The 57,671-nt window shown below is 57.6% G+C and carries 60 protein-coding genes (1 of these 60 running past the window's edge); 18 read left to right on the plus strand and 42 right to left on the minus strand.

Going from position 1 to position 57,671, the window contains the following annotated elements; all coding sequences use genetic code 11:
* The 16 genes from JS541_RS09635 to JS541_RS09710 form a co-directional block, all read left to right on the plus strand.
* Window positions 1-270, plus strand: a 270-nt coding sequence (locus JS541_RS09635; RefSeq protein WP_214374250.1) for a hypothetical protein, incomplete at its 5' end; no start/stop codon positions are given.
* A 40-nt stretch (window positions 271-310) separates the two neighbouring features.
* A complete protein-coding gene (locus JS541_RS09640; RefSeq protein WP_214374251.1) occupies window positions 311-1,714 on the plus strand; it encodes an AAA family ATPase in 1,404 nt (467 codons plus the stop codon).
* A gap of 29 nt (window positions 1,715-1,743) precedes the next feature.
* Window positions 1,744-2,190: a type II toxin-antitoxin system antitoxin SocA domain-containing protein gene (locus JS541_RS09645; protein WP_214374252.1), complete on the plus strand. Its 447-nt coding sequence runs from the start codon at window positions 1,744-1,746 to the stop codon at window positions 2,188-2,190.
* Window positions 2,191-2,373: 183 nt separating this feature from the next.
* Window positions 2,374-2,676, plus strand: a complete 303-nt coding sequence (locus JS541_RS09650; protein WP_214374253.1) for a hypothetical protein — start codon at window positions 2,374-2,376, stop codon at window positions 2,674-2,676.
* Window positions 2,677-3,051: 375 nt separating this feature from the next.
* The gene (locus JS541_RS09655) at window positions 3,052-10,812 is read left to right on the plus strand and encodes a hypothetical protein (protein WP_214374254.1); all 7,761 of its coding nucleotides are present in this window, start codon (window positions 3,052-3,054) and stop codon (window positions 10,810-10,812) included.
* Between the two features lie 187 nt (window positions 10,813-10,999).
* Window positions 11,000-15,388: an InlB B-repeat-containing protein gene (locus JS541_RS09660; RefSeq protein WP_214374255.1), complete on the plus strand. Its 4,389-nt coding sequence runs from the start codon at window positions 11,000-11,002 to the stop codon at window positions 15,386-15,388.
* Window positions 15,389-15,563: 175 nt separating this feature from the next.
* A complete protein-coding gene (gene ssb, locus JS541_RS09665; protein WP_214374256.1) occupies window positions 15,564-16,217 on the plus strand; it encodes a single-stranded DNA-binding protein in 654 nt (217 codons plus the stop codon).
* A 214-nt stretch (window positions 16,218-16,431) separates the two neighbouring features.
* Entirely contained in the window at window positions 16,432-17,814 is a 1,383-nt protein-coding gene (locus JS541_RS09670) for a hypothetical protein (RefSeq protein WP_214374257.1), read from the plus strand.
* The gene (locus tag JS541_RS14845; RefSeq protein WP_240539316.1) at window positions 17,811-18,332 is read left to right on the plus strand and encodes a hypothetical protein; all 522 of its coding nucleotides are present in this window, start codon (window positions 17,811-17,813) and stop codon (window positions 18,330-18,332) included. The genes JS541_RS09670 and JS541_RS14845 overlap by 4 nt, the downstream gene beginning before the upstream one ends.
* Window positions 18,333-18,450: 118 nt before the next feature.
* Window positions 18,451-19,098 carry a CHAP domain-containing protein gene (locus JS541_RS09680; protein WP_240539317.1) on the plus strand — a complete coding sequence of 216 codons (648 nt, stop codon included), beginning with the start codon at window positions 18,451-18,453 and terminating at the stop codon, window positions 19,096-19,098.
* Window positions 19,099-19,277: 179 nt separating this feature from the next.
* Window positions 19,278-19,646 (plus strand): hypothetical protein, encoded by a 369-nt coding sequence (locus JS541_RS09685; protein WP_214374259.1) that lies wholly within the window; start codon window positions 19,278-19,280, stop codon window positions 19,644-19,646.
* A 107-nt stretch (window positions 19,647-19,753) separates the two neighbouring features.
* Window positions 19,754-20,191 (plus strand): DUF4234 domain-containing protein, encoded by a 438-nt coding sequence (locus tag JS541_RS09690; RefSeq protein WP_346428305.1) that lies wholly within the window; start codon window positions 19,754-19,756, stop codon window positions 20,189-20,191.
* A gap of 33 nt (window positions 20,192-20,224) precedes the next feature.
* A complete protein-coding gene (locus JS541_RS09695; RefSeq protein WP_214374261.1) occupies window positions 20,225-21,934 on the plus strand; it encodes an HNH endonuclease family protein in 1,710 nt (569 codons plus the stop codon).
* Window positions 21,927-22,655, plus strand: a complete 729-nt coding sequence (locus JS541_RS09700; protein WP_240539318.1) for a C40 family peptidase — start codon at window positions 21,927-21,929, stop codon at window positions 22,653-22,655. Before JS541_RS09695 ends, JS541_RS09700 begins: the two co-directional genes overlap by 8 nt.
* Window positions 22,656-23,133: 478 nt before the next feature.
* On the plus strand, window positions 23,134-23,619 hold the full coding sequence (locus tag JS541_RS09705; protein ID WP_214374263.1) for a DUF805 domain-containing protein: 486 nt from the start codon (window positions 23,134-23,136) through the stop codon (window positions 23,617-23,619).
* 17 nt (window positions 23,620-23,636) lie between these two features.
* Window positions 23,637-23,969 carry a hypothetical protein gene (locus tag JS541_RS09710; protein ID WP_214374264.1) on the plus strand — a complete coding sequence of 111 codons (333 nt, stop codon included), beginning with the start codon at window positions 23,637-23,639 and terminating at the stop codon, window positions 23,967-23,969.
* Between the two features lie 210 nt (window positions 23,970-24,179).
* Here JS541_RS09710 and JS541_RS09715 read toward each other — a convergent pair whose 3' ends face one another.
* From JS541_RS09715 to JS541_RS14855, 17 genes are all read right to left on the minus strand, one after another.
* On the minus strand, window positions 24,180-24,737 hold the full coding sequence (locus tag JS541_RS09715) for a hypothetical protein (RefSeq protein ID WP_214374265.1): 558 nt from the start codon (window positions 24,735-24,737) through the stop codon (window positions 24,180-24,182).
* A complete protein-coding gene (locus JS541_RS09720; protein ID WP_214374266.1) occupies window positions 24,734-24,913 on the minus strand; it encodes a hypothetical protein in 180 nt (59 codons plus the stop codon). Before JS541_RS09720 ends, JS541_RS09715 begins: the two co-directional genes overlap by 4 nt.
* Window positions 24,897-25,400 carry a hypothetical protein gene (locus JS541_RS09725; protein ID WP_214374267.1) on the minus strand — a complete coding sequence of 168 codons (504 nt, stop codon included), beginning with the start codon at window positions 25,398-25,400 and terminating at the stop codon, window positions 24,897-24,899. Before JS541_RS09725 ends, JS541_RS09720 begins: the two co-directional genes overlap by 17 nt.
* Window positions 25,397-25,693 carry a hypothetical protein gene (locus tag JS541_RS09730; protein WP_214374268.1) on the minus strand — a complete coding sequence of 99 codons (297 nt, stop codon included), beginning with the start codon at window positions 25,691-25,693 and terminating at the stop codon, window positions 25,397-25,399. The genes JS541_RS09725 and JS541_RS09730 overlap by 4 nt, the downstream gene beginning before the upstream one ends.
* Window positions 25,680-26,216: a hypothetical protein gene (locus JS541_RS09735; RefSeq protein ID WP_214374269.1), complete on the minus strand. Its 537-nt coding sequence runs from the start codon at window positions 26,214-26,216 to the stop codon at window positions 25,680-25,682. The genes JS541_RS09730 and JS541_RS09735 overlap by 14 nt, the downstream gene beginning before the upstream one ends.
* Entirely contained in the window at window positions 26,213-26,833 is a 621-nt protein-coding gene (locus tag JS541_RS09740; protein ID WP_214374270.1) for a hypothetical protein, read from the minus strand. Before JS541_RS09740 ends, JS541_RS09735 begins: the two co-directional genes overlap by 4 nt.
* On the minus strand, window positions 26,830-27,474 hold the full coding sequence (locus JS541_RS09745) for a hypothetical protein (protein WP_214374271.1): 645 nt from the start codon (window positions 27,472-27,474) through the stop codon (window positions 26,830-26,832). Before JS541_RS09745 ends, JS541_RS09740 begins: the two co-directional genes overlap by 4 nt.
* A 2-nt stretch (window positions 27,475-27,476) precedes the next feature.
* Complete coding sequence (locus JS541_RS09750) at window positions 27,477-27,722, minus strand: hypothetical protein (protein WP_214374272.1); 246 nt, start codon at window positions 27,720-27,722, stop codon at window positions 27,477-27,479.
* A complete protein-coding gene (locus JS541_RS14660; protein ID WP_217625371.1) occupies window positions 27,719-28,207 on the minus strand; it encodes a hypothetical protein in 489 nt (162 codons plus the stop codon). The genes JS541_RS09750 and JS541_RS14660 overlap by 4 nt, the downstream gene beginning before the upstream one ends.
* Window positions 28,204-28,707, minus strand: coding sequence for a hypothetical protein (locus JS541_RS14850; RefSeq protein WP_240539319.1), 504 nt, complete (start codon window positions 28,705-28,707; stop codon window positions 28,204-28,206). The genes JS541_RS14660 and JS541_RS14850 overlap by 4 nt, the downstream gene beginning before the upstream one ends.
* A 128-nt stretch (window positions 28,708-28,835) precedes the next feature.
* Complete coding sequence (locus JS541_RS14665) at window positions 28,836-29,174, minus strand: hypothetical protein (RefSeq protein ID WP_217625372.1); 339 nt, start codon at window positions 29,172-29,174, stop codon at window positions 28,836-28,838.
* Window positions 29,175-29,319: 145 nt separating this feature from the next.
* The gene (locus tag JS541_RS09770) at window positions 29,320-30,159 is read right to left on the minus strand and encodes a hypothetical protein (RefSeq protein WP_214374273.1); all 840 of its coding nucleotides are present in this window, start codon (window positions 30,157-30,159) and stop codon (window positions 29,320-29,322) included.
* The gene (locus JS541_RS09775; RefSeq protein ID WP_346428306.1) at window positions 30,128-30,955 is read right to left on the minus strand and encodes an HD domain-containing protein; all 828 of its coding nucleotides are present in this window, start codon (window positions 30,953-30,955) and stop codon (window positions 30,128-30,130) included. Before JS541_RS09775 ends, JS541_RS09770 begins: the two co-directional genes overlap by 32 nt.
* 5 nt (window positions 30,956-30,960) lie before the next feature.
* Window positions 30,961-31,608 (minus strand): hypothetical protein, encoded by a 648-nt coding sequence (locus tag JS541_RS09780; RefSeq protein ID WP_214374275.1) that lies wholly within the window; start codon window positions 31,606-31,608, stop codon window positions 30,961-30,963.
* 66 nt (window positions 31,609-31,674) lie between these two features.
* Window positions 31,675-31,974, minus strand: a complete 300-nt coding sequence (locus JS541_RS09785) for a hypothetical protein (RefSeq protein ID WP_214374276.1) — start codon at window positions 31,972-31,974, stop codon at window positions 31,675-31,677.
* Window positions 31,975-32,286, minus strand: coding sequence for a hypothetical protein (locus JS541_RS09790; protein WP_214374277.1), 312 nt, complete (start codon window positions 32,284-32,286; stop codon window positions 31,975-31,977).
* A gap of 2 nt (window positions 32,287-32,288) precedes the next feature.
* Window positions 32,289-33,032 carry a hypothetical protein gene (locus JS541_RS14855; protein WP_240539320.1) on the minus strand — a complete coding sequence of 248 codons (744 nt, stop codon included), beginning with the start codon at window positions 33,030-33,032 and terminating at the stop codon, window positions 32,289-32,291.
* Between the two features lie 200 nt (window positions 33,033-33,232).
* Between JS541_RS14855 and JS541_RS09800 the strand changes: the two genes are divergently transcribed.
* Window positions 33,233-33,637, plus strand: a complete 405-nt coding sequence (locus JS541_RS09800) for a hypothetical protein (RefSeq protein WP_214374278.1) — start codon at window positions 33,233-33,235, stop codon at window positions 33,635-33,637.
* Between the two features lie 43 nt (window positions 33,638-33,680).
* Here the strand turns inward: JS541_RS09800 and JS541_RS09805 are convergent, their stop codons facing one another.
* The 5 genes from JS541_RS09805 to tnpA form a co-directional block, all read right to left on the minus strand.
* Window positions 33,681-34,472, minus strand: coding sequence for a nucleotidyltransferase domain-containing protein (locus tag JS541_RS09805; protein ID WP_214374279.1), 792 nt, complete (start codon window positions 34,470-34,472; stop codon window positions 33,681-33,683).
* Complete coding sequence (locus tag JS541_RS09810) at window positions 34,469-35,056, minus strand: hypothetical protein (protein WP_214374280.1); 588 nt, start codon at window positions 35,054-35,056, stop codon at window positions 34,469-34,471. The genes JS541_RS09805 and JS541_RS09810 overlap by 4 nt, the downstream gene beginning before the upstream one ends.
* Complete coding sequence (locus JS541_RS09815) at window positions 35,043-35,789, minus strand: hypothetical protein (RefSeq protein WP_214374281.1); 747 nt, start codon at window positions 35,787-35,789, stop codon at window positions 35,043-35,045. Before JS541_RS09815 ends, JS541_RS09810 begins: the two co-directional genes overlap by 14 nt.
* A complete protein-coding gene (locus tag JS541_RS09820; RefSeq protein WP_214374282.1) occupies window positions 35,776-36,267 on the minus strand; it encodes a hypothetical protein in 492 nt (163 codons plus the stop codon). The genes JS541_RS09815 and JS541_RS09820 overlap by 14 nt, the downstream gene beginning before the upstream one ends.
* A gap of 145 nt (window positions 36,268-36,412) precedes the next feature.
* Complete coding sequence (gene tnpA / locus JS541_RS09825; protein WP_214374283.1) at window positions 36,413-36,865, minus strand: IS200/IS605 family transposase; 453 nt, start codon at window positions 36,863-36,865, stop codon at window positions 36,413-36,415.
* A gap of 36 nt (window positions 36,866-36,901) precedes the next feature.
* On the opposite strand from tnpA, the gene JS541_RS09830 reads away from it, so the two are divergent.
* A complete protein-coding gene (locus JS541_RS09830; RefSeq protein ID WP_214374284.1) occupies window positions 36,902-38,230 on the plus strand; it encodes an RNA-guided endonuclease TnpB family protein in 1,329 nt (442 codons plus the stop codon).
* A gap of 401 nt (window positions 38,231-38,631) precedes the next feature.
* Here JS541_RS09830 and JS541_RS09835 read toward each other — a convergent pair whose 3' ends face one another.
* The 20 genes from JS541_RS09835 to JS541_RS09930 form a co-directional block, all read right to left on the minus strand.
* Complete coding sequence (locus JS541_RS09835; RefSeq protein ID WP_214374285.1) at window positions 38,632-38,997, minus strand: hypothetical protein; 366 nt, start codon at window positions 38,995-38,997, stop codon at window positions 38,632-38,634.
* A gap of 17 nt (window positions 38,998-39,014) precedes the next feature.
* Window positions 39,015-39,941: a prohibitin family protein gene (locus tag JS541_RS09840; protein WP_214374286.1), complete on the minus strand. Its 927-nt coding sequence runs from the start codon at window positions 39,939-39,941 to the stop codon at window positions 39,015-39,017.
* A 16-nt stretch (window positions 39,942-39,957) separates the two neighbouring features.
* A complete protein-coding gene (locus JS541_RS09845; protein ID WP_214374287.1) occupies window positions 39,958-40,260 on the minus strand; it encodes a hypothetical protein in 303 nt (100 codons plus the stop codon).
* Entirely contained in the window at window positions 40,257-41,084 is an 828-nt protein-coding gene (locus JS541_RS09850) for a hypothetical protein (protein ID WP_214374288.1), read from the minus strand. The genes JS541_RS09845 and JS541_RS09850 overlap by 4 nt, the downstream gene beginning before the upstream one ends.
* A 370-nt stretch (window positions 41,085-41,454) precedes the next feature.
* A complete protein-coding gene (locus JS541_RS09855) occupies window positions 41,455-42,141 on the minus strand; it encodes a hypothetical protein (protein WP_214374289.1) in 687 nt (228 codons plus the stop codon).
* Window positions 42,128-42,406 carry a hypothetical protein gene (locus JS541_RS09860; protein ID WP_214374290.1) on the minus strand — a complete coding sequence of 93 codons (279 nt, stop codon included), beginning with the start codon at window positions 42,404-42,406 and terminating at the stop codon, window positions 42,128-42,130. Before JS541_RS09860 ends, JS541_RS09855 begins: the two co-directional genes overlap by 14 nt.
* A 19-nt stretch (window positions 42,407-42,425) precedes the next feature.
* A complete protein-coding gene (locus JS541_RS09865) occupies window positions 42,426-42,776 on the minus strand; it encodes a hypothetical protein (RefSeq protein WP_240539321.1) in 351 nt (116 codons plus the stop codon).
* A 260-nt stretch (window positions 42,777-43,036) separates the two neighbouring features.
* Window positions 43,037-44,080, minus strand: coding sequence for a DUF1524 domain-containing protein (locus JS541_RS09870; protein ID WP_214374291.1), 1,044 nt, complete (start codon window positions 44,078-44,080; stop codon window positions 43,037-43,039).
* A gap of 13 nt (window positions 44,081-44,093) precedes the next feature.
* Window positions 44,094-44,231: a hypothetical protein gene (locus JS541_RS09875; protein WP_214374292.1), complete on the minus strand. Its 138-nt coding sequence runs from the start codon at window positions 44,229-44,231 to the stop codon at window positions 44,094-44,096.
* Window positions 44,232-44,245: 14 nt separating this feature from the next.
* On the minus strand, window positions 44,246-45,418 hold the full coding sequence (locus JS541_RS09880) for a hypothetical protein (protein ID WP_214374293.1): 1,173 nt from the start codon (window positions 45,416-45,418) through the stop codon (window positions 44,246-44,248).
* A gap of 110 nt (window positions 45,419-45,528) precedes the next feature.
* Window positions 45,529-46,149, minus strand: a complete 621-nt coding sequence (locus tag JS541_RS09885; RefSeq protein WP_214374294.1) for a hypothetical protein — start codon at window positions 46,147-46,149, stop codon at window positions 45,529-45,531.
* Complete coding sequence (locus JS541_RS09890; RefSeq protein WP_214374295.1) at window positions 46,142-46,816, minus strand: ParA family protein; 675 nt, start codon at window positions 46,814-46,816, stop codon at window positions 46,142-46,144. The genes JS541_RS09885 and JS541_RS09890 overlap by 8 nt, the downstream gene beginning before the upstream one ends.
* 244 nt (window positions 46,817-47,060) lie before the next feature.
* On the minus strand, window positions 47,061-47,414 hold the full coding sequence (locus JS541_RS09895) for a hypothetical protein (protein WP_214374296.1): 354 nt from the start codon (window positions 47,412-47,414) through the stop codon (window positions 47,061-47,063).
* Window positions 47,404-51,567 (minus strand): type IV secretion system protein, encoded by a 4,164-nt coding sequence (locus tag JS541_RS09900; RefSeq protein ID WP_214374297.1) that lies wholly within the window; start codon window positions 51,565-51,567, stop codon window positions 47,404-47,406. The genes JS541_RS09895 and JS541_RS09900 overlap by 11 nt, the downstream gene beginning before the upstream one ends.
* Complete coding sequence (locus tag JS541_RS09905; protein WP_240539322.1) at window positions 51,567-51,986, minus strand: hypothetical protein; 420 nt, start codon at window positions 51,984-51,986, stop codon at window positions 51,567-51,569. The genes JS541_RS09900 and JS541_RS09905 overlap by 1 nt, the downstream gene beginning before the upstream one ends.
* Window positions 51,987-52,016: 30 nt before the next feature.
* The gene (locus tag JS541_RS09910) at window positions 52,017-52,361 is read right to left on the minus strand and encodes a hypothetical protein (RefSeq protein ID WP_214374298.1); all 345 of its coding nucleotides are present in this window, start codon (window positions 52,359-52,361) and stop codon (window positions 52,017-52,019) included.
* Window positions 52,362-52,515: 154 nt separating this feature from the next.
* On the minus strand, window positions 52,516-55,080 hold the full coding sequence (locus JS541_RS09915) for a type IV secretory system conjugative DNA transfer family protein (protein WP_214374299.1): 2,565 nt from the start codon (window positions 55,078-55,080) through the stop codon (window positions 52,516-52,518).
* Entirely contained in the window at window positions 55,077-55,550 is a 474-nt protein-coding gene (locus JS541_RS09920) for a hypothetical protein (RefSeq protein ID WP_214374300.1), read from the minus strand. The genes JS541_RS09915 and JS541_RS09920 overlap by 4 nt, the downstream gene beginning before the upstream one ends.
* Window positions 55,547-56,734 (minus strand): hypothetical protein, encoded by a 1,188-nt coding sequence (locus JS541_RS09925; protein WP_214374301.1) that lies wholly within the window; start codon window positions 56,732-56,734, stop codon window positions 55,547-55,549. The genes JS541_RS09920 and JS541_RS09925 overlap by 4 nt, the downstream gene beginning before the upstream one ends.
* A protein-coding gene (locus JS541_RS09930; RefSeq protein ID WP_214374302.1) for a cobalamin biosynthesis protein CobQ crosses the window boundary here: on the minus strand, window positions 56,731-57,671 show its 3' portion. Its footprint extends 223 nt past the window's final position; the window shows 941 of its 1,164 coding nt (coding positions 224-1,164); the start codon falls outside the window, past its right edge; the stop codon is at window positions 56,731-56,733. Before JS541_RS09930 ends, JS541_RS09925 begins: the two co-directional genes overlap by 4 nt.

Below are 57,671 nucleotides of genomic sequence, written 5' to 3' on the forward strand. Positions count from 1 at the left end.
ATACCGCTCGCGGCGCGCCTCGCACATCAGGCTCCGGGTCGCGTACTTGACACCGTCGAACACCCACTTGCCCACCTGATCTCTCCTCTCGGATCATCAGGCGTTGCAACGATCACTGGAACCCGCCAGCATCGCCTCCATATCAGACAGCAGGATACGGTATTGGCTCCGGCGGAGACTTATGAGGAGAGCTGTTTTTCATGTACGTTTGCATTATGGGATGTCTTTGCCTCCCACACGATCAAAGCCTATAATGAAAAAGCAGTATAAAATAATCGTTTTCGCATTATAGGAGAGGATCCGGTTTGGAATGACAAGACTGATCAGACTGACAATGACCAACGTTCGCAATGTCAACCACGGGCGAATCACCTTCCACACGCTCCCGATCGGAGGCTGCGTGACTGGCATCTACGGTCAGAACGGATCAGGCAAAACCACCGCCATCGACGCGATCAGCATCCTCCAGACGCTCATGTCCGGACATTCCCTCGACTACGAGACGCAGGAGACGATCAACCCGGACCGACAACCACTCGAACTCGAAGCGACCTTCCACATCAATGACGAATACCTCTCATATCACGTCACGATCGGCCTCGACGACGGAACGCCTATGATCCTCGAGGAGGAAATCAAAACCGGTTCGACCGAAAAACGGCTGGGCCGGCCGATCATCTCATGGCACCCCAGCGACGATCTGACGCTCAACGTCAAACCCGGATATCTGTGGGATACGCTCGCCGACCATAGGAGACTGGAACAGCGACTCATGTTCGCCAACCGTGACGGACGCCTACAGCACCGGTCATTCGTCTTCTCACGGGAACTGACCCAAGGATTCGACCATGACCTCGAAACCGTCAGACGACGGCTCCCGTCACGAGCCGGAGAGGCGCTGGACTCGCATCCCAACCTGTTCTCCCTGCTCGCCGAACTGCGCCGGTATGCGGAACGGGACATCGCGATCCTGACCACCGGACGCGGCGGACAGGTCGCATTACATCGGCTTCCGATCGCCGTTGACGATCTCCAGGAAGGCGGATACGATGACCGACTGTACGAGGTCATGCGCGAAACCATCACCCTTCCACCAGAAAACGCGCGACGGCTCCACGCCCAGATCGACACGTTCAACATCATCCTTCCCGCGATCATCCCCGGACTCACTTTGGAACTGGCCGACAGGGGAGAGGATGATCTGGACGACGGCTCCACCGGCATCCGGGTAAGCCTCCGATCCCGACGCGGGAATGCGACGATACCGTTCCGCAAGGAATCCGAAGGCGTGCAGCGCATCGTATCCATGCTCACCTTCCTCATCCACGCGTACAATGATCCGGATGCGCTCATCGCCATCGACGAACTCGACACCGGCATCTACGAGCATCTGCTCGGCGTGCTCATCCGGGAATTCGCCTTGAACGCGCGCGGCCAGCTTGTGTTCACCGCGCACAATCTGCGCATCATGGAGACAGTGCCCCAGCCGTCCAGAATCGTCGTGCTTACCACGACCGATCCGAACCGACGATTCATGCCGTTCCGACACGTCGCCACGACCGGCAACGGACGCAACAGGTATCTGACCGCCATCGACCGCAATCTCGGCCCAGTGATCCTGTACGAGAAACCATCCGAGGCTCAGATAAGGGAAGCTTTGCTCATCGCCGGTCAATCCTTCGGATTTGCCTCAGCCTCCGATCCCAAGGCATAATGGGAGAAAGCTGATGGGAGGTGAGAGACATGGCAAGCGTGTTCGACGTGGCCGCCTATATTCTCGACAAACAGGGGACAATGACCACGATGAAATTGCAGAAGCTCGTTTACTATTCGAAGGCATGGCATCTCGCATGGACTGGCAACTCTCTGTTCCCGCAGAGAATTGAGGCGTGGGCGAATGGCCCGGTCTGCCCGGACCTGTATCAGGAGCATAAAGGCGAATTTCGTGTATCGCACCTCCCATCCGGCAAGGGGAATCCTGCGAATGTGACTGATGATGAAAAGGCCAGTATCGACTCTGTGCTGAATGCTTATGGCGACATGCAGCCATACGAACTCATTGACCAGACTCACTCAGAGGCTCCTTGGCGTGATGCTCGTAGAGGAGTTCCTGATGGAGCGAGAAGCCATAATGAGATCACCGATGCCGCCATGTATGACTTTTACAGTTATCCCGACGCGGATCGATGACATATGTCTGACCGTAGGGGCAAGAGAAGAGTTCGCAAACAGGAATCCTCTGATTCGAGACGAGTTATACGACAAACTTCGGCCGACCGGCGCGAACCGATGTTGATCAGACCGTCGTTCAACCGTGAGATGATACGTTTTCGTTTCGATTTGGTTGATTTCTCCGACTGGTGCATGCATGACATGACCAAACCGCAGCATAAACAAGTTCTAAAAAGACTTCAACACATCGAAGCCGAGACGCTGGAACAAGCTCGAGCAAACGATGATGTCGGTGACTATCCGGTGGAAGAACTAAAAGCCAAGAACTCTTCCGCCTATTCGAAGTATTTGAGGATCGTTCCTGATGCCGAATGTTTATGCAAGGTTGTCATTGGTAACTCGCAATCGGAGCGGATCTTCGGTTATAGGGAAGGCAATGTCATCCATATCATTTGGTATGACCCCAATCATGACGTATGGCCTGAGAACAAACGGAAACGATGATTTGGTCACCACTTACCATGATCGTTTTGGCTGTCTGCTCGATAATGTCCCGTATGAGCTGAAACGTACGGGTTGAAACCGTACTCAAGATCCCGCCGCCGCTCCTCCGACAGTCGGATATACAAGCGAATGCGATCAGAGAATGATAGCGAATGATCGCCGGCAGTTTTCATAGGCGGAAGGATTCCAAGTCTGGTCATCCCCCCATTCTAACTAAAAGGATGGGGTGCATTCCCTGACAACGACAAACCGCGACTTCGAAAATCAGCGCCCAACCGTTTCTTCCCGATTTTTTCAACCCGAAAACAATACGCTGAATCAGTCTCCTAGCGTGAATGGTGTTCAACAAACACATCTCATGTTAGGAGATCAGATATGGGGAAACCTTTCAGCACAGCATCCCCAAGGGATAAGGGAAGCGGCTGGTTGAAAAATCTCGGCAAACGTGCGGTGGCGTTGACTGCCGCCGTTGCCACTCTGGCTGCTGGTTTCGTGGGCGCGAGCGTCGCGCACGCGGAGCAGACGGATGGCGGCGCGATCGGCATGCCGGGTTATACGGCGAACAGTAGCTTCAGCGTGACGTTTCCGAACACCGTGAATTATCATGGCGCGTTCGGCATCGGCCCTGTCGCGACCGTGGATGGCCGGTACGCGTACTGTGTGGAGGCGGATACACTGTATACGGGCGTCGTCGGCACCTGGTCGGATCTGACCGACGATGACGCGAAGAAGGTCGCGTGGATCGCGAGCAACAACAACGGGAATCCTGATGATCTCACGCAGGCCGCGATCGCGTACCTCGTGCATATGAAGCTGGACCCGCAGGGCGCGACGTTCATGAACGCGTTCGCCACGGCCGGCCTGTCGAACGGCGACTGGAATCAGGTCGTCAACAAGGCCAACGAACTGTGGAACGACGCGAAGAACAACATGCCGAGTCAGGTGAACGCCTCCGTGGAATACACCACGGCGAAGCGTACCGGCAAGTTCAACCCCGGCATCATGAATGCGAACGGCGGCTGGGTAAGCGGCGTCGCATATACCGTCAAGATAAATGGTCCGGCTGTTTGGGATTCGAACGGGAGCGACACCTACTCTGGTGTGACCACCGGTTCCGAAGAGCATCTGGCATGGCATGCGACCGGCAGCGGCGAAGTGAAAGTCAACATCTCTTATCAAGACCTCAAGGCGGAGAGACTTAACAGCCCAAATCAGGATCTCCTTCGGTTCTCTGATCCTGAAACGGTCACCAACACCGCCTCGTTCAAGGTTGAGAATGCCTTCCAGCCGACGATCGCGAACACTCAGGTCACGTCCAAAGGCGTTGATGCGGGCGGCACCGTCGCCGATCAGGTGACATCCGGAGGCACGTCATGGCCGGCCGGCACCGAAGTCAAGGCGAAAGGCTACTACTATCACATCAACGGCTCCTTCACCCGGATCAGCCGAAACAACGACGAAAGCGCATCCTCATATCTGAACCGGGTCACCGCCCGATACGGCGCGCCGGTCGCGACCGCCAGCCTCACGTTCACCGGCAGCGGACAGACCAAGACCGCCACCGCGAAGAAGGCCGACGGCACCGACTACAAGACCAGCAACGACGGCGGAACCGGCAGCTGGGTGTGGGTCATCGACAAGAACGACCAGCCGGCCGCCACCATCGGCCAGATCGCCGGGGACGCGATCCACGAGATCGGCATCGCCAGCGAAACCAGCGTCATCATCACCCGCCCGAACCATGATTCCGTCGTACTCGAACAGCAGTCCGGCATGAACAAGGACATCATGGACACGATCACCATCGGCGGACTCCCCACCGACTACGGCAGCTTCAAAGGCGACAACGACTTCGGAGCCGACGCGAAGGCAAAGATCCGCGTCTGGTGGGCCGGCAGCGGCACCGGTGATCGCAAGCAGGACGAAGCCTACAAGCCGACCAGCACGGAGGAACCCAAGGCGGACGATCATCACAAGCTCCTCGGCGAATGGGAGGTGCCCGCAGGCAACGGCACGTACAAGGTCGGCGGCGGAGTGATCACCTTCCGCCAGAACAACACCGGCACAGCGAAGACCGTCGCCACCAACGTGAACATCAGCGCGAAGGATCGCACACGCACCGGCTACTACGTGTTCGTCTACGACTTCCCCGGCTCCGACCGCGCGCACGCGTTCAAGAGCGCGTACAACGACCCGTGGGAGCGCAGCTTCGTGTCGCAGGATGACACGCCCGTCGATCTCACGTCCAACGTGAGCAAGACCGAAGTCGCCCAAGGCGAGGAATTCTACGACGTCGCCCACATCAGCGGCACCGTCACCCGAGGTAGCTACGTGACCTTCACCGCCTATGACGCGGTCACCGGCAGCCCCAATACGGGAGCCGCGAAACTCGCCGACAACATCAGGGTCAACATCACGGACGCACAGGCCGACAACTCCAACGTCAAGGCGTTCGACGTGATCGGCCCCAAGGTCAAAACCAACACGATCGGCAACGTGTACTGGCAGGCCCGCCTCTACGACGCGAACGGCAACGAACTCGCATCCCACCATCTCGGCATCGAGAACGAAACCGTGATCGTACGCGGCGTAAGCGTGACCACCAAGGTGAGCGACAGCATCGTCTACCCCGGTGAGAAATTCCACGACACCGCGACCATCACCGGCAAGCTCCCCACCGGCGCATACGTCACCTTCGACGCATACGGCCCCGCCGACCGGTACACGACCGGCATGACCAAGCTCCTCAACGGCGCGAAGGTCACAATCCCCGCCGCGAAGACCGCGAACAGCCAGTGGAACACGAGCATCGACATCGACAGTCCCGACGTCACCGCGTCGAAGGCCGGCGACGTGTACTGGGTCGCGACCGTCCACAAGGCAGACGGCACCGTGCTCGCCACGCACGAACCGGGAGCCACCGGCGAAACCGTCCACGTCATGAAGCAGGGCATCACCACCCATGTGAGCCAGACCACCGTCGGACTGGGTGAGAAGTTCACCGACAAGGCCGACATCTCCGGCACCGTGCAGGCGGGCGACTATGTGCTGTTCCGCGCCTACAATCCGGTCGACGGCCAGCCCGACACGACTGCGGGACTCCTCCTCAAGGACACGAAGATCGTCCTGACCGCCGCGCAGGCCACCGCATCCAAGACCGGCATCGTGACCGTATCCAGCCCCGAAATCTCGACGGGCAAGGCGGGCCACGTGTACTGGCAGGCCGAACTCTACGCGAAGGACGGCACCCTGCTCGCCACGCATTCGCTCGGACTGCCCGAGGAGACCGTGACCGTCGTCCCGCCGTCGATCACCACGAACGTGAGCGACGTGAACGTCGGCATGGATGAGAAGTTCCACGACAGCGCGATCGTCACCGGCAAGGTCCTGAAGGGCAGCAGCGTGCGATTCACCGCATACAAGCCCGTCCAAGGCGCTCCCGACACCAAGGCCGGAGTGCTCTACACGGAAACCGTGAAGATCACCGACGCTCAGGCATCGAAGAGCGGCACGACCCCGTTCACCGTCAAATCCGGTGAAACGCACACCGGCACGCCCGGCAAGGTGTACTGGATGGCCGAACTCCTGAACCCAGACGGCACCGTCATCGCCAAGCATGATCTCGGCCTGCCGACGGAAACCGTCACCGTCCGCCCGCCGGTCATCACCACCCATGTGAGCAGCACCGACGTCGGCCTGGGACAGGAATTCTCGGATAAGGCCACCGTCACCGGCAAGGTGCTGGAAGGATCCAGCATCCGCTTCACCGCCTACAATCCGGTCGATTTGGATCCGGACACCAAGGCCGGCGTGCTCTACACGGAAACCGTGAAGGTCACCGCCGAACAGGCCAAGAACAGCGCCACCACGCCGTTCACCGTCGCCTCCAAGAAGACCAGCACCATGACCGTCGGCAACGTGTACTGGCTCGCCGAACTGTTGGATCCGAACGGCAAGGTCATCGCCAAGCATGACCTCGGCCTGCCCGAAGAGACCGTGCGCGTCACCCCGCCGAAGATCACCACGCAGGTCACCCGCACCACCGCCAAGCCCGGCGAGGAATTCGCCGACAAGGCCACTATCAGCGGCAAGGTCGAACGCGGAAGCTACGTCACGTTCACCGCATACAAGCCCGTCCCCGGAGACCCCGACACGACCGTCGGCAGACTGCTCGACAACGTGAAGGTCCCGATCGCGGACAAGGACGCGGACGCGAGCGCGAAGATCGACTTCACCGTCACCAGCCCCAAGACGAAGACCATGGAGTCTGGCGCAGTGTACTGGCAGGCGATCCTGTACGCGCCGAACGGCAAGGAGATCAGCCGGCATGATCTTGGCCTCCCGTCGGAGACCACGTTCATCCAGCCGGGCGGCATCGTCACGTCGACCGCACAGAAGCTCGGCGCGACCGGCGAACAATTGTACGATGAGATCACCGTGTACGATGAAACCGCTGCGGAGGAATCCACGGACGGCGTGGTGCATGAGGGTCAGGGCAACAGCAATCCGACCGGCGTGATCGGCCGTATCCCGCAGCATTCGACCGTCACCGTCGAAATGTACCGTCAAAGCACGGAGGACAACGGCGATCAGGGCATGTACAAGATCGCCGAGAAGACCGTCACCCTGGACACGAACAAGATGACCCCGATCAAAGCCGGCCAGACGGGCAACCGCCCGGGCAAGCTCACCGTCAAGGTCACCGACGAAAAGTTCAAGACCGACAAGGCGGGCATGATCTACTGGAAGACCACGCTCAAAACGTCCAACGGCGCGGTCCTGGACCAGCACATCTACGGCGAGTGGAACACGGATCACAAGACCGGCTACAAGTCGTACGAACGGACCCCCGTCCAGAAGTATTCGACCACCGTGTCGAAGAAATGGCTTTCCGACGCTGACTCCAAGTACGAGGACAACACGCTGCAGGTGTACGACGTGCTCCATCAGACCGCGTACGAGCCGTACAACGACTCGTACCGTGTCGGCAACACCGCCCAAACCCCGGACGGCGCGCGCATGCAGTTCGAAATCTGGAGCAAGGACGGCAAGAACAAGGGCAAGATGGTTCAGTCGTTCGACGCGACCGAACTCCCCAAGCTCAACCGTCTCGGCACCGGCAACAAGCCTGACGACCAGCATCCGGACGCCGGCGACGACACGCTCGACAACTATCAGAACGTGAAGTCGAAGACGTTCACCCTGCCGGCCGGATGGGACGCATCCAAGTACTACTATCGCGTCAAGATCACCGTCCCGACAACCACGCCCGGCACCGGCACGGACAGCACGGACAGGAACCGTGATGTCGTCTGGTACGGCGACTACGACGAGGAGGAGGCGTTCGACGTGATCCACGTGGACACGACCTCAACCGAAACCCTGTGGGTCGACGGCATGAACGTGAGCGACGAGATCACCCTGAAGGGCAACATCCCCGAAGGCATGCAGTACGAGGCCGAACTGTGGCGCACGTCCAAGGACGGCACTCCACGCGAGAACGCCGACAAGACGTACGACGACACGGATCATAACGGCATCGCCAGCGAGAAGGTCGCCACCACTGGCCGACAGGACGTGCCGGCGGAGGCGATCGGCGCACACCTGAACGGCGTGACCTTCCGCACGAAGACCCTCACCTCCCCGGGCGTCGGCTCCTACATCTGGCGTGTCAAGCTCTACTCCCCGGAGCAGCCGCACGACACCAAGAACGGGACCGGAACCGGCGGCGACACCAGCATGCCAGCCGAATCCGGCGTGATCACCGGAGCGATGATGGACAAGGCCGGAGCATCCCAGTACAAGGATGATCCGCAAGGCGGAGACCATTGGAAGCAGGCCAACGCGAAACAGCAGGGCGTCGGCGACGGCTACCCGGATCGCTGGCTTGTCTTCGACGGCAAGAACGTGGATTCGGAGAAATTCGAAGTCATCCGCATCGACACCGACGTGACCGGCACCAACAACATCCACACCTACAAGGATGAGGATTACGTTGACGTCACCCACGGCGCGGACGTGAACGACCATGCGACCATCACCGGATACATGCTCGCCGACTACAAGCTCGGATTCGAACTGTACAAGCAGGCCACCGGCGACAACCCGGAAGACGACCAGAAGATCGCGACCATCGACCCGGTGTCGTTGAAGGAAGCGCAGAAGGAACTCGACTCCGCACCCGCCCACATCACCGACCCCGGAGACTACTATTGGGTCACCGTGTTCACCAAGCCGGACGGAACCCCGTTCCAGCCCGACAACGTGAAGGAATCCCGTTCCGACAAGCGGGTGAAGAGCGAATCGTTCCACGCGATCCGCATCACCACCACAACCGCGAAGTGGACAAGCAAGGGCGGCGAAACCAAGGATGTCGCGCTGATCGAAGGCTGCCTGCCGCAGGACGCGATCGCGAACTTCGAACTCCACGACTACCAGTCGGGCGAGAAGGTCACGGAAACCGGCGAAGTCGAACTGTCCAAGCTTGGCTACAAGACCTGCACGGACGGCAACACCAGCCAGACCGTCGAAAGCCCGACCGTCACCGTGCCCGCAGCCCGCGACCACTACTTCGTCGAAGCGATCCGCTTCCCGAACGAGGACTGGGATCACGGGTTCCATCGCGGCAACGACCGTGTGAGCAACGAGTCCACGCGCAGCATCGAGGCGACCACCGAAACACTGGTCGAGGCGATGCTCGGCGACGCGGTGTCCGACTCCACCGACCTGGAGAACATCAAATACTCCAAGACGGACGGCAAGGACATTCGAGACGATCTGACCGGCCCGCTCACCGCAAGCTGGGAAGTGTGGAAGCAGAACGACGGGGACGAATCCCACGACGTGAAGATCACCACCCTCGCCGACGGCGATCAGGCGATCAAGCTCGAGGACGGTCAGACCATGATCGACAGCCCCGAATACAAGTTCCCGCAAACCGGCATCTTCTACTACCGCGTGGTCATCAGGGATGAGCAGGGCAACGTCATCAAGTACGGCGCGGCCCGCGAACCGTCCGAAACGATCCGCATCATCAAAGCCTGGTCAAAGACCGATGATGTGATCGAGGAAGGCGCGAAACTGGTCGATAAGGTCACCATCGAAGGCCCCGTCGCCGAAGGCACCATGATCAGCTGGGACATTCTGAACATGGACGGCACGGACGCTTCGAAGGACAAGCTCGTCGAACAGTGGAACACCCCCGAAAACGGCGCGTACGTGATCACCGCCAAGGACGCCGCCACCGCCTTGAAGGACGGCAAGGTCACCATCACCAGCCCGAAGGCATACGCCAAGGGCAAGGCCGGCGACCGACCCTACTTCGTGTTCAGCCTCACCAGCCCACGACGCGACGAGAAGACCGGCGAACCGGTCAAGCCCGTGAAGGACAAGAACGGCGTGTACACGACCGCGCACCTCATGTCGAACAGTCTGCTCCCGATCGACATGGACACGACGCCCGGCGGCGACAACACCACGGACGCCACCGACCCGGTGGAACCAGGCGACCCGACCGATCAGAACGACAAGTCCGATCAGGAAAAGGTCGACGGCGATGACGCGAAACCCCAGACGGATGCAACCCCGTTCTACACGGACGTGGCCCGCAACCCCGACGAGACCTCCAGCATCATCAAGATCACCACCACCGCCAACACGCATCAGGCCACTGTCGGCGACAAGATCCACGACACCGCCCACATCACCGGCTACGTGCCAGACGGATACTGCGTCAAGTTCGAATACTGGTCGCAGGACAACGGCAACGACGTGAACAGGGATCAGCTCGTCGAAACCACCGAATGCGCGAAGGTCCCTGCTGGGGCAACGAAGGTCAACTCGGCTGAAATCACCGCCAAGACGGAAGGTGACTTCTACTGGCGTGAACGCCTCATCCCAACCAAGGACAAGGACAAGCCGACCAAGGACGTGAATACCATCACGTACGGCAAGCCTCGCGTCCCGGATGAGACCGTACATGTGCAGCCGCTCGCCAAGACCGGTGTCACGCTCGGCGGCGCTATCGGACTGTTGGGCGTCATCGCAGCCACCGGTGCCGGCTGCACGCTCCTGTCCGACATGCTCCGTCGCCGTCAGACCCGGATGGCGCACGGCACCCACCGCGCATCCCGGTGACCGACTTGGCGTGTGGAGCCGGTTGTGCTGAGCCGACTCCACACGCGAGTCCATTAAGGATGCGGTGAATGGGGGCGGAAACTGATTCGAAAGAAAAGTTTCCGCCCCCATTCCTTTTTCTGATCTTTGCAGTCCGACAATCGAATAAGAAGTATCTTGATACAACCAAGGAAGGGTAGAGAACCTTATGGAGAGGAAACCGGCAACCGTGATCACTGCGGGAATGCTCGCCTTGATCACATCAATGACGATCACCGCAAGCTCATACGCCGAACAACCCACCGCAAACACCGCCACACGCGAAACAGTGATGGCCGCCAATACCCTGCCCGCCCCATCCGGCGCTTACATCACAGTCAACGGCGCGGTATTCAACAGCTTCGACCCGACTCAGGGTGGCACAACCATTAATGGCGCAGTCAATTCCGCTACATGGAATGTCAGCGGCAAGGTCGAACTGCATAACCTGCCCTCCGGATGGACGGTCACCACCGAAATGAGCGAACATCCCGTCAGCGGCAGACAGAGCGCGTTCTACGTGGTGGTCGGCAACGGATACAAATACCGGTGGTGGTTCACCGGAGCCACCGACATCACCCATACCGTTGACGAACTCCGCGACTTCACGCTCACCCATAACGGGAAACGCGTAACTGGAGTGGACACCACGAAGGACGTGACCATCCACGACGCGAGAATGGGTGACCTGTTCGGCTATGAGAACATGCCTACGGCGTGGAGCGTCACATCCGGGGAACTCGACGGAAACAGGGGACACTATTATCGAGTCCAACCGTTGAACGCCTCCACGCCGAAAGTCACGTACACATTCCTCTATGATGCGACGACCACCGATCCGAGCGCCGGTCTGGAGAACATCACCGCATGGCTTGACGACGGAAGTCCGGTCACGGGCTTTCAGCCTAAAAACAAGAGCGGGTATATCCCTTATGGTCATGATGTGACCTTATCGAATTTGCCTTCCGGTTGGACATATGAACGTGATACGAGCATCACCAATCCGGATCGTATGGGGTTCATCATTCACACGTCAACAGGCAGAACCATCGACATGATGTTCTACCGTTCGAATGACTACAAGTGGACGTATTCGCTCTCCCAACTGTCGAAACTGGTCGCTTTAACCGACACGGGGGCGAAGATCAACAATTTCGACTATCAGGGTGGAACATGGACCGTTCCGGCGAACACGACCCGCATCCAATTGGAAAACATTCCAAACGGGTGGAAAGTCACTCCCACCATTACTGACACCCAGTTGAAGTATGTGATCTCCAGTCCCGACGGAAAGATCAGCCGCACCTACCTGTTCAACAAGGAAACCCCGAAATACTCGCAGAATGATCTGAAGAACGTGACGGCCACGGCGAACGGTCGTCCCGTCAACGGATTCAATCCGACCATTTCGGGCGAATGGCCGGTATCGGAAGGTGCGACGGTTGCCTTGTCCGGTATTCCATCCGGTTGGACGAAACAGCATTTGGATGGAACCTTGCAATGGCGTATCGTCAGCCCAGACGGTTCCGTCGTAGTGACATGGCGGTTCATTGAAGTACACGAGTATTCGAAGAACGATTTGAAGAACGTGACCGCCGTCCTGCCTGACGGGTCCAAAGTGTCGGGTTTTGATCCGGTGAACGGTGGAACGTTCACGGTGCCGGCGGGTACGAAATCCGTGTCGTTGGAGAACATTCCCTCCGGATGGTCGAGCACGCCATTGGATTCTGGGATCGGTTTCAAAGTGTACGGCGGGGGATTGTCGGTCACTTACCGGTTCGAACCGGTCGTCCCGGTAACTCATACGGTCACGTTCGACCACGGGTATGACGGGAGGCGTGAGACGGTGACCGTCGCCGATGGCGGAACCGTCTCCTCGCGTACGCCATCCCGTGACGGGTACATGTTCCAAGGCTGGCTGTTGGACGGGAAGGCGTATGATTTCACCCGTCCGGTGACCACCGATCTGACGTTGACGGCCTCGTGGAAGCGTAATCCGATCGAATACACGGTCATGTTCGACACCGGACAAGGGTCCGCCGTTCCATCACAGAAGGTGTTGGAGGGGAATACGGTATCCAAGCCGGCTGATCCGGCGCGCGACGGGTACACGTTCAAAGGCTGGCAGATTGGGGGAGTCGCCTACGATTTCACCAAGCCGGTCACCGGAAACCTCACATTGACGGCCGTGTGGGAGGAGAATCTGCCACCCACTCCGGTCACGCATACGATCCGCTTCGACTCGGCGGGCGGCAGCACCGTTCCCGATCAGACGGTCGAGGATAAGGGCACCGTGCTCATCCCCTCCGCACCCACGCGCAAAGGGTACACGTTCACCGGCTGGCTGTTGAACGGGAAAGCATACGATTTCAACACCCCGGTCACCGGTGATCTCACGTTGACGGCCGGCTGGCGTGAGAATCCGCCCGTCGAACACACCGTCCTGTTCGACTACGCGCATGATAATCTCACCTCGAGCGTGACCGTCACCGACGGACAGTCCGTCACCCGACCGGCGACCCCGACCCGTGACGGGTTCACGTTCAAGGAATGGCAGTCAGGTGGCAAAACATATGATTTCACCACGCCGGTCACGGGGAACCTCACGTTGACAGCCGTGTGGGAGAAGCGGACGCCCGCCACGTATACGGTCACGTTCGACACCGTGGGCGGCAGTCACATCGCATCGCAGACCGTTACGGAAGGTGATACGATCGGGGTTCCCGCGAATCCGACGAAACCCGGCTACACGTTCACCGGCTGGCTGCTCGACGGCAAGACTTATAACCTGTCCACGCCCGTCACCCGGAGTATCATGCTGACGGCCGGCTGGAAGGAGAACGCGCCCGACTCGTACACGGTCACATTCGACCCGAACGGCGGAAGCACGTTGAAACCGGTGACGGTCAAAGCCGGAATGCCGATCACGAAGCCAACTGATCCGACACGTGAAGGTTACACGTTCACCGGCTGGCTGCTGGACGGTCAACCGTACGACTTCACGGCCCCGGTCACCCGGAACCTCACATTGACGGCCAAATGGGAGCCGGTCGCCGTGAAATCGTGGACGGTCACGTTCGACAGTATGGACGGGTCTACCCCGGCCACGACATTGGTGGAGAACGGTAAAACGGCTGTGAAACCGGCTGATCCGACGCGCAGCGGCTACACGTTCCAAGGCTGGCAGGCGAACGGCAGAACGTATGATTTCACTACTCCGGTCACCGGAAACCTCACGTTGACGGCCGTATGGGAGAAGAACGAAACCCCGAAGCCCGTCACGCATACGGTCACGTTCGACACTGCTGACGGGGCGAAACCATCAACGGTCAGTGTGGAGCAAGGCAAGACGGTCGCGAAACCGAAGGATCCGACCCGAGAAGGCTACACGTTCACCGGATGGCTGCTCGACGGTAAACCATACGATTTCACCAAGCCGGTTACAGGTGACCTGACGCTCACTGCAGGATGGTCGAAGACGGACACTCCGAAACCCGTCGCGCACACCGTCACGTTCAACGCGGCTGACGGTGGAAAGCCGACGACCGTCACCGTGGAGCAGGGCAAGACGGTCACGAAACCTGCCGACCCGACCCGCGACGGCTACAAGTTCACCGGATGGTTGCTGGATGGCAAACCCTATGATTTCACCAAGCCGATTACGGGCGATCTCACGTTGACGGCAGGATGGGAGCGGAACGCTGTCAAACAGCATACGGTCACTATCCAATACGGCAACGGCACCACGGACACCCTCATCAGTGTGAACGACGGTAGTACGTTGAAGGAACCAACTGCCCCGACACGTGACGGTTACACGTTCACCGGCTGGGTCGTCACCGGCAAACCATACGATTTCACCACTCCAATCACCTCCGATCTGACGATCACCGCCACATGGGAGCAGAACAAGACCACAATCCACACCGTGACCTTCGACCCGGCGAACGGCAGCCAGCCGACCATCCAGAAGATCACTAGTGGGAAACCAGTGGTCAAACCAGCCGATCCCACTCGAACCGGCTACCGGTTCACAGGATGGATGTTGAACGGTCAACCGTATGATTTCACCACGCCGGTCACCGGTGATCTGACGGTCACCGCCCAATGGAAGGCTGTCAACCCGGAGCCGACACCTGTGGTGAAGCATACCGTGACGTTGAATTACGGGCATGACGGTCTGACCTCAACCATGAGCGTCAATGACGGCGACCTGTTGAACGTGCCATCAACTCCCACCCGTAAGGGTTACAAGTTCACCGGTTGGCTGTTGAACGGGCAACCGTATGATACTGCGTTGCCGGTGTCTTCGGATGTCACGTTGACGGCCGGTTGGAAGCAGTTGGCTGGAGGCAAGGATTCGCCTAAGACGAATGATGTTGGCAGTCGGAAGGAGAATCCAACCAAGAAGGATAAGACCCAAACGGTGAAGCAGGACAAGACCCAAACCTTGTCGAACACCGGTTCCGGGATCATCTCGCAGATTCTCGCCTTGTTCTCACTGGCCGTCGCCGGCCTCATGGCGTTGATCGTGGGCAAACGCCGGAACAACGACTGACAGCCGGACACGGTTCGCATAGCTAGAGAGTGGCCTCATCCTTCTTTTCGTGGAGGATGAGGCCACTTGTTTTCCCCGCCTGACCGCGCGAAACGCGGAACCCTCGCGACACAAAATAAGTTATACTGGAAAAGTCCACATAACAAATGATCCCCAACGACAGGAGCACACTCCCTTGAGCGGAGAAATCACCACAACCATCACAGGCAACATCACCCGAGACATCCAAGAACTCAACACCGGAGGCTCATACGGCGCATCCTTCACCGTAGCCTCCACCAAACGACGCTGGAACAAACAAGCCGGCAACATGAGCGACGCAGGAACCGTCTTCATGAACTGCGTCGCATGGGGAGACCTCGCCCAACACATCATCCAAACCGTCAGCAAAGGCAACCGGGTCATCGTCACCGGTGAACTCGAACAACGCTCATACACCGACAAACAAGGCAACAACCGAAGCAGCATCCAACTCATCGTCCACGACCTCGGGCCAAGCCTCATGTGGGCCACCGCGCAAATCAACCGCATCCAAACCCCAAACAGCGGATTCGCTGGCAACCGACCCCAGAACGGCAATTTCACACCACAACAGAACGCGTATCAGACCCAACAGCAGTACAACAATTTTCAACAGGCGGATCAGTTCGGCCAACTGAACAGCGGCTACTCACAGCAAGCCATGCAACAGGGCCAGTCGGCAACCGACATTTGGGGACGTCCACAAAACCAACTCACCCAACCGGCACAAGCTGCGACACCCGTAACCACGACAGCTTCAACCCCTATGGGCAACGCTGAAGACAACGGATCCGAACCGGAATTCTGACCCACAGGTCGCTTTCATTCCTCACATCAAAATACAGGGCATGCCCCGGCGCATCGGGGAAGCAACGCTAACGGGCATACCCATATCGGTGGATCATCTGCAATGACCATCGTTTCACTAATCCGAAATGTTTTGGGACACGTCAGAGCCTCGGCAATCTAAAACCACTGGCATCGGCAGTTTGACGTGACCGTTCCCCCAAAGGAAAGACCATATGGGCGCAAGAGGTTTCGCGCAAGAAAACCTTGTCGGACAGAAATTCGGCAAATTGACCGTACTGAAGATGATTCCCGGCACTAAGACAAGCGAGGCATCCGTTTTATGCGAATGCGAGTGCGGGAAACTGATAACGGTAATCACAGGCAACTTGAAAGGAGGGAATACTCGAAGCTGCGGTTGCCTTGTCAAAGAAGCGAGGAACAAGGCCGATCGGGCACGACGAGACGGTACCGCTCCGAAAAGAACAACACATCGATACAAGTCGAAAGAACTCGTCGGCAAGAAAATTAACCATCTAACCATCCTTGCCATCGAAGGGAAAAACAAGCACAATCAGACAATGGTCAAATGCCGTTGTGACTGCGGTAACACCATCATTGTCAGAATGTCGTCCATCACAAACGGAAACACGCAAAGCTGTGGCTGTATGCGAGCCAAAGCTGCCAAGCAGACCCACGCCACGCATGGTGACTCTGGTAAGGATTCGGACAACAGACGCCTATACCAAATATGGAATAAGATGAACGTCCGCTGTTCCAATCCCAAAGCACAGTATTACTCTTCATACGGAGGCCGGGGAATTTCGGTATGCGACGAGTGGAAACAGTGGGAGCCGTTCAGAGATTGGGCATTAGACCACGGCTATACCGATGATCTGACCATCGACCGGATTAACAATGAGCACGACTACACTCCGGAAAACTGCCGGTGGGTAACTCCGATGGAGAACTCGAACAACAAGCGGAATAACCTCTATATCATGTATCAGGGCGAAATCAAAACCTGTGCGGAATGGAGCAGATTCTTTTCTCTTCCATATAAGAAGCTGTACGATGACGTCAGGAGTATGTTGGACAATGCCAGCATGACTCAAGAGCACCTCAATCCTATAGAACTGCCTCCGATGACCGGCGATTACGGATATCTGACCGTTATAGAGGATGCAGGTCGAGACGAAAAGGGCAATCGTCTGGTCCGTTGCAAATGCATCTGCGGCACCGTCAAGACGTATCGTCTGTCCACCTTGAAAAGCGGTCGTACGTTGAGCTGTGGTTGCATGAGACGTGTTCTCATGGCGCATCGGAAGGCCAAACATCTGGACAGTGTCCCGGAGTCTGAATTCCATAACTTGTACGGGGTTTGGAAGACTATGCGTCATCGGTATCGGGTTCGGGATAACTGCAAGACGGTTCCCTTTGATGTTTGTGATGAATGGTCGAATGATTGGTTGAGTTTCAAGGAATGGTCAGTGTCTCACGGCTATGAAGTTGGTAAAAAGCTCGTTCGGATCGACAACTCTAAAGGTTACGCTCCGGATAACTGTCTTTGGGTCGTAGAAGGCGCGCCGATATTCAGGTATGAGGGGGTCATCGTGTGAAGTCCCCCACTATTGAGGTTATCTCCGATAATGGATCTTATGTAGATTTATGTCAGAAAAGAAACAAGGAGTTGTGGAAACATGTCCCCCAATCCCAGCAACCGCAATGGTTTACCAAACCAACCCCGTTATCCGCGTCTCACCGCACGACAATGGAAAATGATCCTCTTCAGCGATGTCGAGAAGCCGAAACGGGAACAACCAAGGAGCGAACATTGGCGCAGACAATAAACATCTTCATGGACAACGAACTCATACAATGCCGGATACGCAAAGGCCAACACGTCGGCTTCACGTTCCTTCCAGCCGGCCGTCAAACCGCGCAAGGCCATGAACAGGTCATTGCGAAAGGTGAACTGGAAAACGAGACGGGTCGAGTCATCAACGTGACATGGATGACCCGAGGCGGCTTGTTCAAGAACAAGATCGTCACCAAGCACGCGCCGTTGCTTCGACGGATGAGCGGCGGCTCCTATCGTTTCGATGACATGATCGCATACCCGCGTTTTCTGGATTGAGGTTGAATTGGCATCGCATAAGGCTGCTCCCACTCGTGTTCAACTGCGTCGCCGTCGCGTGTTTCAACGGCGAATGTCGCTCACCTTGTTGGCGTCTTTGATGTTGACGGGGTGTGCCATGTCCTTGTTTCTTCCGTCCACGCAGCAGGCGTCCGCAACCCCGTTTGACTCGTCCACGGCGATCACCCGTTCCGCGTTGACCGCCTCGTCGGACAGTCAGGCCGCATCTCGAGACGCGCAACGTGAACCGTTGGTTCAATCGGATTCGAATGATGGTTCATGGGGTTCGTCCGATGAGGTGGACACTTCGAAGCTCACCTTGTTGAAGGCGTCGAATCCGGTGGTCAAATCGTTGATCAACGGCCGTGATCTTGGTCAGACGCCTGCTAAGTTCAATCCTGATCATACGACCGGCGATTCGGGTAACTCATACCCGTACGGTCAATGCACATGGTGGGCGTACAAGCGTAGAGCGGAACTCGGGTTGCCGACCGGTAGCCGGTTCGGCAACGCGCAGAATTGGCCTGCCAGTGCACGTAGCTTGGGGTATTGGGTTGATTCCACTCCCCGAGTCGGTGACGCGGTGGTGTTCAAAGCCGGCCAGTATGGTGCGGATGCGACGTATGGTCATGTCGGTGTGGTCGAGAAGGTTCACGCTGATGGGTCGATCACGATCAGCGAAGCGAATGTGAACGGTCAGGTCGGACCGTTCAGCCGTGATTTGGATAAGGATCAGGCGTCGCAGTTGGAGTACGTCCACTACTGATCTTCTGATCGAGAGGAACGGGGTTGTCGAGACGGATTTTGTTTTCTTCCGTCTCATGACAGCCCCGTTTTTCTTGTTAAAGTGGAACCGTTCACATAAACGGGATCTTATCGGATAGGAACCTCATGGAATCCTCGGAAAAACTCTTGCCGCCACCGCCTCCCACAAGCGGACGGAACATGATCCAACCGGTCAGCTTCCAACCGACTGTCAAACGGCAGTCCACCGCAGAAACCGGACGGAACACGTACGGGCAAGCGTACATGGAGTACGCGTACGAGGGTCATGAACCGTGGTTGTATGGGATTCTGGCCCTACTATCGGCAGTGTTCTGCCCTCCGGTAGGATTGGCGGTCAGCGTCGTCTGTTCGATCATCCTGCTCAAACGTCATGAGAACAGATCCCGTTCATTCCAGCTTACGGTCGGTGGTATTACCGTCAGCATACTCATCATCGCCATCGTGGCGGTGCTGTTCCTGCTGGCGTGTGGGCTGGTTCCCGCGTTGAACACTCTTGCCGGTTATACGAACCGTCTTATAGCCGGTTGAAAACCCATTAATTCTGGAAGAAGGAACGATCGATCATGTCCAATCCGACTCCGACGGTCAACGTCAACATCAACAGTGGCAGTCAGCCGCAGCAGCCATTCCAGCCGATGCAGCCGACTCCCCAACCTCAACCTCAGTATGCGGCTCATGGCGCGTTGAGCACGAAACGTGGCCTGCTCAAATACATTCTGTTGGGTTTGATCACGTTCGGCATCTACGATATTTGGCAGATGAGCGAGATCAGCACGACCATCAACCTGATCGCCACACGCCGCGACGGGAAGAAAACCATGCATTATTGTCTCATGTTCTTCCTCATCGGCTGGCTGACCCTCGGAATCGGCTGGCTCGTCTGGTATCACAAGCTGAGCGATCGCATCGGCACCGAACTGGCTTCTCGTCGGATCGGCTATTCGTTCGGTGCGGCTGATTTCTGGCTGTGGAACATACTGGGGTCGTTCATCATCGTCGGCCCGTTCGTTTACATGTACAAGCTATTGAAGGCGATGAACCTGCTGGCCGCCGACTACAATCAGCGCGGCTGAACTCGGAGAGAAGAGTCATAGGAGAGTTTCATCATGTCCAACAGTCAAATCAAACGTGCGACGGTCGCTTCACTCCTCGCAGTCGGCCTACTGGTCGCACCGTTCATCCAAACAGTGCAGGCGGATACGCCGGCTCGCGAGGATGCCGTGACCGTGTTGAAGACATTGACCGTCACCCCGAAGCAGACGGATGTTGCAGGCTATTCCCAGTCGAGTTTCAAATATCCGAAGAAACGTCCCGACTTGGGTTCGAAGGCCGACCAGTGGGATGCGATCTACCGGCGTGACTTCGATCCGAAAACCATCAAAATCGGCTCAGATGGTGATGTCCAGTACGGTGAGTTGAAGAACGACCCGTATTCCGGTCAGACGATCACCTACCACAAGGGTGACGGCAGTTCCGTGGACATCGAGCATGTGGTCGCCCGTAGTGAGGCGTGGGATTCCGGCGCGAGCGCATGGTCGCAGGAGCAGCGTGACGCGTTCGCGAACGACCCGTTGGAGCTGATAGCCGTGGACAGCAGCATGAACCGGTCGCATGGTGAGAAGGATGCAGCCGAATGGCTGCCGTCCAAAGGCAACGGTTTGTTCCCCAAGGGGAACCCGGCTTATGACTGCCTGTATGTGGCCCGTCAGATCGCCGTCAAGGCGAAGTACAAGCTGACCGTAGACAAGGCCGAACATGATGCTATGGCGAAGACGCTCGCCTCATGCCCCGGTCAGACCTTGCCGACCGAATCGGATGGCGCATACTGGACCAGTACCACCGGTACGGATGACGGATTGAAATCGGTGAAAGCCACGTTGAACGGCAAGCCGATCGAAGGATTCGACCCGACGAAGAGTGGTGGTTGGATCGTGGACGGTGACCCGCATCAGGTGCGTGTCAACATTCCGGCCGGTTGGACTCCGAACGTTGTGATCGAACCGGTCATGATGGGCGTCATTTTCCAACCCTATCAGCGGATCACTCTCACCAAAGGCGACAAATCCGTCACATGGTCATTCGCTCAACGCAACACGAGCACCGGATTGAAAGACGTGACCGTCACCGAGAACGGTCAGCCGATCAGCGGCCTGTCCGCATCACGCTACCTGTATCATGTGGATGATCCGGATATGCTGCTCCTGTCCAATCTGCCCGACAAGTGGCCCGCCGACTACAAGCGGACGGAAGGCAAAGTCACTTACCGGATCATGGACGAGCACAGGAAGCTCGTCGCCGGATGGACGTTCACCAGCAAGCCGGTGCATACGATCACCGTCAACGGATTCGACCAGCCGATGACCCTGTACGCCGAAGACGGGGAAACCGCGCACATGATCCCATCCGCCCCCACGCTCAAGGATCATGAGTTCGCCGGCTGGCAGTCGGATGGCAAACCGTTCGACCCGTTGCAGCCGATCCATTCCGATCTGACCATCACCGCCACATGGAAGCCCACGGCCTCCAACGGGAAGACGGATGATGATAAGACGAATACCGGCAAGACGGACGAGCCGACATCCACACCAACCGAAGACAATCAGAAGACCGATGCCAAGATTCAAGCCGAAACAGCGGATGGCAATGAACCCGTCCAACTGGTTCGAAAGCCGGTCGACCAGCCGTCCAAGATCGCATCAACCGGCAGCAGCATCGCGGCCGTCACTGTCAGTCTGCTCATGCTCGTCGCCGCCGGTATCGGCGTGATCCTCGTCCGCCGTCGGAACAGGAAGCATGAGGATGACACCATTGAGTAAACGCCTCCCCCTCATCGGACTCACCCTCATCCTGCTCACCGGACTTACAGCCGTCCCCGCATTAGCCGACACCAATGACGGGGACGGCATCGTCAGCAGCAGCCGCACCTTCCCCTCCGTCGGCAAGGTGCGCAAACTGCATTTGACCGAAAGCACTCACGTAGACAATACGGACGGTGATTGGGGCGGCATCGAAAAACTCAACGTGCCGAAAACCGAAAGCACGAAGGAAAAACAAGATCGGATCGCCAAGGAACAAGCCGCCAAAGCCCAAGCCGAAGCTGAAGCAGAGGCTCGAGCCGCAGCAGCCGAATCCATGCGGGAAACCCAAACCGAAGTCAGCCGATCCGACACCCGCACCAAGCTCACATCCAACCCCAATGGGGAAAAGATCGCCGCACTGGCAAGCCAATACGTCGGATACCCGTACGCGTACGGCGGCAACACGCCCGCCGGCTGGGACTGCAGCGGATTCGTCCAATACGTGTACTCCCAATTCGGACTCAGCATCCCCCACGCCTCATATTCGCAACTGTCCATCGGCAGTCCAGTCGGCTCATTGGCGGAGGCGCAGCCGGGTGACATCATCGCTAACGGTTCCCATTCCGGTATCTACTTGGGCAACGGATTGGTTGTGAACGCGTTGAACCCGTATCAGGGAACGCAGATCACCGGAATCGGCGTATACAACGGCGTGTATTCAATTCGCCGAATCATTTAACGAAAGGAGAACCAGCATGGACGATCAACAGTATGGTTCCGATCCACAAGCACAGACACCGATTCCGTCAGCAACGGAACCTGTCGGGAACAACAGTCAGCCGGCATCATCGTACGGACAATCGTCTACCAGATACGGTTACATGCAACAACCGACCACACCGTCCGAAGCACCGTCTCAACCGGTTCCGCCGATGAATAACGGCTATTCGCCGCGATCGGAATATCCACAGGCCGGCCAACCCTACGGGCAATCGCAACCGTATACAACTACAACTCAGAACAGCTACCAGCAGCAACCGTATACGAATACGGGCACGCAGTCACAGCAACCGTACTATGGGCCTCAGCAACCGTATACGCCGACCGGGCCGGCGCAATCACCATATCCCGGTTACGATCCTACTCAATCGGGATATCAGTACCAGCAGCCGACACAATCCCCAAACAGTCCATACGCGCAGTATGCTGCCCCGTACATGCCGCAACCTGTGCGGCTACCGCTATACAACTGTTCATTCAGTGACGCGATCAGCCGCTTCTTCACCGGCTACGTGCAGTTCAAAGGTCGAGCGAGCCGAAGCGAATTCTGGTACGCGTACCTGTTCGTCACGCTCATCTCATTGACGACATGTTGGATACCGTTCATCTCAGTACTCTGGCAGTTGGCGATTCTCGTGCCGACCATTTCGATCAGCGTCCGTCGCTTGCATGATGCGAACATGTCGGGCATATGGTACGCCGCATATTACGGCGTCGGCTTGGTCGCCATGATCCCCACCATGATCGGCTTGTTCGGGTTCGTCGGCAACATGATCTCCTACGATGGTGCCGTGTTCTCGAATTCCGGCTTGTATCTCATGTTGATGACGATCGGCGGTCTGATCGTCATAGCCGATTTCATCGTGTGGATTTGGATGATGACCCGCCCATCCGATCCGAATGGTATACGCTGGGATCACTGACGGAAAGGAGACGCATCATGATGCCGATGCCGCAACCACCGTATCCGAATCAACCGCCCATGCCCATGCAGCCGATGCCGATACCGGAACCATTGCCTCCGAAACGACCGAACGACATGAGCCGGGGTTTCGCCACGGCAGGTATCATTCTCGCTGTGATCGCCGCGTTCTTCGCACTCATCCCCTTGTGGGATAGGGTGAGCGTGTTCGGCGTGATCGGACTCGCATTGGATGTGATCGCCGCCTGCAGTCTGTTCTCCGACGAGAATAGGACGCCAGTATGGGTTGGCGTGATCACGGTCGCCGCAGTCTTGTGTGTCGCTTCGATTCTCGTCGTCGCATTGACTTGATCTTTTACAGTTTGGCCGGCGGAAACCTTGGAAACTCCTCGGGTTCTGCCGGCCAAACCGTATCCGCGCTCCGGTAGTTGTCAGATTGCTTCGATTCCAAGCAATGATCGTCTCCTTTGCTGGATGTTTTTCGACGGATCGGACACCGGAGTTGTCGTAAGCATCCAAAACAACCGGACAATTAGAAAACCATTGGAATCCCAACGATCCTCACCATTGTTTCGCTTGCGACCATCCTACGTCGTCAAGTCGCATGAGCGTGAACTGACCGCAATCGGATGGATCATCCAAATCGCCCCACTGCCAGCCGTACTTGTAGGCGATCAGGCGTGCCTCATACACGCCGTCGTCCCGTCGGATCTGCCGCCAGATGTTCCCGTCCTTGTCGCGGAACAGGCCGGGACGGTACATGTCGTCCGAAACAACGTCGGTCGCCAGCAAGGCGAGCGGCGTGAACGGCGTCGAATCCTCCGGCCGCCAGTCGCGGATGACGAACGTGTCGCCGTCCTCCGTATCCAGTGATCGTGCGAGCAGTCCGTCTCGCACGTCATACCATGCGAGCCATGTGCCGCCGTCCACGTCACGCCACAGGCCGGGCGTATCGGGAAGCCGTCGATCCAACAATCTCTGTGCGACCTGCCGGTCATGAGCTTCCAGCCATTCACGCCACAACTTGCTTGCATCCTGCAACGCCGGGTCGGCGACGAGCGAATAGCGTTCATCCACACCATCGCAGAAGAACATTCTCGCCTGATTATCATCCATCATCGTTGATCCTCTCCTTCTATGACAAGTTGTTTCATCGCCGCGCCGATCTGAGACTGCGCCGAAAGCAGCAAATCCGCTCGAGTCAACGGGTCGGCCGTCTCCAGTGTGAGATTCAGCGCATCCAACGCCGTACGGACGGCCGTATCGAACGCATACCTGTCAGATGATCTGCTCATGTTTAATTTTCCCCTTGACTGGCTCGTAGTCGAGCCGGATAAGCGCATCCGTCAGATCGAACGCATCATCATCCCCTGTGACGGGTCGCTCGCCATCTGCCGTGTAGAGACGGCCATGCTTCCACATGACGGTTTCGATTCCTTCATAGGGTGGTGTGAGATCGGCGCATTCGTCCACGCCGTTGCTGTAGGTGACGGCGGTGCCGTGAGCGCGTTCGTGCAGATACAACTCTCGCGACGGGCTGACGGCGAAGTCGAACAATCCCATCCACTCGCCCGTATTCGTATGCAAAGCGGGCAATCCGGTCGTCGGCTCGACCTCGACGGTGAACGGAATGCTCCGCATCGAATCCATGACCGAATACGTGACGGCGAACCCCTTGTCGCCGATGCGCGGCGAATCGGGACCATACCCGTCGTCCGTCCGATCCGCGTAATGGAACCGGTTCAGATACTCGTGCTGGAACTTCTCCTCTTCGACGGTCATGATTCATCCTCCTTGCCGAACACTTGGGCGAATGCGTCCGCGCCGCCACGCGACGCCAGCAATCGTTCGATCGCCCGGCCCGCCCGCATGTAATCCAACGTGATGTCAACCAGCGGGCGAACAGTCAAACCGATCGCGATACCACGCAGCAGCCACACCCACCATGATGCGGGACAAAGAAACAGGAAGAGAATCAGACCGCCGCCCAGCAATATGGTGACTGCCAACCGTTTCAATGCGAGCACGCTATCTTTGAGCGCTCTGATCATTTGTTCGCCGTCAGCATCCATCATCCGTCTCCTTCGATTCGTCCCGGTCGATGGCGATATGATCCTTGGCGAATCGGATGATCTGATTCGCGAGCCGATCCCGCCATGAAAGCAGATCATCCTCCGGCTCATGTCGCACGCCGGGCGCGTTCTCCATCAGTCGGATCATCAGTCGACATTCCAGCAGCGGAATGCCGATCAGGAACGCCCACGACCATGGCGTACCAGCCCAGTCGGCCAGTCTCGCCAGCAGCCACCACCCGAAGACCAGTCCGCCGGCCATGAGAATGCCGAGCGTGTGAAGTACCAGCTCCACGCCCGTCGTATCATCCTCCACGATGTTGATCAGCCAGAGGAACGCGAACATCACGAGGAACAGCAACGGTCCGCCGGTGATCGAACACAACAGGATCAACGGCAGCCCATGCCCGTAATCGGCCAGCCATACGCCGATCGGATGGCGGAAACAAAACAGCACCGGCAGTATGACGGCGAGCGCCAGTACGGTCAGGCAGATGATGCGGATGCGTCGGGTGGTGTGGCTCATGCCGGATATCCCATCATGTCGTCAACCGTGTGGGCGGCCTGACCGCAGGCGTCATCCAGTCGGCCGATCAGCCGGTCGTACGCCTCCAGCGTCTCCTTGTGTTGTGGGCAGTCCCAGCAGGAGGCGTATTTCTGTCGTGACTGTTTGAGCAGGTCGAGTGCGTTCTGCAAGGTCTGTCGTCTGACGATCGCGTTCTCCAAACAGGTCGCCTCCGAGCATTCCGTGAACAGGCGCTCACAGTCCGTTGGATTGAGGAGTTGTTCGGCCTGCGGACGGGTGAGGATGATGCTCCGCTTCGAATCCATGATGGATTCCTCCTTGTCTCTTTTGATTTCCCGTGCCGTGCCGATGACTCCCTCCGGTTTGCCGTCCGGCCTGTCGTCGGTTGGATCGTCGTTGAGTATGGCGACGGTCAACAGGGTGCCGCTTACCGCGAATCCCAAACATCCGAGTACGGCTATGATCCAGCCGATGATCGGCATGTATGCGGCCAACGGTGCGATCATTGGTTTCGTGCGCATGACGAATACGCCGAGAAAGGCGATCATGAGACAGGCGATGAACGTTCTCCGCGTGATGGCGATCGGAATGCGAATGCCCTTTGTCCTGTCAGTCATGATTCCTCCGTTTCCTTGAGTTCCCGTTCCAATCGTTCCTTCTTCTGTCGTGCGTCCCGGTAGTCTTCCGCGACCTGTTTGAGTGAGGTGAGCGCTTGGAGGTTCAGATCGAGATCGTGGCCGGCGTGAAGAAGGTCTCGGCGTCGCCTCCCGTACTCGTCGCGCAACTGTCCGCACCGCTGGTTCGCTTCGGCCAGCTTCTCGTATAGGAGCCGCCGATGCAGGGCACGCTTCTCCCCCGGCTCCAACGGCGTATCCTGCCGTTCGCTGATGCTCGCCACCAGCAGCTCGCAGTCCTCCGCCCGGCCGAGCAATGTCAGTTCAAGGGAGTCGATTTCGTCCATCAGCTCCCAGTCGCGGCCGATCGTCCGATCCGGTTCCACCGGCAGTTCGGATACGATGCCCGTCTCGTTTCCGATCTCTTCAACCGTCCGGTCGAAACGGTCGATCTCATTGGAACGAATCGTCGCCAGACGACGATGCAGGTCACGCGACAGGCGCGCGTACTCGCGTAATACGGGCACCAGCTCCGCACGCGCCTCCGCATCCAACCGGTATCGTTCGCCCATAAGCCGATCCAGTTCCCGCAGCAACTCCGCCTGCGGGTCCGTTTCCGGCACGCCGTCAAGATCAATCATCACCGTCAGACTCCCCCCGTCAGCGTGCGCTCGCCGTTCATGATCCGAATGGCATCCGTCTCGGATCGTTCGTACTGGTAGATGCGAATCTGATTGCGCGTCCGATACAGCACGCAGTTCCCGTTTTCGCATGAGAACACCCACGTGCCCGGCGTCGGCGTGGGCTTCGACCGACCAAGCAGCCGGCTCCCACAGAACGGGCAAGGACGCAAGCCGGGGATCGGCAGCGGTTTCGACGTGAACAGTTTCAACGGTTCGCCTCCTTGAGCAGGGTGCCGTCCGGGCCGGCGAGACCGACCTTGCTACCGTCGATAACGAACTCGCCGTGCTCCAGTCGGTTGTCTTTCATCCAACGTGCCTTCATTCCATCGGCGGGCAGCTCGTAATAGGGACAGTCGTTCTCACAGGTAAGAGTGAGATGCGTGATGCCGAACGTCTTTTCCGTCCGTTCAGTGAATGTACCGGACGACTCACGAACCGATTCCACCTCATCCCAAACCTTGCCTCCCTGAAACGCGGCAAGCACTCCCGCCAGAATGAGCGTCACGCCGACAACGCCTGATACGACGGTTCGAACCATCGCACTCAATTTTCTCGGGATCGACGGCGGTTGAAGAATCATCACTCCACCGCCAAAACAGAATACGACCGCGAACACGCCCCACAGAACCAGTTTCAGATTCACGATAACCGGCGATCCAAGCGCTTCCAGCCACGGCGAATAGTCGACCATCATTCCGCCTCCTTCAGCAGGGTGCCGTCAGGTCCGGCGAGTCCGACCCTGTTGCCTTCGATGATGAATCGTCCGTGTTCGAGCCGATTCCCGCGTATCCAACTGGCCGTATCCCTGTCATCGGGCAGCTTGTAGTCGGGGCAATCCCAGTCGCAGACAAGACGCGTGATGCCGAATGTTCTCTCCGTCTGCTCCACGAACGTGGTCCTATCGGGATCATGGGAATAATCCCACATGCCGATGCTTATCATCGCCAATCCGACGAAAAAAATCAAAAGCCTCATGGTGATCGACCGGATCATTGATCTTCGAACCTTATCATCCCCGTCATCCGACGATTCCGATCCGCAGCCGGCCTGTACAACCGGTTGGGTCGTGAGCATTATCAACATCACGATGCCGACAATGATCACGATCCAACCGGTCAGATAGATGACGGCTACGGCCGGAACGGGATCCCACCGGCGGACCTCCTCCAGCCAAGACGAATAGTCAACCATCATTTCGCTTCCTTTAACAGTGTTCCGTCCGGACCGGCGAGTCCGACTTTGCTGCCGTCGATGACGAACTCGCCATGCTCCACACGATTGTCTTTGATCCAGCGCGCCTTCATCCCATCATCGGGCAGCCTTTATGAGGGACATTCTCCGTCGCATGAGAGAGACCTGACATCGAACGCCTTCTCCGTCTGCTCGACGAACGTGATGGACGATCCGTCTCTCATGGCTTGCGTCGCGGGTATGGCTCCGAACAGCATGAGCAGCACGCCGACCAATGTGAGCAGCGCTCCCGCAACGCCTAACCAGACAGGGGCATCCCTGTTAATCATCGTCGCTTTCAGCGTCGAGACCGCGTGCACGACCAACGCGCCGCCGATCAAACATGCCGATACCCCAAGCAGGAGCCACAGGAAAATAGCGTCCACTGGAAACTCAACCGATTCCAGCCATGCCGAATAGTCAACCATCATAAGTGAAACCTCGTTCCATTCTCCGGGGTGAATGCGATGATCCGATCCGAATCCGGGTCTACGATCGCCGGACCGGTCAGAGTCGCACCACTCTTATAGGCGACTCTCAACCAATGTCCTTCGGTCTGTTCCCTGCTGATCCATGTCATAGCAGCTCCTTTTCTTCCTGCTCCCTGTCCAATCCGACGAGTTCACGCAAATACTTCAACGTGTCGATCGCATACCGGGTCTCCCGGTCGATCGCCTCCACCGGCGCGCTCGCCGTCAACGCCCGGTCGAGACGTGCAAGCCCGTGGTCGAGCTGCGTGCCTCGGCTGGTCAATGTGATCTGGTCGAATCCGTGCGCGTTGAGGATGCCGACGAGCCGGTCGTATGCTTCAGCCCGATCCTCCATCGCCCGTCGGTGCGACGGCTCCTGCAAGCGTTCCAGTTCGGTGATGCGTCGTGCCATCTTCGAACCCAGAGCCTCGCCGATGTTCTTCAACGCGGTCTTCTCCTCGACATACTGTCGCGCCGACTCGTAACGTCCGTATCGGCCGGCGGGCACATCCGCTCGGGTCAGACGGCGCAATAACTGCTGTTCGACCTGTCGCGTATCCCCGTTGGATGGTTCCGGTTTGCGCCGATACCTTAATCGTGGCCGGCCTGGTTTCGCATGCGGGTCATACCAGAGTAGTCCGATTCCGTCGGGCAGTTCATCCCGGTCGATCATGCGAGCCGGACAGACAAGCGTCATGTCATCAACGTAGTTCCGGTAGAGCGTGTACTTGGCGTCGCGGAGGAAATCACTGCGGCTGACCTTGATCTCGAAGCCGCTGATCCACATGCGCCTGTACGACCATTCCAGTCCTACCCCATCCAAGCGGAGCAGACCATGCGGATCATCGACTTCGATCTGCGGTAGGAAACCGCTACCCGTCCGCCTGTACCGGTCGGCAAGCGCGGCTTCAATGTCAACGGCGGTGACTTTGGGTTTGGTTGGCATGATGTTCGAATCCTTTATATTGGAGCAAAGTCTGTTCGATTTTTGCTTTGGCGTCGGGATCGTTGGCTGGAATCTTCGTTTGCTTGCCGTGGATGTATGCCAGAGCGCTGATGCCGTCGATGCCGGTTTCGAAGATGATCTCATTGTCCTTATCCTGTCGCAGATGGTATTCGATCGTCCCGTAGCCGGTCGGATACATCGCCATGTCGGTGAAATCCACGCCGGACTTCTTCAAGATTGCGAGCAGATCATAGCCGCTGAGAACCGCTTCCCTGACGGGAGCGTACGAGTCCGCACCGTCGTAGCCGTCCTTTAACGTCGATAATTCTCGGAGATCGTCTTCGAACGAGAGGACGGTGATTTGCAGTCGTTCCCACTCCCTTGTGCCCTTGAGTTTGCCGATCATCGTCGAACACTCCCTATACTGGGGCGAATTCTCTCCATACCGGTCGGCGATATCACGGAGCCGCCGGTCGAAACCGACTTCATGCCCGGTCGAATCGACACTCATGTCGGCGATGTTCAACAACACGCCGAGCGAATCAGTCAATCCTTGCGGCGTGCCATGCCGGGCGACCGTCGTTGCGTGACGGTATCCCTGTGATTCCAGCAGTTCGCCGCCGATTTTCGCGTGGGTTCGATTGTCGCCTGTCAGGTAGCCGAAGTCATGCAGCCATCCGCACAATGCGGCCTCGTATGGGTCCAATCCCAAGTGCCTCGCATGTTTGAACATGTACAAGGCGACGCCGCGCATATGCAGGGCGCGGGATTCGGTCAACCCGGCACTATTGATCATCTCGTTCACTCATCTTCCCTTAAAAACTTGCTGAACCATGCGCCGGCGAACAGTGATCGGAACTCGGCCCGATGCCTACGGAACCGGTAGTCATCAGGCGACCGATAGTCGACCAGTAGGGCGGGGATGCCGGTGGCTGGCTCACGGCTGACTCGCATGGGGAACCAGCCGCCGTCGGAGCCGTCGCCGTTCTCGACGTGGAATCGTCCCCGGTCGCCGATCCTCATTCGACCGCCGTCCGCGTATTCGAACCTGTTAAGGAACATGCGGGTCAGATCATCCGGCATGACCGGTGCGACGGCAATCGATGGCATGCTGATGTCTCCGGCGGGGTCGGTCAGTCGGAAACGGATATCGGACAGGCTCATGTCCAGCAGACTGATCAGATCCCCGTTGAACATGTGGCCGATCAGCCAATCACAGTCTCCCCGACGGGAGGCTTTCACCGGTTCGATCATCGGCAGACCGTTGTAATGACATCGCACCAGTTCGAAGTCGTAGCTGATCCCGTTGCGGTATTCGATCACACCCCGATCACCGACCGTCGGCCGATAGGATTCCGGTATGTTGGCGGGCGTCTCGTCGTAGGGGAAGCGTGCAAGCAGATCGTGTTCCAACCGTTCGTCAACCGAATAGTCGATCATCGTCGTCATGCTCCTTTTGAAATTCCTTCTGTCCGTGCCGTCACTTGTCGACCGTGAACGTGACCGTATCCGAGATCACTTCGCAGTGTCGGCGGGCCAGCAAGATAAGCCGCCGGCGCGGTAAGCGTTGTAGGTGATGCAGTGCATCACTCCATCCGGGGTGGCGAAGGTTGAATACCTGTAGGAATCGTCATAGCTGCCATTGTAGGGAACGTCTTCTCCATGCCATTTCCCGTCGGACAGATTGACGATACTGTCTTTTGTGCCGACGAAGGTTTCGCTTGTGCCTTCACCCCAATTCGTGTCGGAACAGCCGCCGATCGTGAGTATCGCCAGCAGCGTGCAGCAGATTGCGAGAGTACGGTTTCCTACCATTTACTCTTCCTCTTCGATTTGGTTCCAGTCGTGCATTTCGACGGCGAACGTGACCGTATCGGCGATCGTTTCGGCCGGGTCGATGCCTTTCGCACAGCAGTATTCCCATGCGAATGCTTCGATTCGGTTGATCGTAGTGTCGGGCCAGTGTTCGCCCATGTCGGCGAGCAGGGTTTTGATGAGCAGTCGAGCCGCTTCATGCTCGGCGTCATCGAATTGGCGGATCAGCGTGCCGTACCGGTCTTCCGCCTCGTACGGGTCGCGGGCGAGCAGTCGCACGGTCTCCCCTGCCAGTCGTGTCCTGTAATCCATGCTCACAGTCTTCCTTTCCGCCTGTTGCGTTCACGGCATGCGTCCAACGCATCCGAGAGTTCCCGGTCGGTGATGTCGAACGCGACGGTCAGATTCGCGACCGTCTGGATCACGTCCGCCAATTCAGACAGCATGTCGGTCCGATCCGTGTCGGAACCGGATTTCAGCCATCGTTTCGACGCCTCCACCAGTTCCGCGCTCTCTTCGAGATTCTTTACGGCGAGCCACTTGTCACGCTCCAAGCGTCCGAACGATTCGACCGGCGGGAATGCGACGGTGCGTCCCGTGCGCACGATCGCATTCGGTTCGTTGTTCGCGGGCTTCCACGGCGTCTCTTCCACATCGCGGGTGACGGACCATGAGACAGGCAGCCACGGGCCATACGGCGAATCGACCGTCGAGGTTTCCGCCCCGTCGATCAGCCAACGATCGTCGCGGCGAATCTCTCGAAGAACGTTCCCGTCCTTGGCCCACAGGTCGTTGCAGAGCCGATCCCGGTACAGTCCATGCCCCGTGGGTAGCGTATCCATATAGTCGCCGGTCGCGCTCAGCGATGAGACCGGGATGAACGGCATGTATCCATCCAGATCAGCCTCCTCGAACAGCATCGACTGACCGGTCATGCCGCTCGTATCCCACAGGCGACGCACATACACGCCTTCCCATGTCTTCGCGGCGACCCACAGCACGTTGTCCCGGTCGGCCCATAGTCCGCCGTCACGCGGATACCCCAATGATTCGCTCATGTGTTCTCCTTGTTTTTTTGCATCTCAAGCAACTATATATGTGGACAATAACAGTATAACAAATAAATAGGGAAAAGCAATCAACCGAAAACAAACCAACTTGCAACAGGTCGGTTCAGCCGTCCATGGCCGGGTGACGGAACCGTGCACGTTGCCGCGTCATGATGACATCGGATGCGGCGCGGCGGGACAATGACCATATGGATGTCATTCTGGACCTGCTGCCGTGGTTCGTCGGCTGTACGCTCGTCTCCGTGGCATTGACCATGCTGTTCCGCTGGCTGCTGCGCTGCGGATGGATCGGTGCCGGCGCGCTGGGTTCGGCTCCGGTGCTGGGGTGGTCGGCCATGCTGCTGCTGATGCTCCGCGATATGACCGCCGATTACCCGTCGATCTCCGCCGAATATCCGAATGGCTGCGACGGATGGATGCACCCGTGTGGCGTGGGGCCGGGGTTGTTGTCGGATGCACTGTTCGTCGTTGCTGGATTGTTCGCGATGGCCGCAGCCGTCATGCTGATGGTCGCGGCCATCATGCTGATGGTCGGCGTGTTCGCCCGTGTCGCGGACCGGCATGTTGCTCATCGTCGCGGATCACGTCATTGATGGGTGACGATGAGTCGGTGTTCCCTGAGCATCCGGCAACGAATCAAACGCGCCTAATACCGTTTCGTTCCGCCCAATCTCCCAGCAGTCCGGACAGTACAGTGATCGGAGTGGTCTCCTGCCGACTGTCGACGATACGGCGCATCAGATCGGCGAACAATGCCTCGACCTGTTCACGGGTTTCGTTCGAATACTCGATGACGCCCAGTCGTTCGACGGTTCGCTCCGCCTCCCCGTACAGATCATCCAAACCATTCCTGTCGATTTGAATGCTTCCATCACGCACTCCGCGCAACAATGATTCGTGGAATGGAAGGCACGCGGGCCATGCGCCACCCTCTCGTATCGCATCGATACCGGCGAACAGTCGCAGCGTCTCCGCGACCATCTTGCGACGTTTCCGATCAGACAGGTCGGAACGCCTATCGAGTATGTGCATGTTCGCCCTTGCGTTCCGCAATGCCATGTCCAAGGTTCGGCTTGTCGTCAACAATCCCGCATACGCCCGAAGAGCCGTCAACAGACCGTGATCCGTGAGAATCATCGTCGGACTGACGGTCAATGTCTCCAAGGTGACGGGTGAGCCTTTGACCAGTTGACGCATGAACGGGATCGGCGTCATCACCGTCACATCCGGCGAATGGAGTGGACGTACCCAATCCGCCTTCTGGAGCAGGATATCCGATGCGGTCGGAGCCACGATCACCTTCAAATCCACATCCGACTGGCTGTCGGCCAGTCCGTGCATGTGGCTGCCGGCCACCCATGCGGACAGCACGCCCAAGTCGGCGAATGGCTCCAGTTGGCGTCGATACGATTCGATGTCAATGCTCATGCTTCCGCCTTGTCATCCGGTCGACCGTCCCGCAGCATGCGGAACAACGGCACCCACCGGTCATCCGCCGGTTTCACCCGTCCACCGATATTCTGAATGGTCTTCAACGGCTCGTTCAAAGGAATCAGATTCTCCCATACAAGATCACGGGCACTCAACAGATTCCAATGATCACGCCCATACACCACCTGCGGGTAATCGTTCGCCCAACGCTCCCACAGTTTCGGCATTTGGGGATCATCCGACGTGATGTCATACCGGAACGCGCTGAAGAACACGATCCGCCGATCCACATTATTCACCGTCAACACGCATGACGGATCATGCTCATAATCAGCGAGCCGCCGCGTCAACGCATGCCAGCGGGCCGGCGACGCGGGACGCTCGAACCCGTTGATGAACCGGATCAGACGGTTCGCACCCTCCGGGGAAAGCAGACGGTAATCCAAGTCCAGCGCATCCAACACGCCTTCCGTCGCATACGTGCCACGACCGATCGCATACCCGACTGCGGACAGGAACAGGTGGTCGATGTCATCCTGTCGCATCGCCAGTCGTCCCGGCTTCAAATCAACGCCCATCATGAGGCTCCTTCCATTCGACCATTCGACGTTCGCACCATGATCTTGCAGCCGGAATCGACTCGAACACGGCTTCGCAGATGAAATGCTCGCCTGCATCCATCATCCTCGCACGATACGGGGTTCGACCATTCGGATCATCAATCAGGCGGATGATCCCGTGATCATAATTCGCATCCACATCCGGAGACGCGGCACGACAGGACGCGACCACAGTAGCCTGTTCACCGTCGACCGTCATCACTCGCCGGCTCGTATCCCATTCGCAATCCGCCTTCACTGGATACGCCACGTACGGGATCATCGCGGTGAGTACGGGCATCAGCAGCTCGTACATGCGGTTTATCAGCCCCAATGTCAACGGCCGGTTCGCATACGAGTCGCGGAACATGTACTTGTACCAGTCCAACGAGAATCCAAGGGCGGGAATCTCCAGATTCGGCAGTTTCGCCTCCGGATCGTCTCCGTTATCCCACCAATAGGCGCGGGTGCGCAACAGTCGTTCACCGGACACCGGATCATGAAGGTCAATGCCGCGAGTCGTCTCAACCAGCCAATCCGGCTGGAATCCGGCATGTTCCATACGCCGACGGACATCCTCATCCAGCCGACCGGACCCGTTGATATCGCAGCCCAAGCCGATCAGCAGCCATTCCAATAGATCGCATGGCTCGCTCGTCCGATCCACCGGATATTCGCCGCGACTGTTACCGAACAGCAGATTACCAAGCTCCATCGGCCTTTCCCTCCTTTTCCATCCAATCATCATCAACAGTTCCCCGAAACTCCCAATCCAACGATTCAAACCTCACGCCGTCAGCCGTGACCAATGGGAAACGGGTCGCATCCCCGGTCTTCTGTTTTTCACTGACCGGGCGAATCACCGCCCAACCATCCGACTCGTCATGCCGGTAGTACAGGACGCACAAGCGGCCGATAATCGGCTGATCGCCGGGATATTCCATCGGCAGTTCCAAACTATCATCGTCCGCCCAAAGTGAACGGGTGAACCGCATTCCATGACAGCCGGTAACCCACAGTTCGTTCAACTCTTCCACTGGTAGTTGGACGGCTTCGCCGGTCGCATCTTTCCTCAAGGTCAGCCATCGGGCGTCACGGTCACTGACGAGGCGAATGCCGGTTTCGTCCAATGCTTCTGACAGTTCATGCACGGTGCAATGCAAACGGGAAGCCAACAAAATCATCGAATCCATAGTTTTAATCTCCTATCTCATCAGAATCCGTTCAGCCGTGGTCACAGCCTTCAGCGGTTTTCGGCGAGGAACCCCCTTCCGTGATGGAGGGGAGGAATCGCCTTGAACATTTTGTAGCCCGCAATCCCCTTCCGTGAGGGAGGGGTTAGGGCGTCACTTGTTTTTTCTTCCGGTATTTCCTGTTCGGTTTCTGCTGGTTCTCCACGTACTGTTTGACGATCTCCAATGGTGCGCCGCCGCAGGATACGACGCAATAACTGGGACTCCAGAAGTGTTTGCCCCAGAGTGCCTGTTTGATTTCGGGCCAGTGTTGTTCGCGGAGGCGTTTGCTGGTGTTGGTTTTCATGCTCATGACCAGTGTGCTCAACTGGGTTTTGGGCGGGTAGGTGACGAGCAGGTGGGCGTGGTCCCTGTCGGTTTCGAACGCGTCGAGCGTGCATTCGAAGCGTTCGCATACTTCGAGGAGCGTGGCTTTCATGAGCTGGCTGACCCGTGGGGTCATGACCTGCCGTCGGTATTTGGTGACGAGGATGATATGCGCGTGCAGATCGTAGACCACGTGTCTGCCGGTATGCCAATCGTGATTGTTTTCGCTCATAAAACATATTTTAGACCATATGATATGATGAGGGTTGTGAAACGATCGAATCTCCCCTCCCAAATGATGTGGCGCACGGCCGTCACGCCAGTGGAGTTCGATCACGCCCAATACCGTCTCGCGCACAAGACCACGCACAACGCCGCATTGGCGTGGAATTGGCTCGTGGATCACGTACGCCACTTGTGGAAGACCGAGCATCGCGACCCGTCCCAGAAGGAGATGCGGGCCATGCTCAAACAGGCACCCGCATCGATCACCATCGGATTGCACGCGCACGTCAAACAGTGCATGATCGACGATCTGGAGGATGCGATCCAAACCTACCGTTCCAACCGTGCGAACGGCGACAGGCATGCTCGCGCGCCATACCGGCATCACAACTACCGGCCGTTGGATTTCACCAAAGGCTACGGTTGGCGGCTCGTTGACAGTGGGAGGACGATCAGCCTGTCACGTGGTCTCGGTCAGGAGAACCTGACCGTACCGGTTCCGACGATCACCGACCCGCAGACCGGACGACTGATCCCACCGGCGGAGTGGGGTACGATGCGATTGTGCTGGGATCGGAACCACCGCCACTGGTATCTGCACGTCAGCGTCCCCACCGGCAAACCGGCCAACTCCCGCATGGAGCGGATCATGGGCGTGGACGAGGGAATCATCAACCCCGTCACCTGCGCCATCGAAACCGACCAAGCGTACGAGATCCTTGTCGTCAACGGGCGCGAGGCACGGGCGGCGAAACACTACGCGAACACGCGCGTCGCACGCCTGCAACGCATCCTCTCCCGTTGCGAGAACGGTTCACGCCGATACCGGAAGATCGAGGCGAAACTCCGCAAGGCGTATGCGATCGCTCAGACCCGCGCATATAATGTCGCGCATCAGACGTCCCGCAAGACCGTTGACTTCATGCGCGAACATCACGCGAACCGGATCATTGCGGGCGACGTGCGAGGCATCGAACAGAGAACCTTCCAAGACGAAAGCAAACGGCGTCGCAACAAGAAAACGCAACGCCGCCGCCTCAGCCAATGGAACCGAGGACAAGTTGAAAACCTGATCGAACACAAAAGCCGGTTGGAAACCGAACACGTCAACGAATCGTATTCCAGCCAGACATGCCCCGCGTGCCTCACACGCAACCATCCTTCGGGACGGCAATACCGGTGTCACCGTTGCGGCTTTACATGCCACAGGGACGCCGTGGGCGCTCTGAACATTCTTCAGAAAGCCACGTACGGCCAATACAGGCCATTGGACATGATCAAACCGATCATGTCACATATCTCCGAGCCACGCCGATCCGCCGGCGCAAGACTCTGGGTAATGCCCCTGAACCGGGCCGGGGGAAGCCGGTAGGCTTCCCTTGTAATCCAGCCGATCCGAGGAAACTCCTGTCATCCACACCCCAATCGGGTAGGAGAAACGGGCTTTCCGAAGTAGGCTCAGTTCGCGTACACGTCAACGGATTCCCCTCCTCGAAGGGATACGCGAACGAGACTCCGAAAGTCGCATGCCTATCACCCGACCGTGATAAGACATACGCCCTCGAAGCTCGGAAGCCCCGACCGTAAGGTCGGGGAGGTTCACTGGGTACCAGATGGTTTCGTTGGTCTTCTTGTTGACGTACTTGCGTTCGATGCACAGCATGGCGGCTCTCCTTGTTTGGTGTTGTCTGGCTGACAACCACTCTTTTATGTGGACGCAATCAGTATAACACGTAATGTGGAGAGATTCAAGCCCACCACAGACAAACACCACTACAGCACTTCGATCCGAATCATCCCCGGAGAACGGGCAACCGAAACCGACCCGTCGGCATTCACCGAATCAACCCGCCATAGCAGACATGAGAAACCACGTTCCGTGTCCTGCAACCAGCATTCGCAGTAATCGATTCCACACATCTTCGACATGTCATCATCCGAAATCCAAAAAACCTTGCCGGTCAGCACACGATGTTGCAGATTCGTGCAAGCCGTGCGCAACCCGAACGTGACGCGAACGGTCTTCCCATCATATTCCCGATGGGCTTCATCGATCGCCGCGTTCATGAGCTGGCGTTCTGTCTTCCGTCGCTCTTCAAAATCGTTCGGGTCTTCCATCCGATCCGTAAAACCAAACATACTGTTTGTTCCTTTTGCTACTTTGTCGTTGGTTGGATCAGCGTGTTCGTCCCGTCCGGAGTGACGATCAGCTGATCCGCGTTCGCCAAAGCATCAATATACTTCTGCTTCAACACGTTCTCGGACAGCGAGTCGTTGAGCACCTTGTTCGCATCCGCCTCACCCTGAGCCTTGATCTTCTTCGTCTCGGCCTCGACCTTCGCGGTGGCTTGCTCGTTCAACGCCTTCTGCTTTGCAACCTCAGCAGCTTGGGCTTCATTGTACGATTTTGTGATCGCTTCCGGGTAACGGACGTCCTGCACGCTCACCTGTTCGACCGTGATTCCACGATTCTTCCACTTCTCGGTCAGCGCATCCTGCACTGCCTTCGTGTACTTGCCTCGATCGGTGAGCATTGTCAACGTGTCGTACTTGCCGGATTGTTCGCGGGCGACGGAACGCAGATCATTGCTGATGTAATTCTGTGTGAATGTGGTTTGCGTACCGTACTCGGAGTACAGGTATTCGGCAATCGACGGATCGATCGAATAGTTCACTTGGATGTCGATGTCGGCCGAAGCGCCCGACTTGTCGTTGACGGTGACTTCTTTGCCTTCCGCGCTGCCGCCGTGATACGAGTAGTCGCTGTCCTTGTAGAAGTTGATCAGATTGTTTCTCGTATCGTACGAGACAGTGCTTTGCCAAGGTGCCTTCCAGTGGAAGCCCGCCTCCTCGGAATGTCCGGCGAGCGAGCCGCCGAGATTGCGGATCACGGTCACTTCGCCCACGTCCTGCGAGTACAAACAAGCGGGAAGCATGAGCAGTCCGCCGATGATGATCGGGATCACACCAACAGCACGGTATGAGTGTTTTTCGCCTTTCCTATTGGTTCCACCGAGCGGATCGGCAATGATCGCGAACACTCCAATGAGCATGAGGATCAGCGAGACAACGATCCAAAACATACGGTTTTCCTTTCTTCTAATTCTTCTGTTCCAAAATCGACAGCCAATGTTCGGCCAGTTCGACCGGATAGACGAAGGTCATGCCGTCGCATACGGCGCAGCTGATCCGATTGGCCGTTTGATCCCAGATCAATGCGGCAGCCAGTTCACGGTATTGTTTCGTCTCCGACCTCGCGTCATGTAGGCACGGGAAAATCTGACTCCAATCCGTGTCGCCAGCGTTGGTTGAAGCGACCTGCCAGCGTCGATCACGGTTGCGCAATTGGCTTTCCACGGCGAACTGCCACTCAAGTTCCTCAGTCAGTCGATTCGATCTCACTTCGCGCCTTTCGTCCGTAGCGTGCGCAGAATCATGTTGGCGAACCGTTGCGGGGAACGACACCAACGCGGCTCCTCCCACTGACGCCCATCGTTCATCCGATACGGGAAAGCCGTACCAATGGTTCCATGCACGCCCACATTCGACCGGTGCCGCCAATCCAACGAATCCGGTTCCAGACGGATGATCGCATGATTCGGAATATCCATCTGACGGTCGACCAGAATCCCATCCTCATACCGTCGAACGCTTACGGTCGGCATGATGTCATAACAGTCGTCATCCAACGAATACTCGCCATGAGACAGTTGACGGAGCATCATATCCGAACGTTGCAGGAACTCGCGCATCCGCGCCGTCACATGATTCACCCACCAGTGACAGGCGAACGAATCACGATCGTCCAACAGGCTTTTCTCCGGTTCGCGCAGAATGTTGTACACGCTGTCCGACGAATCCTCCAACAGGGTCCATAGGTCTCGGAATCCTTGCGGATCATCCGGATACAAGCGGAGAACCGTGGGTTCCATGTTGCGCATGAGACTGATCATCGTGTCCGACTGCAAGTCGTCACGATGCAGCGGGGCGTATGCGCGAATGTGGGCGACGAGATTGCGATGGCAGCCGCTCAACGTGTCGGAGAAGCGGATCAATGATTGCCGTTCCGTCACGCCTTCCATACCCCAGTATGAGGTGCGAGGCGTTCCATCCTTGTGATGGTGGATGAGGTCACGATGGTTTTCCTCCCACTGCCAGCCGGTTTTCCAAGCGTTCAAACCGGTGAGGGTGCTTTCCAATCGTGCGATGCGATCCGTTTCGGACATGAGTGGTTTCCTTTGTCGATCGTGTGGACAGTTGCAGGATAACTAGTTGTCGAGCGTTTCGGAGTATTCCAGACGGGTTCCGAACTCGAACAGGGGACGAACCGCGTCGATTCCGGCAAGGATGCTCGCCGCAGCGAATCGACTGTCGTCCTGCCGATCCCGTTCGCAAACCAGTCTGTCCGCGTACCGTTCCAACCGTTCGAAATCGATTATATCCAAGAGAGCGGTTCGAGTGGTTTCGTCCCATGTGGCGACTGTTTTTGCAATCCAATCGTGTAACAGCCAGTTGTCACGCCAAAACATGATGCCGAGTGGATTATCCGATCCGGGTTGTCGCAGGTGTTGATCCAAAGCCATTCTATTGTTTTCCTTACGCGAGGTTGCCGGCGCACAGGTCGGCGAGGTTCATGATTCTGATCGCATGATGATCGTCGACCTGCACGATCGGAACGATGCTTTTCGGGTCTTCACCGGAGGCGAGTCGGCTCATCGTATCCCGGTAGGTGACGTTGATCTGATACCAGTACTTCGGGAATGTCTGCATGAGCTTGTGGAAGGCGATCATCGTGTTTGCATACTTGCCGGAAGTATCCAATTCTTGCAAGCGTTCGGCGAGTTCGTTGAGTCGTTCTTCGATTGTTTCCGGCGGCTGTGAGATCAGTTCATTCCGATAGAGGGTAATGAACTGCTGCAACCGCTGCTGTTTGGCTCCGGTCTCCTCCGGCGTGCTCCAATACGGGTCAGTGGACATCCAGTCGGCGAGTTCCAGAATGTTCGCCTTGAACTGGTCTTCTATCGCGAACGCGTATTTCGTACGGTTCCACGCGATATAGGTCGTGCGGATCAGGATCAGATCGAACAGGATCAGAGCGACGGCGAGGATGACCATTATCACGTCGGTCGCCGAATCGACCTCATGTATGCCGGTGAGGATGGAAACGCCTAGGATGATGCCGCACGTGTTGATGACGGTGAGCGGGATGATGCGAGTCCACAGGAGTCGGGTCATCCCGCTGCGGCGGATTTCCTGAAGGGACGACTGTTCATCGGGCGTCATGGAATGCCTTCTCGTCGAACGGACTGTCGATGTAGATGTTCCAACCGCTGCTGATGCGAATGCTGGCGAAATGGTCGCGATGATGGATGGTCTGCGAGCACATGTACGGGTTGTTGAGGAGCTGTTGGGCTGTGGGTCGGGTGCGTAGTGCTTCGGGGATCACCCAGTTGCCGTGGTCTTTGAAGAACACGTCGAGGATGGTGTCCGGCTTGCACCGGTTCATGAATTCTTCGAGGTTCTGATGGTTGTTGATGGTGTCGGTCATATGGTGTTGTTTCCTTTGGTTAGAAGTTGGCTGGAAACAACCGGTCGCCGTGTTCCTTGACGTACGTCTCGTAGTCCGGGTCGTCGGAGCAGGGTTCCCACATGCCGTCGCCGCGATCATGGTAGGTCATGCCGGTGTTGACGCCGGGCCATGTGAGGTCGCCGTGCGAACAGTAGTCGATGCTCGGCTTGTATTGGGGAGGCCATGCCATGTAGCTGTCGAGGTCGTTTGGGTCGGCTTCGGGCAGGAGGACGAGTTGGCCTTGGGTTTGGGCTTCGTGGAGTCGCTTGTCGTAGTCGTCTGCCAGTTCGGCTTCGTGATTGTCGTGGAGGCTGATCTGGTGTTCGAGGGTGGCGTAGGTGTTGGTCATTTCCGTGTTCTCTCTTCGACTGTAATATGTGGACATTTTCAGTATAACATAATGTGTTGGGTATGAAAAAGCCCCGGCTGTAAAAAATCGTCCACACACAGCCGGGGCCACAAGGAGAAACCGAAAGAGAAACCACTCAATCAATTTCATTCAATTATGAGCGGACCGGAACCCTGTCCGACCGTTCACCTCACACGATAGGCGATACGACACGCCGAAACCGCGCGAAGCGGAAAATATCAGGAAATTCCCAGAAACGGTCAGTTAGCCGCGCACTGCTTCAGAAAAGCGACAGTCTCGTTCTTCTCCCAACTGCTCATCGTCAGATTCCACTTGGTCTTGATGTACACGCGCTTCGCCATGTACGCGCAATCATACGACGTGTTGTCCGGCAGCCACACGCTCGGCGTCGAGTTCAGCCATTTCAACTCACGACCCCGATTGTTGTTCGACTTGGCGACGCCGGCCGAATACAGGTTGACTCCCATGCTCTTCGTATTGTTCGCCGTCCCGTCGGACGCCAACAGCACGTCCGGATCGTTCGCGTACTTCACCCGATCCGTCTTGCGGCTCTCCTTCCACAGGCCGGACGCCCACGCGTCCTGCAAGGCGACCACATGGTCGATCTGTACTGCGGAACTGTCTCCGGACACCTTGCGGCTACCGGAATACTGATCTCGTTGGAATTTGATCGTCTTGCCCGTATACGGGTCGTTGAACGTGCCGGATTGGACGTGGCAATTCGAGTCCATGACCACGTTCGTCATGTCGCGTTTCAGAATCAGGTCTCGGGTCGTGCCGTAGCCGCACAGTTGCGTGCTGTTCTGCCATGTGCCGAACTGGTTGGCGCGATCGTATCCGGTGGGATGCGGGTCGGCCGTTTTGAACGATTCCGCCTTCTTCAACGCCTCTGACACGCTGTACGGGCCGGAGGCTGCGGCGGGCTGGGTTGTCGCCTCCGATTCCTGCCCGGTGTTGTCGGTCGTGTCCCCGCTGCTCTTCGCCTGTTCCTTGCCGTCATCGGTTCCACCGATCGTAGCTCCCGTGCCGGTTCCCGTCGTCGGCGCGGTGACGCTTCCGGTCTCGGGCGTGGTCGGTTTGCTGAGGTTCAATCCCAGATTGTTCTTCCGCATGTCCTGTTCGGTCGGCATCAATCCGGACAGCGAGTAGATCGGCTGCAATCCAAGGTACGGTGCGATTCTCGCATAGACACCGGTTTCGACCGCCACGGTACTGGCAAGGACCACGACTACGATGCCGGTGATGCACCCGGCCACGGTGATTCCCGAATGTTTCTTCGCCAATGTTCTCCCCTCCTCACAGGATCGATTGGATGATCGACCATATCAACGCGCCGACAAACAGGACGATGACGATCGCCCCGATCAGTCCGCTGTTGTCTCCGATGAATTTCGCGAACCATGCGCCTTCATCGGGTCTGTCGTTCTTGCTCATGGGATGGTTCCTTTCTATTTGCCCGCGTTCGGATCGTCCACGACGCCGGAATCGCTTTGCTTGGAGTCCTGCGTCGTCGTATCCTGCGTGGCCGTGGAGTCCGATGACGAGGAGTCAGATGAGGCTGACTCGTCCGTGGACGAGGAGTCTGAGGACAGTAGCGTCTTGCTGAGCGCGTTGGCGTACGGTTTCAACGTGCCGATGGCACCGTCCGCCCCCCAGTCCACGATCTTCGCATCACCCTTCGCCGGTGTTTTGATCAGAACCGTGATGTTCATCCGGGACGATCCCGGCGAGGTGATGGCGTTCGCATCCGCCCCCTGATCCGTCTGATCGGTCTTCTTCGCATAAGGGGTAAACGAGATGGTCAACGATGCGGCACCATAATCAGGGTCGTTCGTCTTCTTGTTCTTGTCGACGGGATTCCCGTCCTTGTCGCATTGGACGAGCCAGTTGATCGACGCGCTCTTATAGGTGCCGATCATCGCGGGCTGGTAGGCGTGCTCCGAATTGGGGTCGCCGATCAGCACCGTGAACGCGTTCACGTCCTTGCCGACGTATGCTTTGGCCCATGCGGACACCACGTTGGTCAGGCTTTCCGACTGGTCGATTCTAGGATAGGCATCGGGCGTATAGGTTTTCTGACTGGTGTTCGAGCTTACGGACTTCGGTAGGATCGTGGGTTCACCGACCGGCGTGGCGATGCTACCGGACACGGACACCAGTTGGGTCACGTCTCGAGTGCTGCCGTCGCTCAAATCCGTGAACGACAGATGATGGCTCCAATAGGTAGTGGAGTCGGATGACGTGTCGGCCGGTTCGCTGACCTTTTCAGCACCGTCCCACCAGATGTTCGCAACGCCCGACGGGAACGGGGTGTCGCTGGTCGAGTTCAGCCAACTGTTGACCGCCTCCAACGCCGCCTGCCGTCCCGGCTTGTCCGCCGCCTGCTCCTTGTAGAGTTCGCCTAACGTCTGGGCCACGTCCACGAGGCTGTTGTAGGAGCGGATGGCGATGATCGGACTGACGAAGCCGATGATGAGGAAGAGGCTGATCAGGATCTTCCATTTCCGCGTGTTCTTCAACGCGGCTTTCCAAGCGATGTATTCGGTGTTCTGTTTGCGTTCGTTTTCGTCGAACAGGGTCGAAGCCGTCGCATCGTTTTTCTGTTTGGTTTTTTTCGCCAAGGCCCAGCCTCCGTTTCCCCGATTGTGCGGACTGTCGTAGTCCTTACGGTATACGGTCGGCCGGGTCGAAAAAGCGGCCACCGGGAAAACAGCGGCCGCTTTTGTCGTTTTTAGCGTGCTCGTTTGAAGCAGGAGTTGAACGTGTCCAGAATCTCCCGATCCACGTTCCACCCGTCCTTTTCGGCCATGTAGATCAGATAGTTCAACAGGGCCGACTGGCTGGAGTGCAGTCGGGTCGCGGCGATCTTCCACGCGTCCCAGATGCTATCCGACAGGTTGAGGCTGGTTTTCCGGTTGATGACCAGATACGCGGCGGGGACGATCTCCGGCGCGGCTGATTCCTCCGAAGGGGTCTCCGTTTCGGTAGTCTCCGGTTTGTCCGGTTCCGGCTCCTCCTTCGGTTGTACGGTTTCGGCCGCCGGGTTCCGCTGCTCCTGCGTCTGCTCGTCTGGTTCCACGACGGGGGTTTCCCCGGGAAGTTGTGGTTCCGCCCGAATCGGCTCCGGCTGCGGCTGCTCCTCTACCGTATGTTCCTCAGCCTGTTCGGCCGGAACGATGGTCGGGGTTCCCGGAACGGTCGTCTGAACCGTGGTCTCGTCCACGTTCGGTTCGGATGGTTTCGTTTCTCGGGTCTCCTCCATCGGGTCGGGCTGCTTGTTCATGCTCATGTCCCTTTTATCCCTCAGACCGACCGCGAACGCGTTGCTCATCAGCGGATTGTTCTTAACCAATGGACTCGACCTCCTCCAATTGATCCATGTATTTCACCAGCTCCGTCGCGACGGAATCGTAATCCTGCATGTCAAGACGGTTGGTGCCGTACAGGCTTTTGATGAACTCGCGTTCTCGGATCACGGTATCGAACCGTGGTACGCCCTGACTGTCCAGCGATGCCACCGCCGCATCGGCCAGTTTCGTCCGGCTCTTGTACCGGGTCAGAAGCACCAGTCCGCGTCCGGGAGGGCACCAACTGTAGGTCTTGCCGGCATGGGTCACGTCGGACACGGACGGCTGGCATGGGATGATGGTCACGTCGGCCACCTCTATGGCCGTTCTGATCGTATCCGTGTCGGACGGCGGGGTGTCGATGAACACATATCCCTCGTAACGGTTGCGGAACTCGCCGATCTTGAGATACGCTTCGGTCGCCGGCACCACGTCGAATCCCAGCGTGTATTCCGGGACGGTCGTGCCGTTCCTCGCTGCCTCCTCCTGCATCTGCTTGTTCTGGTTGCGCACGTAGCTGTCCCACAGCAGTGAGCCGCCGGTGTTGTCGGTGTCGAGGACGGTGACCTTGTTGCCTCGGCGTGCGAGCAATCCGGCCAGATTCATCGTGGTGGTCGTCTTGCCGACACCTCCTTTCACGTCGGCTATCGCAATCACCCTTGTTTTGGACATGGGTATCTCCTTGTGTCATCAGTCGATGGGAGCCGTCGTGTGGACTGTCGGCGGTCTCCCATTCTTTCGCCTGTTGTCCAGCTTACTGGGCGACACGCGGTCGGGAATACCAAATCCGCTATTTTCGGATGGAAAAAATGAGTGAAGGTTTCCCACTGATAAGTCAGGGTTCTTTTCTTCTCCGGTTCCGAAAAACCGTAGAAGAAAAGAACCCTGATGCTGGTTTCGGTTGAGGTGCGTAGGATCAGCCGGCAGTGAAGATCAGCCGTTCGAAGAACTGCAACAGCAGTGATCCGATGTCCGGCATCTGAGTAGCCAACGATCTCACCCATTCCCTGATCGGAATGCCCCATGCTTCGAGGATGCCGCCGACGATCCAGAAGAACAGGAGGAACGCGACGACCTTCGCGGCGATACCCAGCCATCTGATCGTCTGACCCATGACGTTCAGCACACCGTATGCGCCGCCGATCAGGATCAAAAGTAGGGTGAGGATGGCTCCGGTCGGCGTGAATATCCATGCGCCCAATACGCTGAGGAAATCATTGCCGGTCTGCGTGCCCTGTTGGGTTGCTCCATCTACGACTTCAGTTGGCATCGTTCATCTCCGTTCCTTTGTTTTGACCGGTTGACGAACCGGTGTTGCGACTGTTGCTTTGATTCCCGTCCGAATGCCGAGGCGTGAACGATACTGGCTTGTCCGCCGTCTGGGTCGGCTGGGTGGGCTGTCCGTGCAGTTTCAACGCGTTCTGCTTGAGTTGGGATTGGATCTTCGGATCGGTCAGATACCGGTCGATCTGCTCGTCCGTATAGCCTCGCTGATGACCCTGTTCGCGGTAGAGCTGTTCGGCGCTACGGTACAGGTTCTGTCCCTCCGGGGTGTTCGACAGCCAGTCCGGAGTTGTCGGAACGGAACCGGTGGTGCTGGACGCGATTCTTCCCACAGGGCTGCCTGTCCGCACCGGTGTTCCGGGTTGAACCGTAGTGGATGGGATGCGGGTGGTCTCCTCTCCGCCGATGGTTTGGGTGGGCTGCCCGTCGTCCACCATTGGTAATGGCGTTGTCTTGTCCATCGGGTTCTCGGAAGGTTTCGCCGCCGGTCCGACCTTGGGGATCTCTTGGGTGATCGGATTGGCTGCAGTTCCCGCGTAGCCGTGATCCTGTTCGAACAGTTCCTTCGCCTTGTCCGCGTAGATTTCGGGATGCTGATCCATGTATTCGGCGATCTCGCTCCACGTGGCTTCCGGATGGTCGATCTTGTACTGGTTCGCCGCATAGTTTCGGGCTTCCCACATGGCGGCCTTCCCGTTTTCGTTCAGGTTGCCGTCCTGATCGTACATGCGGTTGAACGTGGCTCCCTCCACTACGGTTCCGGTCTGCGGGTCTACCACCGTGTCCACGTCCGCGACCGACTGGGACTGCCAGTATTCCCCGAAGTTCCCGTTCGCGACATCGGCGGCTTTGCGTGCTGCGGTGAACGTGTCGTTCCAGAACTCCTGCGAACCACGGTATTCGCCCAGTTGACGGTTGATCTCCTCGTCCGACAGGTTTTGGGCTTTGAGCTGCGCCCTCCGATCGTCGAGCAGCTTTTCCTCGAGCGAAGTGCCGAAGTCGCTGAGTTCCTGTTGATCCCCATCCTTGAACAGGAGTTCGTCCGTTGCCGGATCGTAGGTCGTCAGTTGGAACGGATTGTCCGGGTTGGCGCTGAGATTGGTCTGATCCAGATACGCCGCACCGGTGGCGTGGTCGATGACGGCTTTGCCACCGGATTTCGCCAGTCGTCCCAGTTGTTGAATGCCGTCCTTGCCGTAATGCAATCCCATTCGGGCCGCATGCCATGTGTCGCGGCTCGTGGCGAATTTGCCCAACGCCATCATGCCCAATGGGGCGGTGATCGGATTGGACAGCATGACGGCTCCCATGCCGGCGGTGGCGATCATCTTCGCGCCTCGTTTGGCGATGTCGCGTCCGCTTTGGGAGAGGAGCGCGCCGCCGACGAAGCTTCCGGCTCCTGCGACTCCCGCTCCGACCATGTGCAGGGCGGCTCCGGGTCTGGAGGTGAGCTGGTGCATCAGTTGGCGTCGTTTCGCATACCCGTTGATCTTTTCCAAGCTCGCATGCGGATGCTTCGCGACGTATCGGGCCGCGTATTTGCGGGTGAGATCGGTTGTCTTCGACGTAAGGGTGTGGAAGTCGGACGCCGCTCTGGAGAAATGCTGGGCGGTCTTTTGGGCACGTCCGGTCGCGGCCATCTCCCCACGGAACGTGTTCGGATCATGTTGGCTCCACCGGTCGGCGAACGACGGTTTGCCACCTGCGCTCTTCGTCGTGCCCGGCTTGGATGCGAGGGAGGAGAACGTGTCGGCGGAGTGTTCGAGAATCTGCTGGCTTTCCGTCGCGGTCCCGTTGCCGACCGTGATCGTTCCGGGATGGCTGGACTGGCGGGTCTCCGCATTGTGCCGACCACGGCCGAGCTTGTTGTTGCGGAAGAACGAGTTGCGTCGCGCCTGATTGATCATGAACATGCCGTGTTGCAGTCCGGACACCAAGGATCCGCCGCCTGCCATGTCCATCATGGCGTGAAGGCTGAACGGGTTGCCGACGTGCGCGACCTTGGAACAGAACAGGCCGATGATGAGCAATGCGAACACGGGACTCATTCCTGCGAGGATGTTGTAGGTCAGTGAACTCGCCATGCCGCTGCAGAAGTTCAGGATGATGGAGCAGATGAACGTCGCCAACGTCGCCAACGCGCCGTACAGCATTCCGGTCAGACCGAGGTTCGCCGTGTATTTCACCCAGTTGACGAGCACTTTCTTCGGCTTGTCGCCCACCGGCACGGCCCGGAACAGGAACGCGACGACCAATAGCAGTCCCATGATCGAGAACATGAGCTTGGCGACGATGAGGATGATGCTGAGCAGGCCGAACACGATCATGCAGCAGAACCCGCCGATGCTGGACCCCAATCCTCCGATCCAATCCGGCGACGAATTGCCGTACATGTAGTCGATGGTCGTTTTCATCGCACCCAGATTCGTACGACTGTCGCTCAGATTGCCGAGGTTTGCTTCACTCCACGTGCCGCCGACGTTCGGAATGTCGAAACGCCAACCCAACGTCGCGGCGTCACCCAGATTCGTATCGTTGAAACCTTTCGTGCTCTTTTTCGGATTGGACACGTCCGGATCCGGCCCATACAAATCCCTGTGGAAGATGCCGTTATGATTGGCGAGATCGGATTGCAACACCGACTGACACAAGGTGGTGATGGCCGCATGCGGATTCTCCGCATTGGAGATCATAAGATTCTCATCACCATGAGTAGGACGCGCGCGCTGGAGACTCTTCGCGGAATCCTCACTATTGTTCGCCACACGAATCTTACGAGTACCGTTATATATGGCGTGAGTCTCCTTATCCCCCATATTGTTGATAAGCTGCGCCCACGCATCCCTCGACCTTATACTCCCACCGGTCGCAGTACACGTCTCCCAAAAGATCGCGGCACGATCCTGCATGATCGTATCATCACGATCATCAGTGGAATCCCCATCGTCCACCAGACTATGCAACGTGGAAATCCACCCGGACTCATCAAAAATCCAATTCGCCGTACGAGTGTCAATGACCGAATCACCCGACAGACCAAACTCCTCATTGGTCAGACTCGCCTGAACCTCCGGATTCGTATTGGCCTTCATATCAAGCACATGACAATACGCCATACGCGCATTCGACGCGACCTGCACCGAAGTGTTCCCACCCGCCTGCGGATTCCCATACTGCATGGTAACCCAACTACGCAACGCGGTCTCCTCCCACAACCGGTTCACCGCCTTGGTCACATTCGACGTACTGTTCTCACTGTTCGGATTCGTATCATACTGAGCATGCATCGCCGCAAGATAATCCTGACAACTCGCCGTCGCGCCAATCGGATTGTCATACGCCATCATCGCCGAAGTATTGTTAATCCCATCCAAATTCAAATTGACCGTCAACTTGTTGATCGTCGAATTCATGGTACGCATCACCCACCATGGACTGCCAACGGCGGGAGCGCTCGCGTTTTTGCCTGTGTTGGCGGCTCCGGTTCCCAATGCGATGAGTACCGCCAGACAGAGGACGGTGGCGAAGAGTCGTTTGCTGGCTTCCTTCACGGTGCCGATTTCGAAGCCGGCCGCCGCGACCAGACTCAGGATGGCGAGCACGACCAGTGCGGCGGGGATACTCCCCTGCATGATCCCTGAGTTGTCTTTTCCATCGCCGTTGATCAACGTCGCCACGGCTTCATCTATTCTCGACCCGGCGATATCCAACGGGTCGAAGGTCGCTGCGAACTGGCTTAACGCCAGTGTGCTTGACCAGAAGATTTGCGTGACCTGCATGAACATGTTCGGGATCGAGTTGCTGGTGACTCGTGCCGCCATGTTGAACAGGTTGCCGATGCTTCCCAACGGGTCTTTTGGCGATGGTTCGTTACGGTAGCTGATGTTGCCGATGAGGCTCGCCCAACGTCCTGCGGGCAGACAGGTCGAATAGTCGGTTCTGGATGCGTCGGTGGTGTTTCGCACCGCGCACCAGTCGGCCGCCGAGGCTGCTCCGGCCGCACCTCCCGGTTCGATGTTCGCCGATGCCGGTGGCGTGAATGCCAGCAGGGAGATCACGGTGATCAGGAAGACGATAATCAGGAGATTCTTGCGATTGGTTTTCTCTACCGGTTTTGAGATTGCGGTGGTTGATCTCATTATCGTACTTCCATTTCCTTGAAGTCCACGATGTTTTCGGGGTGCGTGCTGTTCGGGTAGAACACTTGGCCTTCGATCTTGCGGCTTTGGAGGTTTTCGTAGAGTCGTTTCCAACGTGCCTGCTGGGTTCGGTCCTTGATGGTTCCCACGAGGAGGAACGGGGCCAATACCATGCCTGCGAGGATGAACGCCGAACCGATCGCCCATCCCAAGGTGCCGCCACCGAAAAGGGAGGCGACGATGACGCAGCAGACAAGCCCCACCACGCCGCCTCCGATCACGCTGAACACGGTTCTGGAACGTGCTTCGGTGTTTTTCGTCAGCATGAACGTGTTCTTCCGTTCGATCTGCTCGCTACTGCTGACCTCGGTGATGTCATCCATCGTTTCGCGTGGATGCAATAGTTCAGGTTCGCTCATCGTCGCCTCTTCTACGGGTCGGATGATTGGTCAGACGTTCAGCAGGTTGATGGTGGTGTTGCCGAACGCGTTGATGAACCAGTCGAGGACCTTCAACAGGATCGGGAAGACGATGGTCGGTCCTGCGAGGAAGAAGCATACGAGCAGGATGATGAGGACGCGTTTAACGTCCGGGCAGAATCTTGAAACCATCTGGTTGTTGTGTCCGATGCCTTTGAAGATTCCGGCGATGATCAGGCAGATGAGGAGGATGACGGCGGCGATGGCGCACAAGGTGGTGATCACCGTGCCGGCCGGGCTTCCCCAAATGCCGTCGGTCAGCTTATGGTATGACCCCACCATGTCGCTGGCCGCGAGTGTGATTTCAGTTTCCATCCGAGTTCCCTTCGGTTGTCTCTCCGATGGAACCCTCCTGCGGTTGCCTATTGTATCGTCGGTTTACCCGGTTCGCCCGGTCGGATTGGAAGATCGGAAAACAGAAATAGGGTCGGATCCGTATGGAATCCGACCCTATATATAGGAGTGACCGTCAGTCGTCGAAATTATGGATCTTCACAAGGAACGACGGTTGCAACTGATCCTGCGTGCGGCTTCTCACCGCAGCCGTGTATTTCGGCAGATTCATGATCGCGGCCGGAGTCCAACCGTCCTCGCCCGCCGCGTCGGTGAGCCGGTTCGCGACCAGTTGCGCGATCTCGTTGTTCATCGTGCTGTAGGAGATGAACGTCGAATATCCCATGAACGAATCCAACAGGATCGGAGACAACTGCTTCGGATACTGGGTTGCGAACACGAGCATCAGGCCGAACGATCGTCCCTGTTCCCTCATCTTCTGAAGAATGTCGTCGTTGCCGTTGGCGAGCATGCTCAGCTCGTCGCAGATCAGCATCGTATGCTTGCCTTCGTTCAACCAGCCTTTGCAGTTCGCCGCGATCGTGTTCCACAACCGGTACAACAGCCATGCCCCGAGGATCTTGTCCATTCGTTCAGGCAACGAGTGACCGTCGTGTTCGGAAAGCACGATGTGATAGTCGCCGGGGTTGTTCAGTATCTTCGCCCATGTGGCGTTGGCTCTCTTTAACGTGAACACGTGTTCGATGGGAAGGAACTGGTTCACCTTGTTCAGGGAGGCGTTGGTGCGTTGCAGGATGTCCCGGTCGCTTCTGGCGGCACGCCCGTTCTGGTCGGGACGCCCGTACAGTTGTTCGGCGGCTTGGCTTGATAAGGTCAGGTCCTCTTCGAATTCCGTTCCCGCGTATTCCAATGCCAATGCGCGAAGCACCTGACCCAATGCTCGAGCCGATCCGATCTGACCGTCGGAACCGCATAATGCGACGGTCGCCCAGCCGATCGGACTCTGCTGTTCCTTGAGCTGGCCCGCGCCGAAGAACTGCTGTTCGAGCTGATGGCATCGGTCCACGATGACGCCGGGATGTTTGAACGAGAACCGTGTCGCGGTGACGCCGATGGTCATGGCTTGGGTGATGATGTTCAACGAGTCGTTCAGGATGTCGCCTTGTTCGAACGAGTATTGCATGGTTGCGGCGATGGATACCGCCGTGTCCTTCGCGTTCTTCCCGTCGCGGATGCCGAGCATGTCGATGCCCCTGCTGCTGGGGTCGGCCACGTAGATGACGCGTTGTGGAGTGGTGATGCCGTGTTCGCTACGGTATTCGGCTAGGTTTCCGACTCCGGTGTCATCCTTCATCCAGAACATGATGAGCCGTGAATCCGCTCCCCAGATTTTCTCCGAAGTGTGTTCACGTGCGGTGACGGCCCATTGCGCGATGCCATGCGTGAGGACCGTTTTGCCGGAGCCGGCTTCGCCGCTGATCGCGATTCCGCCGTACAGTTGATCCGGTCGCAGATAGCAGTGTCGGCCGGTCTCGTCATCTCCGAGATACACGCCGGAAGAGCTTAACGTGTCGGGTACCGGATGTGATCCTTGGGTTCGTGCGCCCGCTGATTGCAATGGCGTGTACAGTGCGGTGATGCGTGCCGGGGAGATGATCAATGTGGTTCTCTGAGTGCCGTAGCCGGAGACGACGGGACGGTTGTCCCGCGCTCCGAGTTTGGTTTCCTTGTCGGAATCGGTGGCGTTCCTGTTCGAGGAGAACGCGTAATAGCGTCGCGGCTTTTGCATGATGTCATCCCAGACGGTCCATTGCGACCATCGGAAACCCGCGTATGCGGTGAACAGGATGCATGGGATGATCAGCCAGCTTGGGATTGGCAGCATCAACATCAGAAGATACGCCAGTGCGCATGATCCGATGCTTATGATCTGTGACGGTTGCATGAACGAGACGATCGGTATGCGTGAGATCAATACAGTGAGCGCGGTGACGACTGCGACGGCGAGCATCGGAATGAGCACGCCGGAATGGGTTTGGGGAATGAAGAAGGGCAGCGGGGACACCAGTATGGCGATGCTCGTCAACAGGATGGATATGATGCCGGAGAGAAACATGCCGAATCGTGGATGGCTTGTATGCGCGTCCATTTCGGACATGAGATAGAAGGCCGCCGACCCGACATCCTTCGCAAGGCTCTTGCTTAATCGCCCGTCCGCGCAACCGGCGCTGATCCTCATGCACATGGTGTTCTTCTGCGCGAGTTCATTGTCGTCTTCGACGGTCGCATGCTCGTCGGAGATCCAGTTGCGGATACGCATCTGCTCGAAATACCCTTGCTTTCTGAGCGTGAAGGACACGTAACTGTCCGGGGGCATCAGCGTTTCGATGCTGTCCCGCATTCCGGCGAGATTTGTTCTGAGCCGTTCCATGTTGCTTTGCGAGTTCAATCTGGCGCGCCAAGGAACCAGCGGGTGTGCCATCCTGTCGATGCCGTCCGGCAGTTCCGGTTCGTCCTGATCGTCGGAGAGCGGGGCGATCGAGAAACCGGCAAGGTCGCCTGCGCTTTTCAGATCATCCTCGTTGCCGTAGATGTATTCGCGTACAGGCTGTGTGCCTTGTTTGACCAATAGCATGGTCGTCCCGTCGAGTTTCGAGGGAATGTTGCCGCTGCGTTCGCGTAACGTGTCGGTGTCGATCTCCTGCAATGATCTGGTGATCGCGAACCATTGTCGTCTCATTTTCGGAACGCTCCTTTCTCATTATTGTTGTCCGTTGTTTGAGTCAAGTCGTACAGCAGCGTGTAGGGGAAACCGTCGGGAACGGTGAATTTCGCGAGTTTTTCCCGTTCGAGAAGCTGATACAGCCATGTGGTCATGCGCACGGTTTTCTCTTGGCTTTCCGTCGCCCAACCCAACGTCGCATACCCGTCTTTGATCGGCGACTGATCGTGGATCGTCTCCCGTGTTTTGCGGATGAGTTTCAACGCCCGGTCACGTGACGTGTGGAAGATGATCGCATCCAACTGCCATAAACGGATTTTCTTCAACTCGGGTTTGCGTTGCATGTTCGCCATGAGGAACGGGATGACCAATGATCGCCGCCCCGTTTCGCATAGGTCATTGACCTGTTGCAATGCTCTCGCACGTTCGCGTTTCGCCTCTTCCAAACGTTGCTGCGCCTGTTCGAATGTTTCCTGTGATGATGTCATTTCGATGCTCCCTCCCTCAGCCCGGTGAAACCGTAGAAGCCTCCGCGATAAGCGTTGGGCATGGTCCACATGCTCACGTCCCAACCCCATTCACGTCTGATCGAATCGCGCATCACCTGCCAACCCCATTCATCCAATACGCTCAACGGGCGGACGGTGGGCGCGTACTGTTTCCAATTCGGGTCGAACAGGCTGCGACGGTTCTTGGTCAGATCCGTGTATTCGCCGAACCGTTCGGTCGGACTTCCATCAGGGTTGAACCATTCCTCCCAATATGCGAAACCGGATCGTTGCGCGACGCTCGGAGTGCCGACCATCATCTCATCGAATTGCGAGGCGCGTTCCAAGATCGGTGTGACGCTCGGATATTTCCCGTCCTTCTGATTGCGGATGAACAGCCAGACGCATACCAAACCGCGTCGTCGCATCGGCGAATAGGCGAGCATACGCGACCAGTTCTTCATTTTCTTTTCGACGTTCGTGGTGCTGCTTTGCACTTCGATGCCGGCGAGCACGTTGTTGTCGAGCAATGTGACGAGATCGGTCGCGCACAGTTTGTCGATGCCGCTTTCGGACACCGACTGCGCGTCGATCGAAGTCAATGCTCCCCACCCGTCTCCCCCGGTGATCCTCGTATGCGGGTTCGCGGTGAACGCCAATCCGACGTGCGCCGCATACGTGTTGTGTCGCGCGTGGATATGCACGGAAGTGAGTTTGCCGTTGGCGAGCATGTCCTTCAACCACCGGTCGCCGTTGAACAGTTTCAATGCGTCGGACACGAGTTTCTTCTTGTATCCGACGCTCAGCCATACGTGCGGGATGGTGATATGTTCGAACCGTTCACGCGGGTTGAAGCCAATGTTGATCGCGCCGACCCTGCATAACGCGCCGTACAGGTTCGGCTCATACCGGTCGAACTCGGGTACCGGCGCTACCGCCAGCCCGGCTTGCAGTTGGTCGACGGTGCATACGCGCCATGAGATCAGCGAGCCGAGGATCGCGGTGACGGCCTCCTTGTTGCTGCGGATCATGGTTTCCGCGAACAGTCTGTTCGGCACGAGCCACGGATTGTCCTTCGCCAGCAGTCCAGGATGTTGGAACGCCTGCACGTAGTCGCCGCGCACCCATTCCACGTCGCTGCCCATCATCCATAACGATTGGTCGTCGGGGTTGATGATCGTCACTTGAACCATCCTTTTCTTTTCGGCTTCGGTTTGTATGCTTCCGAATTGAATCCCATGTCGGGCATCACCCAGTCGAGGATCCGTTCGCGCACGTAATCGAGCTGAGGGTCTTTCCATTGCACGTCGCCGTTGGCGATATGGTTCGCTGCTTCGATGGTCTGCCGTTCCGCTCCGAAGAACAATCCGTAGCGTGAATAGTCGTACTGTTGATAGGATTCCAATCCGACAGGGATCGTGTCCTTGATGCCGATGCGTTCCTTCGGGAAACCGCATTCGGGGAATTTCGACAGCAGGTTCATCGCGTCGCCTTGTGTTTGCCGTCCCGCTTTGACGATCACCAGGCATGGGTCTCCGGCAAGCACGTAGGGTGTCAAAAGTCCTCCCGCGATGCTGTCGGGATCGTCAAGGTCGTCGGCCGAGATGCGATCCAAGTCAAGGATCACGAAGTCCCATTTCTTCCGCGCCTCCTCGAGATACCTCCGGTAGTGCAGCCAGTCGACCAGCACTCCGGCCGGTGGTGCGAACGCGACATCGTATCTGATGTTGAACATTCGTCCGGGGTTCGCTCCCCGTGTCGGACTCATGCCCGGACGCCAGTCGGCGATCGTGCGCACCGGCTTGTCGTATAGCGGGTCGAAGAACGAACGTTGTGAGGATTGTCTGATGTTGCCGTCGACCAAAAGCACGTGCAAGCCTAGTTCCGCAGCACGGTCACCGAACCTTTGGCATGATGTTGTCTTGCCGACGCCTCCGGTGTTGGATGTGACCGGCAGCAATGGTGCCAGTGTTCGTTCGATTCCAAGGATCATGTCTCGGACGATGCGCTTGTCGATGACATGGATGTTCCAGAACGTTTTGATGAAGGTCGCGACGCTCATGTCCACGTATGAGTCCGGCAGTCCGACCGTGCCGATCGGCGTCCTTTGACTGTGTTCGA

It is taken from the genome of Bifidobacterium sp. SO1 (assembly GCF_018555335.1).
Classification (GTDB): domain Bacteria; phylum Actinomycetota; class Actinomycetes; order Actinomycetales; family Bifidobacteriaceae; genus Bifidobacterium; species Bifidobacterium simiiventris.

Excerpts from the sequence above, each read along its gene's own strand:
- JS541_RS09640 (WP_214374251.1), top strand. The coding sequence starts at position 311 with ATGACAAGACTGATCAGACTGACAATGACCAACGTTCGCAATGTCAAC.
- JS541_RS09645 (WP_214374252.1), top strand. The coding sequence starts at position 1,744 with ATGGCAAGCGTGTTCGACGTGGCCGCCTATATTCTCGACAAACAGGGG.
- JS541_RS09650 (WP_214374253.1), top strand. The coding sequence starts at position 2,374 with ATGACCAAACCGCAGCATAAACAAGTTCTAAAAAGACTTCAACACATC.
- JS541_RS09655 (WP_214374254.1), top strand. The coding sequence starts at position 3,052 with ATGGGGAAACCTTTCAGCACAGCATCCCCAAGGGATAAGGGAAGCGGC.
- JS541_RS09660 (WP_214374255.1), top strand. The coding sequence starts at position 11,000 with ATGGAGAGGAAACCGGCAACCGTGATCACTGCGGGAATGCTCGCCTTG.
- JS541_RS09670 (WP_214374257.1), top strand. The coding sequence starts at position 16,432 with ATGGGCGCAAGAGGTTTCGCGCAAGAAAACCTTGTCGGACAGAAATTC.
- JS541_RS09680 (WP_240539317.1), top strand. The coding sequence starts at position 18,451 with ATGTCCTTGTTTCTTCCGTCCACGCAGCAGGCGTCCGCAACCCCGTTT.
- JS541_RS09685 (WP_214374259.1), top strand. The coding sequence starts at position 19,278 with ATGATCCAACCGGTCAGCTTCCAACCGACTGTCAAACGGCAGTCCACC.
- JS541_RS09690 (WP_346428305.1), top strand. The coding sequence starts at position 19,754 with ATGCAGCCGACTCCCCAACCTCAACCTCAGTATGCGGCTCATGGCGCG.
- JS541_RS09695 (WP_214374261.1), top strand. The coding sequence starts at position 20,225 with ATGTCCAACAGTCAAATCAAACGTGCGACGGTCGCTTCACTCCTCGCA.
- JS541_RS09705 (WP_214374263.1), top strand. The coding sequence starts at position 23,134 with ATGCCGCAACCTGTGCGGCTACCGCTATACAACTGTTCATTCAGTGAC.
- JS541_RS09710 (WP_214374264.1), top strand. The coding sequence starts at position 23,637 with ATGATGCCGATGCCGCAACCACCGTATCCGAATCAACCGCCCATGCCC.
- JS541_RS09715 (WP_214374265.1), bottom strand. The coding sequence starts at position 24,737 with ATGATGGATGATAATCAGGCGAGAATGTTCTTCTGCGATGGTGTGGAT.
- JS541_RS09720 (WP_214374266.1), bottom strand. The coding sequence starts at position 24,913 with ATGAGCAGATCATCTGACAGGTATGCGTTCGATACGGCCGTCCGTACG.
- JS541_RS09725 (WP_214374267.1), bottom strand. The coding sequence starts at position 25,400 with ATGACCGTCGAAGAGGAGAAGTTCCAGCACGAGTATCTGAACCGGTTC.
- JS541_RS09730 (WP_214374268.1), bottom strand. The coding sequence starts at position 25,693 with ATGATGGATGCTGACGGCGAACAAATGATCAGAGCGCTCAAAGATAGC.
- JS541_RS09735 (WP_214374269.1), bottom strand. The coding sequence starts at position 26,216 with ATGAGCCACACCACCCGACGCATCCGCATCATCTGCCTGACCGTACTG.
- JS541_RS09740 (WP_214374270.1), bottom strand. The coding sequence starts at position 26,833 with ATGACTGACAGGACAAAGGGCATTCGCATTCCGATCGCCATCACGCGG.
- JS541_RS14660 (WP_217625371.1), bottom strand. The coding sequence starts at position 28,207 with ATGATGGTCGACTATTCGCCGTGGCTGGAAGCGCTTGGATCGCCGGTT.
- JS541_RS14850 (WP_240539319.1), bottom strand. The coding sequence starts at position 28,707 with ATGATGGTTGACTATTCGTCTTGGCTGGAGGAGGTCCGCCGGTGGGAT.
- JS541_RS14665 (WP_217625372.1), bottom strand. The coding sequence starts at position 29,174 with ATGATGGTTGACTATTCGGCATGGCTGGAATCGGTTGAGTTTCCAGTG.
- JS541_RS09770 (WP_214374273.1), bottom strand. The coding sequence starts at position 30,159 with ATGCCAACCAAACCCAAAGTCACCGCCGTTGACATTGAAGCCGCGCTT.
- JS541_RS09775 (WP_346428306.1), bottom strand. The coding sequence starts at position 30,955 with ATGATCAATAGTGCCGGGTTGACCGAATCCCGCGCCCTGCATATGCGC.
- JS541_RS09780 (WP_214374275.1), bottom strand. The coding sequence starts at position 31,608 with ATGACGACGATGATCGACTATTCGGTTGACGAACGGTTGGAACACGAT.
- JS541_RS09785 (WP_214374276.1), bottom strand. The coding sequence starts at position 31,974 with ATGGTAGGAAACCGTACTCTCGCAATCTGCTGCACGCTGCTGGCGATA.
- JS541_RS09790 (WP_214374277.1), bottom strand. The coding sequence starts at position 32,286 with ATGGATTACAGGACACGACTGGCAGGGGAGACCGTGCGACTGCTCGCC.
- JS541_RS14855 (WP_240539320.1), bottom strand. The coding sequence starts at position 33,032 with ATGAGCGAATCATTGGGGTATCCGCGTGACGGCGGACTATGGGCCGAC.
- JS541_RS09800 (WP_214374278.1), top strand. The coding sequence starts at position 33,233 with ATGGATGTCATTCTGGACCTGCTGCCGTGGTTCGTCGGCTGTACGCTC.
- JS541_RS09805 (WP_214374279.1), bottom strand. The coding sequence starts at position 34,472 with ATGAGCATTGACATCGAATCGTATCGACGCCAACTGGAGCCATTCGCC.
- JS541_RS09810 (WP_214374280.1), bottom strand. The coding sequence starts at position 35,056 with ATGATGGGCGTTGATTTGAAGCCGGGACGACTGGCGATGCGACAGGAT.
- JS541_RS09815 (WP_214374281.1), bottom strand. The coding sequence starts at position 35,789 with ATGGAGCTTGGTAATCTGCTGTTCGGTAACAGTCGCGGCGAATATCCG.
- JS541_RS09820 (WP_214374282.1), bottom strand. The coding sequence starts at position 36,267 with ATGGATTCGATGATTTTGTTGGCTTCCCGTTTGCATTGCACCGTGCAT.
- tnpA (WP_214374283.1), bottom strand. The coding sequence starts at position 36,865 with ATGAGCGAAAACAATCACGATTGGCATACCGGCAGACACGTGGTCTAC.
- JS541_RS09835 (WP_214374285.1), bottom strand. The coding sequence starts at position 38,997 with ATGTTTGGTTTTACGGATCGGATGGAAGACCCGAACGATTTTGAAGAG.
- JS541_RS09840 (WP_214374286.1), bottom strand. The coding sequence starts at position 39,941 with ATGTTTTGGATCGTTGTCTCGCTGATCCTCATGCTCATTGGAGTGTTC.
- JS541_RS09850 (WP_214374288.1), bottom strand. The coding sequence starts at position 41,084 with ATGTCCGAAACGGATCGCATCGCACGATTGGAAAGCACCCTCACCGGT.
- JS541_RS09855 (WP_214374289.1), bottom strand. The coding sequence starts at position 42,141 with ATGACGCCCGATGAACAGTCGTCCCTTCAGGAAATCCGCCGCAGCGGG.
- JS541_RS09860 (WP_214374290.1), bottom strand. The coding sequence starts at position 42,406 with ATGACCGACACCATCAACAACCATCAGAACCTCGAAGAATTCATGAAC.
- JS541_RS09865 (WP_240539321.1), bottom strand. The coding sequence starts at position 42,776 with ATGACCAACACCTACGCCACCCTCGAACACCAGATCAGCCTCCACGAC.
- JS541_RS09875 (WP_214374292.1), bottom strand. The coding sequence starts at position 44,231 with ATGAGCAAGAACGACAGACCCGATGAAGGCGCATGGTTCGCGAAATTC.
- JS541_RS09890 (WP_214374295.1), bottom strand. The coding sequence starts at position 46,816 with ATGTCCAAAACAAGGGTGATTGCGATAGCCGACGTGAAAGGAGGTGTC.
- JS541_RS09895 (WP_214374296.1), bottom strand. The coding sequence starts at position 47,414 with ATGCCAACTGAAGTCGTAGATGGAGCAACCCAACAGGGCACGCAGACC.
- JS541_RS09900 (WP_214374297.1), bottom strand. The coding sequence starts at position 51,567 with ATGAGATCAACCACCGCAATCTCAAAACCGGTAGAGAAAACCAATCGC.
- JS541_RS09905 (WP_240539322.1), bottom strand. The coding sequence starts at position 51,986 with ATGAGCGAACCTGAACTATTGCATCCACGCGAAACGATGGATGACATC.
- JS541_RS09910 (WP_214374298.1), bottom strand. The coding sequence starts at position 52,361 with ATGGAAACTGAAATCACACTCGCGGCCAGCGACATGGTGGGGTCATAC.
- JS541_RS09915 (WP_214374299.1), bottom strand. The coding sequence starts at position 55,080 with ATGAGACGACAATGGTTCGCGATCACCAGATCATTGCAGGAGATCGAC.
- JS541_RS09920 (WP_214374300.1), bottom strand. The coding sequence starts at position 55,550 with ATGACATCATCACAGGAAACATTCGAACAGGCGCAGCAACGTTTGGAA.